This window comes from Mammaliicoccus sp. K-M42, assembly GCF_022386375.1.
Taxonomy (GTDB): domain Bacteria; phylum Bacillota; class Bacilli; order Staphylococcales; family Staphylococcaceae; genus Mammaliicoccus; species Mammaliicoccus fleurettii.
This window is the reverse complement of the sequence record NZ_JAJNIS010000015.1, coordinates 1-52,021: the sequence shown is the minus strand read 5'-3', so window position 1 is coordinate 52,021 and position 52,021 is coordinate 1. Positions and strand designations below refer to the sequence as shown.

The following is a 52,021-nucleotide window of genomic DNA, read 5'->3' as shown; positions in this document are numbered from 1 at the left end:
CCGCACAGTCTACCTCTCTCTATAACTATAAAAAATAGCTATGAAAAAATCTATCGTCATAGATTTCTTCATAGCTAATCTTAGTATGTTTCATTGTGTGGTAATATTTAAAAATATTTTCAGTCTTTGAAAATAAATTCAGATGTAAGATATAAATGTCTTTACGAGGGTTATTCATTGGTCTTTGAACTTTTTTATTTTAACATAGTTATATGAATATTAATGTAAGCGATTACTATAAATTATTATAAATACATAAAAGGGGCTGTACGTATGAGTTTAAATGTTGGAATCATTGGTTGCGGTGGTATTGCAAATGGAAAGCATTTACCTAGTTTGCAGAAGATAAGTGAAGTAAATATTGTTGCTTTTTGTGATATTGAAATTGAAAAAGCTCAAGTTGCTGCAGAACAATATGGTACAAATGATGCAAAAGTGTACGAAAATTATAAATTATTGTTGGAAAATGATGATATAGATGTTATTCACGTATGTACACCTAACAGTTCTCATAAAGCATTAACGGTTGCTTCACTCGATGCTGGTAAACATGTGATGTGTGAAAAACCTATGGCTAAGACTACAGAAGAAGCGAAAGAGATGATTGAAGCTGCTAAACGTAATGGTAAAAAATTAACGATTGGTTATCAAAATCGTTTCAGACCTGACAGTCAATATTTACGTAAAGCTACACAACGTGGAGACTTAGGTGATATTTATTATGGTAAAGCTCAAGCTATACGTAGAAGAGCTGTACCTACTTGGGGTGTCTTTTTAGATGAAGAAAAGCAAGGCGGTGGACCTTTAATTGATATTGGAACACATGCTTTAGATTTAACATTATGGATGATGGATAATTATGAACCTGAATCTGTAATGGGCTCAACTTTCCATAAGCTTGGCAAAAAGGAAAATGCTGCAAATGCATGGGGACCATGGGATCCTAAGAAATTCACAGTTGAAGATTCCGCATTCGGTTTTATTAAAATGAAAAATGGTTCTACAATTATTCTTGAATCAAGTTGGGCGCTAAATTCATTAGAAGTGGATGAAGCAAAATGTGCACTTTCAGGTACTGAAGGTGGCGCTGATATGAAAGACGGTTTGAGAATTCATGGTGAAGAGTTCGGTTCTTTATACACTACAAATGTAGAGTTAGAAAATAAAGGTGTAGATTTTTATGAAGGTGAAACTGTTGATGAGGCAGAAGTAGAGGCGCGTAGCTGGATTGATAGTATCGTAAATGACACTGAACCAGTTGTTAAACCAGAGGAAGCTATGGTAATCACGCAAATATTAGAAGCACTTTATCAATCAGCAAAAACAGGTAAAGCTGTATACTTCGATTAATAAAAGGGGATATTAAAATGAATATAACTGTATGGAATGAATATAGACATGAAGTAGAAAGTGAAACAATTAAAGCTGTTTACCCGGATGGTATTCACAATGTTATAGCAGAATTTTTAGGTGAGAATCATGAAGTTAAGACAGCAACATTGGATGAGCCTGAACATGGTTTAACTGATGATGTGTTAGCTAATACAGATGTATTAATATGGTGGGGACATAAGGCACATGATGAAGTGAAAGATGAAATTGTAACTAAAGTGAAACAACGTGTGTTAGATGGCATGGGTCTAATCGTATTGCATTCAGGTCATTTTTCAAAAATCTTTAAAAGCTTAATGGGAACAACGTGTGATTTAAAATGGCGCGAGGCTGACGATAAGGAAAGACTTTGGGTAGTAGATCCGACACATCCTATTACAGAAGGTCTCAACTCATATATAGAGTTAGAAAAAGAAGAGATGTATGGTGAACATTTTGATATACCTGCACCAGATGAAACAGTATTTATAAGCTGGTTTGAAGGTGGAGAAGTCTTTAGAAGTGGTGCAACATTTAAGCGTGGTAATGGTAAGATTTTCTACTTTAGACCAGGTCATGAAAGCTATCCTACTTATTATAATAAAGAAATTCAACAAGTTATTAAAAATGCAGTTGAGTGGGCGTGTAATAGAAATACACCTAAACATCAATATGGTAATGCACAACCTCTTGAGAAAATTAGCAAAAAATAAAATAGGAGACTTCTAATATGAATAAACTAAAATTAGGTGTCATCGGTGTTGGTGGAATTGCACAAAACAGACATATACCAGCTTTTAAAAAATTAGACCACTTAGTAGAAATAATAGGCGTACAAGATATTAACTATGAATTGTCTGAAAAAGTAGCTTCAGAATTTAATATTACGAATGTTTTTGAGGAATATAATGAAATGTTTAAACAAGTAGATGCTGTCGTTATATGTACGCCGAATAAATTCCATGCTGAAATCAGTATTGCTGCTTTAAATGCAGGTGTGCATGTATTTTGTGAAAAACCAATGGCAATGAATCGTAAAGAATGTGATGCGATGATTGAAGCGGCAAATCGTTCTGGCAAATTGCTAGCAATTGGTTATCATTATCGTTTTACAGATGCGGCAATAACAGCTCATCGTGCAATTGAAGAAGGTGTAGTTGGAGATGCGCTCGTAACAAGAGTACAGGCATTACGCAGACGTAAAGTACCAGGTTGGGGTGTCTTTACTAATAAAGAACTTCAAGGTGGAGGCAGTCTTATAGATTATGGATGCCACTTATTAGATCTTGCTATGTGGTTACAAAAAGATGCTCAACCGGTGGAAGTGTTGGGTAAGACTTATAATCGATTAAGCAAAACACCAAACCAAATAAATGACTGGGGAACATTTGATTACGAAACATTTGAAGTAGACGATCATGTGTCTAGTTTTATCACTTTTGAAGATGGGTCAACAATGCAATTTGAATGTTCATGGTCAGCAAATATTAAAGAAGATAAAATTCATTTAAGCATGTCTGGTGTTGATGGCGGTCTAAATGTATATCCGTTTGAAATATATCAACCTCGATTTGGAACATTTTTTAATGAACAAGCATACGCTGAACATAATGAAGATAATGCAGCACAACGACAATCTTTAAACTTTGTAAACAGCTGTTTAGGTTTAGAAGATTTAGTTGTGAAGCCTGAAGAAGCAAGACGTGTAAGTTCATTAATAGATGCTATTTATCAAAGTAGTGAAGAGGGAAGAAGTGTAAGAATAGAGTCTTAATAAATTTATAAGGGGTGTTACATATGAAAATCGGTGTATTTACAGTGCTTTTTCAAGATAAAACGTTTGAAGAAATGTTAGATCATGTAGCAAATTCTGGATTAAAGATGGTTGAAATTGGTACTGGAGGAAATCCTGGTAATCATTTTTGTAATTTAGATGAATTGCTAGAAAATGAAGATAAAAGAACAGAGTTTATGAATGCAATTACACAAAGAGGATTGGAAATTAGTGCTTTTAGTTGTCATGACAATCCAGTTTCTCCAGATAAAGAGCATGCTAAACAAGCACATGAAACATTTATTAAAACAGTCGAATTAGCTTCAATCCTAGGCGTACCAGTTGTTAATACATTTTCAGGCGTACCTGGATCTGACGAAGATTCGAAACATCCAAACTGGCCAGTGACACCTTGGCCAACAGCTTATTCTGAAATACTAGAATGGCAATGGGAGAAAAAACTAATCCCGTATTGGAAAGAAGCGGCTAAATTTGCTAAAGATCACAATGTCAAAATTGGTATCGAGTTACATGCAGGTTTCTCAGTACATACACCATATACATTGTTGAAATTAAGAGAAGCAACAAATGATGCAATAGGTGCTAACTTAGATCCGAGTCATTTATGGTGGCAAGGTATAGATCCAATAGCAGCAATTAAAATACTAGGTAAAGCCGGTGCAATACATCATTTCCATGCAAAAGATACTTATATTGATCAAGAAAATGTCAATATGTATGGATTAACAGACATGCAACCATATAGTTCAGTCCAATCAAGAGCATGGACATTTAGAACAGTCGGTTATGGACATAGCCCACAAGTATGGGGAGATATTATAAGTGCACTAAGAATAAATGGATATGATTATGTCGTAAGTATAGAACATGAAGATCCTATAATGTCAGTAGAAGAAGGCTTCCAAAAAGCAGCACATAACTTACAGACAGTGAATATCAACGAATCACTAGATAATATTTGGTGGGCATAATGAAAAACATGACTTCAGCTTATAAAAATGGGCAGAAGTCATGTTTTTTTTAGTTGGATATTTGGTGGTGTATTATGAAGTTGTAAGTGATATGTTATTAAAGTTTTTCTGCTAATTCTACAAAAATGCCTTCGGGTCCTTTTATATAACATAGTTTATATAGGTCTTCGTATTGAATGATTTCTCCAATTATATTTGATGATGTTGATTTCAAGTTCTCGACAACTTGCTCAATATTTTGAATTGCAAATGCGAAATGACTGGCACCGATATTTTTGGGGAAGTATTTAGTTTCATTAGATGTCTCTACTTGGTTATGGAATTTTATAAGCTCTATTGCGGTTTCTCCATTGTGGACTTTCATCATAGCAATTGTTGCTTCTACTGCATCGACTCCGTATATGTTATTAATCCACTCACCATTGACATTTTGTTCGCCAATTAATTCTAAACCTAAAGTTTTGAAAAAATGCTTAACTTCTTCCAAATCTTCAATGACAATTCCTACATGGTCCATTTTCTCTAATTTCATGTTATACATCTCCAATTTAGATTATGAGTTATTTGTCATTATATAATGAAATTGTTATTTAAACTAATAAATTAAATCATAAAATGAAAACGATTTCAAATAATTGTCTTTCTTCTCTAAAAATAGGTTGAATATTGAAAAATCGGAACTAAACTTTGATATAGTATATTTAAGGGGAGTGAGATTTATGAAAAGAATTTTTTTGATAGCTAGTGCTTTTATAGGTGTCATAGTAGGTGCTGGATTCGCATCTGGCCAAGAAGTTCTACAGTATTTTACGAGTTTTGGGGTTATGGGGATATTTGGAGGTATCATAACAACAGCACTGTTTGCATATGTAGGTATGATGCTAGTTTGGCTCGGAAGTAAAATGAAGACAGATTCACATAAAGAAGTTATACATAAAGTAACTGGTAAATCAGCTTTTGGAAGTATAGTCGGTTGGACTATTGATTTAGTAATTATCTTTACACTGTTTGGTGTAGGTGTCGTAATGTTAGCAGGTGCAGGTTCGAATTTAAGCCAACAATTTGGTTTAGCACCTATTATCGGTACATTAATTATGACGGTTTTAATTCTTTTAGCAGGTATGTTGAAAGTAGAAGGTGTCGTTAAAGTTATCGGAAACATAACACCATTTCTTATTGTCTTTATTGTAATTATATCAGTTTATAGTTTCTTCACAGTAGATACATCGTTTGCTGAGTTAAATAAAATATCTGACTCATACTCTTCTACATTACCAAACTGGTTTATAGCTGGTATTAATTATGCATCATTTAATACTGCAGTAGGTGCATCAATGGCTATTGTTATGGGTGGCGCTGAAAAAGATTCTAAAATCGCTGGTATGGGTGGATTATTAGGTGGACTTGCATTAGGTGTCATGATTATATTAAGTCATTTAGCTATTTTCTCTAAACTAGATACAGTAGGAGATCTAGATATGCCGATGTTAGGTATTGTAAATGAAATTTCTCCTATCTTAGGTGTGTTTATGGCGATTGTGATATTTGGTATGATATTTAATACTGGATTGGGAATGTTTTATGCATTTGCTTCTAGATTTACTTTTGTAGGTACAAATTCATTTAAAATATTTTACATAGTATCAGTCATAGTCGGTTTAGGATTAAGCTTCGTAGGATTTACAGACTTAGTTGCAATATTCTATCCGTTAATTGGTTATTTAGGGTTAGTATTAATCTTAGTACTAATTTATGCACCATTTAAAATGAAATTTGGTAAAAAGGAACTTTAAATATATTTTTCAAGAGTTGAGGCTGGGACAAATTAATTGTCTCAGCCTTAATTGTTAAAATCATTAAATTATTACTGTGTAGTCTACAATTATACGATATACTTCAATAAAGAGTTAATAGACATGAATGGAGGGATAACATGGATAATCAAAGAGATCAATGGTCATCTAAACTAGGTTTTATTATGGCATCTGCTGGTGCTGCAATCGGAATAGGGGCTATATGGAAATTTCCATATGTTGCTGGTCAATTCGGTGGTGGAGCCTTCTTATTATTATTTATTATATTTACACTATTTATTGGATTACCAATGTTAATATCAGAGTTTATAATCGGGCGTTCTACGAGTAAAGAGGCGGTTGCGGCTTATGATTCTTTAGCGCCAAAATCACCTTGGAGAATAACTGGTAGACTTGGCGTAATCGGTTGTTTCTTATTATTATCGTTCTACAGTGTTGTAGGTGGTTGGATAACGATTTATACGGCACTAGGTTTAACGGGTAATCTTATTTCAGATGATGCAAACTATGGTAAAGTCTTCGAACAAATTATCGGACAACCTTTCACTGTATTGATTGGTGTATTTGTATTTATTTTAATGAATGTTATCGTATTGAACTTTGGAATTAAAAAAGGTATTGAACGAGCAAATAATATTTTAATGCCATTATTATTTATCTTTTTCATTATTCTTGTTATAAGAGCGGTTACTTTAGAAGGTGCTTCTGAAGGGCTATCTTTCTTCTTTAGTTTTAATTTTGAAGATTTTTCAGCAGAAGGTGTCTTATATGCGCTCGGCCAATCATTCTTCTCATTAGCAGTAGGATTTTCATGCATGGTTACATATAGTTCTTATTTAAGTAAAAAGGAGAGTCTACCAACATCAGCTGCGTCAGTATCAGCGATGAATATTATAGTTTCAATATTAGCAGGTATGGCTATTTTCCCTGTTGTGTATGCATTTTCTTTAGAGCCAGCAGAAGGTCCAGGTTTATTATTTATAGTATTGCCTAATGTATTTAGCCAAATGGCATTTGGATCAATATTTTTAACTTTATTTTTACTATTGTTCTTATTTGCTACTTTGACTTCATCGTTCAGTCAGTTTGAAATTATTATTTCTGCTTTAGAAAAAGAAGGCAAAAGATCTAGAACAAAAATCGTATGGATACTTGGCTTACTTACATTTATTGCTTGTATACCTTCTTCGTTATCATATGGTGTATTAGCAGATGTTTCTATATTTGGAAGATCTATATTCGATGCAACAGATTATTTAGTGAGTAATATATTACTTCCAATTGGATGTTTGCTTATTGCAGTATTCATCTCATTTAGGATGGACCAAGCAATTGTGAAAAAAGAATTTCAAATTGGTAATCAATTATCTCTAAAATGGTTCAAATTATGGAAATTCTTAATGAGATATATTATACCTATCATTATCATTATAGTATTTATATTCTCGCTTTAATTTTGTAATGACATCCATGAAAAGAGGTGCTAGAAATGGAATTTAAACAGTTAAAATATTTTGTGGAGATTGTCAGAAATGGTGGTATGACACAAGCTGCAGAACATTTATTTGTAGCACAATCAACAATAAGTAAAGCAGTTAAAAATCTTGAAAATGAATTTGAAGTCACACTTTTTGACCGTTCACAAAAACATATTAAACTGACGGATACGGGAGAAGTTTTTTATGAAAAAGCCGTAGAATTTTTAACACTATTTGATCACTTAACATTAGAACTTAATGATATTTTTGACGTTCAAAGAGGGCATATAAGATTAGGATTATCACCCATGATAAAAGTTGACCTCATAACAGATAGTCTTGAAAATTTTCATAAAAAATACTCAAACGTCACATATGAAGTTACTGAAGGTGGCGGTAAAGCCGTAGAACACTATATAAATAAAGATGAAGTAGACATTGGCGTGACGACATTGCCAGTAGACTCCTCAAAATATAATAGCGTCGCCTTGTATAAAGAAGAACTATTTTTAGTCGTAAACAAATTACATAAACTCGCACAGAGATCACAAGTTTCAATTAGTGAACTGAGAGAAGAAGAATTTGTATTATTTCATGACGATTATTACTTAAGAGATATGATTATAGAAAATTGTCGTAAAGAAGGATTTTATCCAAAAACCGTAGCCAAAATATCCCAGCTAACATTTATAAGCAATATGATAGAAAGAGGACTCGGGCTATCAATAGTACCTCGAAGTATAGCAGAACAAATGAGTGAAGATGTCAGAATGATTGAGCTGAAAGGTGAGAAAATATATTGGCACTTAGGTCTCATCTGGAAAAAAGGCGCTTACGTCAATCAAGTTACAAAAGAATGGATAGTATTTTTAAAAGACTCCCTATATAGGAAATAAGCATAAGGGACAAAATTCCGAGAAATGTCCGTAAGCAGTGCTGTCGCTAAGGAGCACAATTCGGAATTCTGCCAGTAAGAGCAATCTAAGGAGCACAATTCAGAATTCTGCCAGTAAGCGCAATCTAAGGAGCACAATACAGAATTCTGCCAGTAAGCGCATTCTAAGGAGCATAATTCAGAATTCTGCCAGTAAGAACATTCTAAGGAGCACAATTCAGAATTCTGCCAGTAAGATCAACATAAGAATGACAATCAAAATTTAATAGAACCCCCGGAGTTAGACTTTTGCCTAACTTCGGGGGTTTTTATATCAAATCAGTTTGTTCATTACAATAACAGGCTCTGTTTTAGACTAACTATTCCAAATTGGAATGCGTGTAATCGATAATATGTATTTTATTAATAGTTCGTATGGTCATATAATGATGTCTATAACGATTTATTAAAAGGGTTGTGTTTATATGGTGAAACTATTTATAAAGATATTATTTCAAGTGTCTTTGATATATATAATTACGCAAGTTGGAAAATGGCTACAAGAGATACTGCATATACCGATTGCAGGTAGCATTGTTGGTCTTGGGTTTCTGTTTTTCTTACTATTAACGGGTATTTTACCTGAGCATTGGATTGAGGTTGGAGCTAATAAATTAATCAATGTTATGATTCTATTTTTTGTACCTTCAATTGTAGGTGTAATGGATATCGCTGATCAAATTGGACTGAGTTACATTATTATGGTCGTTTTATTGATTGTAAGTACGAGTTTAGTTGCATTGTCATCAGGTTATGTTTGTGAAAAGATTTTAAAGTTAAATAAAAAAGATAAGGAGAAAACAGCATGATTATAAAAACAATTACGATGATATTTTTAACACTAGCATGTTTTATAATCGCTAAGAAATTACAACTGAAGTATAAACATCCTCTTCTTAACCCAGCGCTCATTTCTTCTATCATGATTGTGAGTGTATTACTTATTCTAGGATTCAACTATAAGGACTATATGGTGGGTGGCTCTTGGATACATCAATTTTTAGATTGTTCTGTTGTGAGTTTAGCGTATCCTTTATATAAATATAGAAAATTAATTGTCGCAAACTTTAAGATTATTATAACGAGTGTATTAACAGGTATTATGGTTAATTTTATTGTTATTTATAGTGTGCTTTATGTAATGGGTTATCCTAGTTCGACTATTGTTACGATATTGCCTAGATCTATGACAGCAGCTGTTGGGATAGAGGTTTCTCATCAAATGGGTGGAACGGATACACTAACTGTCATGTTTATCATTGCGACTGGATTGATTGGCAGTATATTAGGTAATTTCTATATAAGTAAAGCTAGATTTAAAAGTGATTTAGCGAAAGGCTTAACTTATGGAAATGCTTCACATGCATTTGGAACAGCAAAAGCATTAGAGGCTAATATTGAAGCTGGAGCATTTAGTACAATAGGTATGATATTGACTGCAGTCTTAAGTGCAATTATGTTACCGGTCATGTACTTAATTACGACATATATTTAGAATGTGAAGTCATGGTGTGAAATTTCCATGACTTCTTTTTTTATTAACAAAACGACGTAATGAAAAATATTTTTATATAAATTTTTATTCATAAATTACGTATAAATATACTAAATGAAAGTAAAAAAGATTTGTTTAGTTTGTTAAATTATAACTTAACACAACTGGTATAGCAATATTTATAATCGCTAAAAATGCTTCGTTATATATATTTATTCATAAATAATCGTAATTACCTTTGTATGTAATTTGCATTTTTATTAAAAGTTCTATAGTGTCTTCAATGTGATTTAAATCATCGTGTTCATTAAAAGTGATTATATTGACGATGTACATTAATCGACAACGAGGAGTGTTCAGAAGTGAAGAAACATAAAGTAATGGACTGGTGGACATTTTACGGGACTGTAGCTGTATTGCTTATCGCAGTTATACCAATGATGGTTTTCCCGAAAGCTAGTCAAGAAGTGATAACAAGTATTAATGATATGATATCCAATACATTAGGTCCTTGGTATTTAACACTTGGTCTAATTGTTTTTGCGTTTGTATTATACATAGCGTTTGGTAAATATGGGAATGTAACTTTAGGTAAAGCAAGTGACAAACCTGAGTTCAATAATTTTAGTTGGATTTCTATGCTATTTTGCGCAGGTATAGGTTCAGATATACTTTACTGGGGTGTAATTGAATGGGCATATTACTATCAAGTACCGCCATATGGTGCAAGTGGTATGACTGACGAAGCACTCCAATATGCAACGATGTATGGCATGTTCCACTGGGGTCCAATTGCTTGGGCTATATATGTGTTACCAGCATTGCCTATTGGTTATTTAGTATTTGTTAAGAAAAAACCAATTTATAAAATTAGTCAGGCGTGTAGACCAATATTAAAGGGACAAACAGACAAATTACCAGGTAAAATTGTCGATATTTTATTTATTTTTGGTTTGCTCGGTGGTGCAGCTACATCTTTAGCACTTGGTGTACCATTAATTTCAGCAGGTATAGAAAGGTTAACCGGACTAGATGGTGAAAATATGGTCATGAGAAGTGTAATCTTACTGATCATCACAGTTATATTTGCATTTAGTTCGTATACTGGCCTTAAAAAAGGCATACAAAAATTAAGTGATATTAATGTTTGGTTAACTTTCTTAATTTTAGGTATTGTACTTATTGTTGGTCCTACAGTATTTATAATGGAAACGACTGTTTCAGGATTTGGTAATATGCTTAAAAACTTCTTCCAAATGGCTACTTGGTTAGAACCGTTTGGTGGAATTGGGAAAAGAGAAGAGACGAACTTCCCACAAGATTGGACGATATTCTATTGGTCATGGTGGTTAGTATATGCACCATTTATAGGTCTGTTTATTGCAAGGATTTCTAAAGGACGTACTTTGAAAGAAGTTGTCTTAGGGACAATTATATATGGAACATTAGGTTGTGTATTGTTCTTCGGTATTTTTGGGAACTATGCAGTATTTCTACAAATTTCTGGCCAGTTTGATGTCATTCAATTCTTGAATCAGCATAGTGCAGAAGCCACTATTATAGAAGTAATGCATCAATTACCGTTTCCAAAAGCGATGATTGTTTTATTCTTAATATCAGCATTCTTATATTTAGCTACTACATTTGATTCAGGCTCTTATATATTAGCAGCAGCAACTCAAAAGAAAGTGATAGATGAACCATTAAAAGCAAATCGTTTATTCTGGGCTTTCGCTTTATGTTTATTACCATTCTCCCTAATGTTGGTAGGTGGAGAACGAGCATTGGATGTATTGAAGACAGCTTCAATTTTAGCCAGTGTTCCCTTAACCATAATATTTGTTATGATGATGATTTCATTTATACGAACATTAAATGGTGATCGGATTAAATTAGAGGAACGTGCAGATAAACTAAAAGCAGTAGAAAGACGTTCATTAAGGATTGTTCAAGTAAGTGAGAAAAAAGAAGACGATAATTTATAGATTGAAAAAAATTCGTAATTCAGATGAATTACGAACTTTTTTTATTTGTAAAATTAACTGAAAATTAAAAAAGAAAAGTTGACATCATATTTTGTATCGGGTATGCTAATGAGCATAATTTATTATTTCATAGTAATCCTATCTGCTTAAAATATTTTATCGTTTTTAGGTGGTTTTTAGATAGAAAAGCTTTAGAAATAAACATAAGGAGGACGTTGTATATCATGACAGAAGTGTTGACTTATGAACGTTTTGACACAGATCCTTTTAAAGACATTAATATTGATGATGAAACTAAAGGTGCTTATCAAATCATAAAATGGGCCTATGAACATTATGGAGATTCTATAGTATATTCATGTAGTTTTGGTGCAGAAGGTATGATTTTGATAGATTTAATTTCAAAAGTTAAAAAAGATGCGAAAATCGTATTTTTAGATACGGATTTACATTTTCAAGAAACATATGACTTAATTGATCGTGTTAAAGAAAGATATCCTTCGTTGAATATCGAATTAAAAAAACCAGATCTAACATTAGAACAGCAAGCTGATCAATATGAACCAGCTTTGTGGACTAGTGATCCAAATCAATGTTGTTATATAAGAAAAATTAAACCTTTAGAAGAAGTACTTTCTGGTGCGACAGCTTGGGTTTCAGGATTGAGAAGAGAACAATCACCTAGTAGACAAAACACTGACTTTATTAATAAAGATGAAAGATTTAAATCTATTAAAGTTTGTCCTTTAATTTATTGGACATGGGATGATGTTTGGGCGTATATGGAACGCCATGATTTAACTTATAACGAATTGCATGATTTCAATTATCCAAGTATCGGATGTATACCTTGTACATCACAAGTTTCGTCTTCAGGGGATTCACGTGAAGGAAGATGGAATAATTTTAATAAAACTGAATGTGGTTTGCATACAGCAAATAGTAAGCCTAAATAAAGTATCTCATTAAAAGATTTTTTATAGTCTTTTTTTAAGTATAAAACATACTATTCCTATATGAATAGTAAAAATGAAAATAAAAATTGGACAGGATGAGGTGACATTTTTGGAATTAACAGTAACAAATAGCCCATTTAATCAAGAACAGTCAGAAAAGCTAAATCAAGTACTTTCAACACTTACTAAGGAGCAAAAGATTTGGTTTAGTGGTTACTTATCAGCGGCAGCTGCCCAAAGTAATGAACCAAGTGCATCAATAGTTGAAACAGCAGCACCAGTTAGTAATGAACCAAAACCAAAAACACGAGAAATCACAATATTGTTTGGTTCTGAAACAGGAAATGCTCAAGGATTAGCAGAAACATTAGAAAGTAAATTAAAAGAAAAAGATTTCAAAGTTAATCTTGCATGTATGGAAGATTTTAAACCGAAAGATTTAAAGAAAGTCGAAGATTTATTTATTATTACTGCAACTCATGGTGAAGGTGATCCACCAGATAATGCGATCACTTTCCATGAGTTTATACATAGTCGTAAGGCGCCTAAGTTAAATGACTTAAGGTATTCTGTCTTAGCTTTAGGAGATGAGTCTTATGAATTCTTCTGTCAAACTGGTAAAGATTTTGATAATAGACTAGAAGAACTTGGTGCAGAGAGATTACATTCAAGAGTCGATTGTGACTTAGACTTTGATGAACCAGCAGAAAAATGGATGGAAGGTATCTTAAATTCTATAGGTCATGTATCAGGTCATGAATCAACTGAACCAGTTAAAGTTGACCCTGAAGATATATCTGCTACTCAAACGTATTCAAGATCTAATCCATATGAAGCTGAAATACTTGAGAACATCAATTTAAATGGTAGAGGTTCAAATAAGGAAGTGAGACATATCGAACTATCTTTAGAAGGTTTCACCGACTCCTTTGAACCAGGAGATTGCATTGGTATATTCCCTAAAAATGACCCTGAAGTAGTATCAGACTTAATTGAAACACTCGTTTGGAATCCAGATGAGAGTGTTCCTATAAATGATGCGGGTGATACATTAACGCTCCGTGATGCACTGACAAATCATTTTGAAATTACGAAACTTACAAAACCAATTGTTACAAAAGCAGCTAATATTTTTGGGAACGACGTGTTATCTGAAAAAGTAAAAAAAGACCGTTGGATATACGGTTATGTTGAAGGTCGCGATTTAATCGATTTAATTAATGACTTTCCACCAGAAGACTTACAACCAGATGCACTACATCAGATTTTACGAAAATTACCTGCTAGAGAATATTCAATTGCTAGTAGTTATCAAGCTACACCAGAAGAAGTACATCTTACAATTGGTGCCGTTCGATATCATGCAAATGAACGAGATAGAAACGGTGTTTGCTCAGTACAATTCGCTGAACGATTAGAACCTGGCGATACTGTACCAATTTATTTGAAAAAGAATCCAAACTTCAAGTTTCCTAAAACGAATGAAACACCTGTTATCATGATTGGTCCTGGTACAGGCGTAGCACCATTTAGATCTTATATTCAAGAAAAAGAAGAATTAGAACTTAATAATAAAGCATGGTTATTCTTTGGAGAACAACATTTTACAACAGACTTTTTATATCAAACAGAATGGCAAGGTTGGTTAAAAGATGGCGTGCTTGATAAATTGAGCGTGGCATTCTCTAGAGATTCTGAAGAGAAAGTGTATGTACAACATCGAATTGAAGAAAATAGTAAAGAATTTTATCAATGGATTCAAGAAGGCGCTGCTTTATATGTTTGTGGAGATGAAAAGTGCATGGCCAAAGATGTACATCAATCCATTTTGAATGTGATTCAAAAAGAAGGACATTATAACGAAGAAGAAGCAGAAGACTTTTTAACTCAAATGAAAAAAGACAGAAGATATCAAAGAGATATTTATTAAGAGGGGGGCATTATTGTGAGCACTCAAACTAATTTATCCGAAAAATTAGATGAAATGGAACACATTAAAAATAGAAGTAATTATTTAAGAGGAACAATTAAAGAAGGTTTATCTGATGAAATAACAGGAGCAATAGCAGAAGACGATACAAAATTGCTGAAATTCCACGGAAGTTATATGCAAGATGATAGAGATATCCGTGACGAGCGTCGTAAACAAAAGCTAGAACCTGCTTATAGTTTCATGATTAGAGTTAGAGTTCCAGGTGGTACAGCAACAGCTGATCAATGGCTTGCAATGGATGATATTTCTACAGAATATGCAAATGACACAATCAAATTAACAACGAGACAAGCATTTCAATTTCACGGAATTTTAAAAAGAAATTTAAAAAGCTCTATGCAAAGTATTCATCACGCAGTTATGGATTCTTTAGCTGCATGTGGTGACGTAAACAGAAATGTTATGTGTAACCCAAATCCATATCAATCAGGTGTACATAAAGAAGTGGATAAACTTGCAACAGATATTAGTGATCATTTATCACCACAAACCGGAGCGTATCATGAAATTTGGTTAGATGATGAGAAAATAGTTGATACTAAAGAAGAAGTAGAACCGATGTATGGTAAGACTTATTTGCCTAGAAAATTTAAAATCGGTATCGCTGTTCCACCTTCAAATGATATAGATGTTTATTCACAAGATATTGGACTCATTTCAATAATTGAAGATGACCAATTAGTTGGATTTAATGTCACTGTTGGCGGTGGAATGGGTATGAAACACGGTAATACGAAGACATACCCTCAAGTAGGTAGATTGCTTGGTTACTTCCCTAAAGAAGAAGCGATAGATGTTTGTGAGAAACTATTAACAATACAAAGAGACCACGGTAATAGAGAAGATAGAACAAATGCACGATTTAAATATACAGTTGACCGACTAGGTGTAGATTGGATTCGTGAAGAATTAAATACAAGATTAGGTTGGGAAATTGAAGAACCAAGACCATTCGATTTTAAACATAATGGAGATCGTTACGGGTGGACTGAAGGTAGTGGCAAATGGCATTTTACATTATTTATTCAAAATGGCCGTGTGAAAGATACACAAGACTACAAGTTAAAAACAGCTTTAAGAGAAATTGCTGAAATCCATACAGGAGATTTCCGTTTAACTCCGAACCAAAACTTAATTATTGCTAATGTAGCCAAAAGTAAAAAGGCTCAAATTCAAAAAATTATAGATAAATATGGTATTACAGATGGAGAAAATTATACAGGGCTTAGAAGAAATTCAATGGCATGTGTAGCCTTTCCAACTTGTGGTTTAGCAATGGCTGAATCAGAACGTTATTTACCTACACTTATTAATAAAATTGAAGGTCTTTTAGATGAAGCGGGTTTAAATGAAGAAGAAATTACAATTCGTATGACAGGTTGTCCTAACGGTTGTGCAAGACCAGCTCTAGCTGAAATTGCATTTATCGGTAAAGCACCAGGTAAATACAACATGTATCTTGGTGGTGGATTCTCTGGAGACCGTCTAAATAAACTATATAAAGAAAATATAGGTGAAGATGAAATTTTAGAAAGTTTAAGACCAATTATTATTCAATATGGTAAAGAAAAAAATGATGGTGAACACTTTGGAGACTTTGTTATCCGTAAAGGCATTATAAAAGAAGTGCACTCAGGACAAGACTTTCATAGTTAAACAGAAAAGGGGTGGAAGCATGGGCAAAGTATTCTTAGTTGGTGCTGGACCAGGTGATCCAGATCTAATAACAGTTAAAGGTATTAAAGCAATTAAACAGTCCAATGTCATTCTATATGATCGACTTGTTAATAAAGCGTTACTTGAATATGCAACTGAAGATACAAAAATGATTTATTGTGGAAAAAGCCCTAAAAATCACTCATTAACGCAAGACGAAATTAATGAATTACTTGTGAAGTTATCTTTAGAAGGTCATACCGTAACACGATTAAAAGGTGGAGATCCATTTATATTTGGTCGTGGCGGTGAAGAAGCGGAAACATTAAAAAATTATGATATTCAATTTGAAGTAGTTCCTGGTATTACAGCTGGTGTTGCAGCACCAGCTTATGCCGGAATCCCTGTTACACATAGAGATTACAGCTCGTCGGTTGCTTTTATAACAGGCGTGATGAAGGATTCTATAGATGAAGACGAATATTGGAAACATTTAGCTTTAGGACCAGAAACACTTTGTATTTATATGGGCGTCAAAAAGCTACCAGAAATTAAAAGATTGTTAGTTAAACATGGTAGAAGTTCTGATACACCTGTTGCATTAATACATTGTGGCACATCAAATCATCAATTAACTGTAACTGGTACTTTGGATGATATTGTCACTAAATCAAAACATGTTAAAAATCCTGCAATGATTGTCATTGGAGAAGTCGTCAAACTAAGAGAAAAAATGAGTTGGTTTGAAGAAGTAGCGAACGAACAACAGGTTCCACAACTCATTTATTAATACTGGAGGGATACAATGATAGGCGTATTATATGTCAGTCATGGTAGCAGAATTAAAGAAGCAACAGAAGAAGCTATTACTTTTATAGACTCAGTTAAAAAGAAAATAGATATTCCTCTACAGGAGATTTGCTTCTTAGAGTTAGCACAACCAGATATTCAACAAGGTGTAAAAAAATTAATAGACAATGGTGCTACTGAAATTTCTGTTATACCCGTATTATTGCTCAGTGCAGGTCATTACTTTAAAGATATACCGAATGAAATTGATGAAATAAAGAAAAAACATCCTGAAGTTACATTTACTTATGGAAAGCCTTTAGGTGTTCAACCAAGATTATCAGCTATTCTGAATGAACGCATTCAAGAAACGAATATTTCAATCAAAAAAGACGCAAAACTACTTGTTGTAGGGAGAGGAAGTTATAACCCTCAAACTAAAATAGATATAACGGCTATTGGCAAAGCATTATATGAAACGACAGAATTTGAAAATGTAGAAGTTTGTTACTTAGCTGCGTGTGAGCCATCATTTGAAGATGCGTTACAAGTAGCATTACAAGCTGAACATTCACAAATATTCATAGCACCATATCTTTGGTTCACAGGCGTGTTAGAGCGTCACATAGAGAAAACAGCTAAAGAACATAATATGAACAGTGACATTATCGTTTGTAAACACTTAGGTCATCATCCTTCTATACAAGAAGCATTGAAAGACCGTGTTCTTGAAACGCTTACTACTGAAAAAGTTTGAATATATGAATAAAGGGTGATTTCTATTGGCATATGTTCCGCTCAATATTGATTTTACAGATAAGCAAGTCAAAGTTATCGGCGGTGGAAAAATAGCAGAACGAAGAGTGAAAGCCATACTTGAAAGCGATGCTGTGATTCACGTTATTAGCCCAGAACTCACAGAAGACTTATTTCAACTTTATCTTGATGAAAAAATAATATGGAAGAAAAAGATATTCGAATCATCAGATCTGGAAGATGCCGACTTTATTATATCTGCTACAAATCAACAAGAGGTAAACGATGTTATTAAAAAGTCAGCCCCGAAACATAGTCTTATAAATATGGTCAGTGATGCACAAGTCGGAAATGTTATATTTCCTGGGACATTAAAACGAGGGAAATTACAAATAAGCGTGACATCAACTGGTGCGAGTCCAAAGTTAGTAAGTAATATTTTGGATGATTTAGAGAAGCAATATCCTGTTGATTATGAAGAATACGTAGAATTTTTATTTGAAAGTCGCATAATTATTAAATCATTAAACCTAGAAAAAACAGAAAAAAACCAATTGTTAGAATCTATATTATCTGATCAATATTTTGATAAAGATGAACAAAACAAATTAATAAATTGGTTAAGACGACAACCTAAAAAGAGAACAAGAGAGGAGTAGTATATGCGAAAACTAACAATATTTGCGATTGTAGGATTTTTAGCTCAATTAATTGATGGTTCTCTCGGGATGGGATTTGGTGCAACTTCTTCTTCATTATTATTAACATTTGGTGTTGCTCCAGCAATCGCATCAGCAACGATTCATTTTTCTGAAGTTGCAACAACAGCAGCATCTGGTATTTCTCATTTGAAATTTAAAAATGTAGATAAAAGCATTATTTTAAAGCTGGCGTTACCTGGTGCCATCACAGGTTTTATTGGTGCAGGTGTACTCAGCAATCTACATAGTGATTTTATAAAACCTTTTATAGCAATATTTTTATTATCTATGGGAGTCTACATTATTTATCAGTTTGTTTTTAAAAAACAACAAAATAATAAACTGAATGGTGGAAAGTTATCAGGATTTATACTTGTTCCTCAAGGTGCTGTAGCAGGATTTTTAGATGCAATTGGTGGAGGAGGCTGGGGACCAGTCAATACACCATTACTGTTATCTAGAAATCAAATAGAACCGAGATATGTTATAGGTACAGTTTCAGCGAGTGAATTTTTTGTAACAATTTCTACATCATTAGGATTTATCATTTTCCTTGGATGGAGTCAAATTAGCATATTATTGGTTGTGGCATTAGCATTTGGTGGCGTAGTTGCAGCACCATTTTCAGCTTGGTTAGTAAAGACTTTGCCAGTATATGTTCTAGCAGTACTTGTAGGCGGACTTATTATTTTTACAAATAGCAGTGTGTTATTAGGCAGTTTTGTAAGTAATGAAACAACAGTCTATATAGTTAAGATAGGAATTGTCGTTGCATGGTTAGGTCTCGTATTATTTACGCTTTACCAACATAATAAATTTCCTTTCAACATTCAAAATCAAAAATCAAAAGAAGTAGATCAAATAAATTAATAGGAGTGAATCAGAATGGTATCAGCAACTCAACAAATTAGCGAAACAATTAAGCCTCATGGTGGTGAATTGATCAACCGTCAAGTTACATGTGAAGAAAGAGAACAATTAATTGAAGCAGCAGAGTCATTCTCTAAGTTAACTTTAAATCCTTGGAGTTTATCAGATTTAGAACTGATTGCAATAGGTGGATTCAGTCCATTAACAGGCTTTTTAGGTGAAAAAGATTACGTAAGTGTAGTGGAAAATGTACGTCTAGAAAATGGGCTAGTTTGGAGCATTCCGATTACATTGCCTGTAACAGAAGAAGAAGCAAATAACTTTGAAATAGGTTCTAACATCGCGTTATATGGTGAAGATAATCATCTTTATGGTGTGTTAAAGCTTGAAGAGAAATATACGTACGATAAAGAAAAAGAAGCTCAAAATGTATATGGCACAACAGATGTAGATCATCCAGGTGTTAAGCTTGTATATGAAAAAGGGAATGTATATCTTGGAGGACCTATTCAATTAGTAGATCGTCCTAAACACGATGAATTTAGTGATTTCCATTTAGACCCAAGTGAAACAAGAGCATTATTTAAAGATTTAGGATGGAAAACAGTTGTTGGATTCCAAACAAGAAACCCTGTTCATCGTGCACATGAATATATTCAAAAAATAGCACTTGAATCAGTAGACGGATTATTATTAAATCCACTCGTTGGTGAAACAAAATCTGACGATATTTCAGCAGAAATTAGAATGGAAAGTTATCAAGTCATTTTGAAACATTATTACCCTGAAGAAAGAACAAGACTTGTTATATATCCAGCAGCTATGAGATATGCGGGACCACGTGAAGCAATTTTGCATGCATTAGTACGTAAAAACTATGGCTGTACACACTTTATTGTCGGTCGTGATCACGCTGGAGTAGGCGATTATTATGGAACTTATGATGCACAAGAATTAATCTCACAATATGAAGATGAAATTGGCATTCAAATCTTTAAGTTTGAACATGCATTTTTCTGTACTGTTTGTGACAATATGACAACAGCTAAAACTTGTCCACATGATAAATCAAATCATGTCCACTTAAGCGGAACAAAAGTAAGAGAGAAATTGCGTAATGGAGAACAATTACCGAAAGAATTTTCAAGACCAGAAGTAGCAGATGTATTAATTAAAGGCTTGAAACAAAACTAATTTCTTGAGGAGTGAAACAATGAGCGCGTCAACAAATATTACATGGCATGATTCAGAAGTAACAAAAGAACAACGACAAGAAAGAAATGGTCATAAAAGTGTCGTTATTTGGTTTACAGGTTTATCAGGATCAGGTAAATCAACAATTTCAGTAGCATTAGAAAAAGCATTGTTTGAACAAAAAATAACATCATATCGTTTAGATGGAGATAATATACGTCACGGATTAAATCAAAATCTTGGATTCAGTCCAGAAGATAGAAAAGAAAATATTCGTCGTATAGGAGAAGTAGGTAAACTTATGGTAGATGCGGGTGTTGCAACAATGACAGCATTCATCTCACCATATAAAGAAGATCGAGACATCGTAAGAAACATTCTAGAAGACGGAGAGTTTATTGAAGTGTTCACAAAATGTAGCTTAGATGAATGTGAGTCAAGAGACCCTAAAGGTTTATATAAAAAAGCAAGAAGTGGTGAAATTAAAGAATTTACAGGCATTAATGCACCATATGAAGAACCATCTAATCCGGAAATTGTAATCGATACAGAACACGAAAGTATTGAAGAGTCAGTAAATAAAATCGTGTCATACTTAAAAGAAAATCAATATTTATAATAGGTAATATAAAAAGCAGAGAAAATTCTTAGTATTTAAGAATTTTCTCTGCTTTTTTAGTTGAGTATAGATTTCAGATGAATCGCACGATAACTCAGAAGTCTTCGTGCGATTCGCCCGGATTACCCCAGATTATTCCAGATTTAAACAGTATCAAATTTCACTTTGGAAATAACTTCAATACTTTATTTATCTTCACGTTCTGGTATAGGGAAATATTTGTATATTTCTCCTGTTTTAATAGCGCTACTAATATTCGATAACCATTCGTAATAAACTTTGTAGTCTTCTAATTGTTTATATATGATAGTTGCTTCTTCTTTAGTATCTTCATCAACACCATCAGCTTCAATAACTTTTTTTAGTAATACTTCTGCATCTTTAACTGAATCCATATTAATAGATATTTCTCGATCCCATTTTCTTGAGAAGAAGTTATTAAAGAAAATAAAGAAGTCTTTCTCAGCTATAAAGTGTTGTTTTCTGCTACCTCTTGTAAATTGTTGTTTGACGATATCAAACTCCTGTAGTTTCTTAACACCAGCGCTCATACTCGGTTTACTCATTTGGAGTTGTTCGCGCATTTCATCAAGTGTCATACTACCTTCAAATACCATCGTGCCATATAAATTACCAACACTACGGTTAATACCATATAAATCCATCGTTTCTCCAATTCCATTTATAACGATGTCTTTAGCTTGGTCTAATTGTTTTTTGTAGTTATCTGAACGTACCACTACATACACCTCCAATAATTACTTTAATTGTACCATGAATTCTTTTAAATTGTAGTTGCTTTTCCCTTACTTGTCTATTTGTAATACCTGTATAAAGTTATGATTTTAATTTGATATTGAAGATTTGACGCCTTTTATATTTATATGCTAACATAAGTTTGTAAAGTTCGTTAAATAAAAATTTAACAAAGTTAACGGAGGTAATTTAAATGGAATATATAGATCGTTTATCAAGACGTCAATTTATTAATGGTGACTGGGTCGAAGCTTCAAACAAAGCGACTCGTGACATCGTTAATCCATATAATCAAGAAGTAGTGATTTCAGTCTCAGAAGGTACTAAAGAAGACGCTGAGCAAGCTGTATTGGCTGCAAGAAAGTCATTTGAATCAGGAGAATGGTCACACGAGACGAGCGAGAATAGAAGTCAAAAAGTTAGAGAAATAGCAGATTTAATAAAAGAACATAAAGAAGAGCTCGCGACTCTTGAAACGTTAGACACTGGTAAGACATTAGAAGAATCATTTGCAGATATGGATGATATTCATAATGTGTTTATGTATTTTGCTGGGTTAGCAGGAAATGATGGTGGAGAAATTATTGAATCACCTATTCCTAATTCAGAAAGTAAAATAGTTAAAGAACCTGTTGGTGTTGTAACTCAAATTACACCTTGGAATTATCCATTACTTCAAGCTTCATGGAAAATTGCTCCAGCTCTTGTAACGGGTTGTTCATTAGTTATGAAGCCAAGTGAAATTACACCGTTAACAACAATTCGTATATTTGAATTAATGGAACAAGTTGGTTTTCCAAATGGCGTGATTAACCTCGTACTTGGTAAAGGTTCAGAAGTTGGTGACGTATTATCATCTCATAAAGAAGTTGACCTTGTTTCATTTACTGGTGGTATTGAAACTGGTAAACACATTATGAAACGCGCAGCAGACAATGTAACGAACATTGCGCTTGAATTAGGTGGTAAAAATCCAAACATTATCTTTGATGATGCAGATTTAGAGTTAGCTGTTGATCAAGCATTAAACGGTGGATATTTCCACGCTGGTCAAGTTTGTTCAGCTGGTTCACGCATAATCGTACACAATGATATTAAAGCGCAATTTGAAGAAGCGTTAGTTGATAGAGTAAACAAAATTAAAATTGGTAATGGTTTTGATAAAGAAACTGAAATGGGTCCTCTAATTTCAGCAGAACATAGAGGAAAAGTTGAAAAATATATAGAAGTTGCTAAAGAAGAAGGGACAACAATTGCCGCTGGTGGTAAACGTCCAGAAAGAGCCGACTTACAAGATGGTTTCTTCTTTGAACCTACTGTTATTACAAACTGTGATACTTCAATGAGAATTGTTCAAGAAGAAGTGTTTGGTCCAGTTGTAACAATTGAAGGATTCTCTTCAGAACAAGAAGCAATCGAACTAGCTAATGATTCAATTTATGGATTAGCTGGAGGCGTATTTACTCAAGATATAGGCAAAGCAAATAGAATCGCTAACAAATTGAAAATGGGTACGGTTTGGATTAATGATTTCCATCCTTATTTTGCACAAGCACCATGGGGTGGATATAAACAATCTGGTATCGGTAGAGAGTTAGGTAAAGAAGGATTAGAAGAATATATTATTTCTAAACACATTTATACAAATATACAACCTGAACCAGTGAATTGGTTTAGCAAATAAAAACAACAATGATTATTGAAAATATAGGAGGATATTAAAGCATGGAGAAGTCTTATGATTATATAATTATCGGTGGCGGAAGTGCCGGTTCAGTATTAGGAAGTCGTTTAAGTGAAGATAAAGATAAAACAGTATTAGTATTAGAAGCTGGTAGAAGTGACTATGCTTGGGATTTGTTAATTCAAATGCCAGCAGCTCTTATGTATCCATCAGGTAATCGTTTCTATGACTGGAAATATGAAACAGATGGAGAACCTCATATGGGTGGTAGAAAAGTTGCACATACAAGAGGTAAAGTATTAGGTGGATCTAGTTCGATCAACGGAATGATTTATCAACGTGGTAACCCTATGGACTATGAAGGATGGGGAGAACCAGAAGGCATGGAAAGTTGGAAATTCGCTAATTGTTTACCATACTTCAAAAGATTAGAAAAAGCATATGGTGCAGATAAATCAGATCAATACCGTGGTCATAATGGTCCAATTAAATTAAGAAGAGGCCCAGCAACAAATCCATTGTTCCAAGCATTTTTTGAAGCGGGTGTAGAAGCAGGATTTAATAAAACACCTGATGTGAATGGATTTAGACAAGAAGGATTTGGACCATTTGATAGTCAAATTCATAACGGTAGAAGAATTTCAGCTTCACTTGCTTATTTAAGACCAGCTATGAAACGTAAAAATTTAACAGTACAAACAAGAGCTTTTGTAACAGAAATTAATTACGAAGGTAGAAGAGCGACAGGCGTTACGTTTAAGAAAAATGGTAAGAAACATACTGTAGGAGCTGGAGAAGTTATTTTATCAGGTGGGGCATTCAATACACCACAACTACTACAACTTTCTGGCATCGGTGATTCAGAACATTTAAACTCACTAGGCATCGAAACGCGCGTACATTTACCAGGTGTAGGTGAAAACTTTGAAGACCATTTAGAAGTTTATGTTCAACATGCATCTTCTGTACCAGTTTCACAACAACCAAGTTTAAATAAATTTAAAATGCCTTTCATTGGTTTACAATGGATATTTGGACGTAAAGGACCAGCAGCAAGTAACCACTTTGAAGGTGGAGGATTTGTGAGATCAAACAACGAAGTAGATTATCCAAACTTAATGTTCCATTTCTTACCTCTTGCAGTACGTTATGACGGACAAAAAGCAGATACAAAACATGGTTTCCAAGTACATATTGGACCTATGTATTCTAACTCAAGAGGTAGTCTGAAGATTAAATCTAAAGACCCATTCGTAAAACCAAAATTCGTATTTAACTATTTATCAACAAAAGAAGACGAGCAAGAATGGATAGAAGCAATTAAAGTAGCAAGAAACATTCTAGCTCAACCGGCATTAGCACGATTTAATGACGGAGAAATATCACCAGGACCATCAGTACAAACAGACGAAGAAATTTTAGAATGGGTTAAGAAAGATGCAGAAACAGCATTACACCCATCATGTAGTGCTAAAATGGGACCAGCATCAGACCCAATGGCTGTTGTAGACCCATTAACAATGAAAGTACACGGTATGGAAAATCTACGAGTAGTAGACGCATCAGCAATGCCACGTACAACAAATGGTAATATCCACGCACCAGTATTGATGCTAGCAGAAAAAGCAGCAGATATTATAAGAGGAAAAAAACCATTAGAACCAGAAGAAATAGATTACTACAAACACGGCGTGCACGATAAAGACGCAGGTATAATGAAGTAGAATGAAATGATGGTTGGCTAAGACGTAATTGTCCTAGAAATTTAATAAGAGCAGAAATTCATTATTAAAATTGAATTTCTGCTCTTATTTTTTATGAAAATCATTTAAGTCCCCGGCTCTTTTCATTGAATGGTGTTAATTTTGAGTATGTCTTAGATTAATGATGGAGTTAATCAACAACTTGACCGAACTCATAGATTAACTTCCGACTTAATCTATGACTTATCTCATATTTTCAAAAAACCTTATTTATGACTTAGCTTATAATTGTTATTTATTTAAATGTCTATATAATGTCGCTCTACTAATGTTTGTCGCCTCTTTAATTTCTTCTAAAGTATACTTCTTAGAGTGATACATATCGATTGCGTTTTTTAAATTAATATCATTTCGCTTTGGTCTTCCTATAGTCTTACCTTCTGTTTTGGCTTTTGCGATACCTGACTTAGTTCTAAATTTAATCATATCGCTTTGAAACTGGTTTAGTAGATTTAAAAATTTATTAAAATTCATATGCTTATTTTGGCTAATCGTTACTTCAGCATTAATAATATAAATTTCTACATTCATTTCCTGGGCAATCGCAATTAATTCTTCTAATTGGTATGAGGTATCTGCAAGAATACACAAATCAGTTATGTATAATACATCCCCACTTTGTAATTTACTATAAAATAAAGTATTTAATTCTTTTCTTATTTCAGTTTGAGCATGAGATTCTTCAATAATTGTTAAAGAAAATTTGCTTAACTTTGAATGCTGTTCAGCAATCGTATCATGTAATTCAATGGGTCTAATATAACCGTAATTCATAAATTTCACCTCAATAGTTTCATAAATGTATACATATGAAACTTTTTTGTTTATAATAACTCTATTGAAAAAAATAGGAGTATGTATGATGTTAAAAACTTATATAGAAGAATGGTTTTCTAATCCAGGGAAAAATTTACTAGCAGGTATCGTTGTAGCACTAGCGCTTATGCCTGAAGCCATTGCATTTTCTATAATTGCAGGTGTAGATCCAATGGTAGGATTGTATGCTGCTTTTATTATTGCTACGATAACTTCAATTGTAGGTGGTAGACCTGCTATGATATCTGGAGCTGCAGGAGCTGTTGCGCTTATTGTAACACCTTTAGTAAAAGAATATGGCGTCGATTATTTATTTGCAGCAACTATACTCATGGGTATTATACAGTTAATATTAGGTATTCTCAAAATTGGTAGACTCATGAAGTTCATACCACGTTCGGTAATGATAGGGTTTGTAAATGCATTAGCAATTATGATCTTTATGTCTCAACTTGAGCATATATTCGGTATTTCAATTAGTACATATATTTATATAGGTATTACATTACTAATTGTTTATATTGTACCAAGATATTTCAAAGCAATCCCTGCACCACTAATTGCAATTGTTTTATTAACAACATTGTATATGATAACAGGTTCTGATGTAAGAACAGTTGGCGATTTAGGTACTATAACAAGAGCGTTTCCAAATTTCTTAATACCACAAGTTCCATTTAATTTAGAAACATTAACAATTATTTTGCCGTATTCTTTATCAATGGCAATTGTAGGTTTAGTAGAAAGTTTATTAACTGCTAAAATTGTTGATGAAGCAACAGATTCTCATAGTAATAAAAATAAAGAATCTAGAGGTCAAGGTATTGCCAATATTATCACAGGGCTATTTGGAGGAATGGGTGGCTGTGCTATGATTGGTCAATCCGTTATAAATGTAAAATCAGGTGCAACGAGTAGATTATCAACTTTTACTGCGGGTGTCTTTCTAATAATACTGATTTTATTATTAGGAGATGTAGTAGTACAAGTACCTATGCCAATTTTAGCAGGTATAATGGTTATGGTATCTATTAGTACATTTGATTGGAAATCATTTAAATACGTTAAGCAAGCACCTAGAACGGATACTGTAGTTATGATTCTGACCGTGATGATTGTGTTGTTTACACATAATTTGGCTATAGGCGTCATAGTCGGTGTAATATTTAGTTCTTTGTTCTTTGCTACTAAAATATCAAATGTTCATGTTCATCAGACAATAGAAAATAATTTATATAAATATGCATTCACCGGACAAATATTTTTTGTTTCAATCGATTCAATGATGAATCAGTTAGACTTCTCAATTGAAAATAGTCAAATCGAATTAGATTTTACACATGCTCATTTATGGGATGACTCAGCAGTAAATGCAATCGATTCAATGGTGAAGAAATTTGAAGATAAAAATAATACAGTATATGTTAAACAATTAAATACTGATAGCAGGAAAATTATTTCAGAATTAAGCCAACTAAATGAAAGACATTTAACATAAGAAAATAACATAAAAACCCGTATAAATTCATTATATAGTGAATTTATACGGGTTTTGTTTAAATATGAGTTATATATTTATTAATTTTTATTCACTGAAGCGTCATAGATAGAATCTACTGCGTCTTGTAATCTGCTATCAAATTCTTCTGATGATTGACCAGCGAATAAATCAGTTACTAATGCGCGTGAGAAACTTGCGATAAGTTCATCATTTTCTTTTAGTAATTCGTTTGCTTTTTCTCTAGAGTAACCGCCTGATAATGCTACGACACGAACTACGTTAGGGTGTTCGATCAATGATTTATATTGATTTGGTTTTGTTGGAATTGTTAATTTCAACATTACGTATTGATTATCATTTAATTTGTCTAATTCTTTAGCGATTTCTTCTTTTAAGATATCTTCAATTTCTTCTTTATCTTTAGCGTTAATGTTAACTTCAGGTTCAATAATTGGAACTAATCCTGCTTCGATGATTTGTTTACCAATTTCAAATTGTTGTTGAACGACTTTAGCGATAGCGTCTTTATTTGCTTCTAAAATATTTGAACGCATTTTAGTACCAAATACGTTGCGTTCTTTAGCGCGTTTTAATAATTCATCTAAACCTGGAATAACTTTCATTAATTGAACGCCATTTTCTTCTTCAGCAAGTCCTTTGTCGACTTTTAAGAAAGGTACAATACCTTTATCTGCTAAGTAGTTTGATGTGTATTTGCCTTCTACTTCACGGTCCATTGTTTGTTCAAATAAAATGGCACCTAATATTTTTTCTGGTGTAAAGGCTGGTGATGTAACGATACGTGTTCTCATTTCGTGAACAAGTGTAAACATTTCATCTTCATTGCTATATTGATCTTCTTCAATACCGTAATCTTTAAGAGCTTTCGGAGTACTACCACCACTTTGATCTAGTGCAGCTATAAAACCTTTACCATTTTTCATTTTTTCAAATTGTTCTTGGTTCATTTTTTCCACTCCTTTAGATATTCTTCACTTAATATTATGATGATTTTTAGTTTTTATGGCAAGTTATTCAACTTTTCAAACTGTACATCTAAAAAAATATGTCGAATTTAAGAAGATTCCATGAAGGTCATTTCATAATTAGGTAAGACGTTTTATGATGTAGGTTAGGGAGGATTCTCAATGAATAAAAAATCAGCAATATTATTAATTAGTGGCTTGGCAGTTCTTGCTATAGCAGTAGCATCATTATTATTATTCTCAACACAAAAAAGCACATACTACGGGTATATGGAGAACGGAACAACAGCAGAAAAAGTAGTGAGCGAGAAAAATAACGAAGTAACAGAAAACGTTAAACTGGAATCAACGAAAGACTTCAAACCTAAAAAAGGTGACTTCGTGAAACTGATTTCTAAAGACGATGGAAAAACATTTTATAAAAAAGATGTAGTAACTCATGACGACGTACCACACGGCTTAATGATGAAAATACATGATATGGAAATGTAATATAAAAAAAGCTACCAACAAATATAAAATTGTTGGTAGTTTTTTTAGTAACTGACTAGACTATAAAAAAGATTTTAATAAACTTAGTTATAAGAACTATTAAATGTAAATGGATTATAGTAATATTACATATAAATTATAAAATTATTAGGGGCTGATATTATATGATTATACGTAATAAAAAAGAATCCGATATAGAGTCTATAGCTAAAGTTCATTATGAATCTTGGGTAACTACATATAAGGGGATTGTTCCTGACAGTTATTTAGATAGTTTGTCCTTAGAGTCTTATATTGAAAAACATCATATGTTTAATGCACCATGTATTGTGGCGGAAGTCGATGGTAAAGTTGTTGGATTTCTAATGTATAGTAAAGATAAAGATGAAGACACGAGTGACAAATGTGGTGAAATTATGGTTATATACCTATTACAAGAATATCAGCATAAAGGTATCGGGACGCTTTTAATGAATGAAGCGGAAAAAAGAATGAAATCTGAATTTGATCAATTAAGCCTTTGGGTACTTGAAGATAATATTCCGACTGTTAAATTCTATGAGAAAATGGGATTTGAAAAAGACGGTAAGTATGAGCTTGAAGAACTAGGAAATGTTTTACGTGAAACGCGAATGATAAAGAATATATAGTGGGAAATAAATGAAAATTTGAAGCTGAGACAATTAATTTGTTCTCAGCTTCAAATTTATCTATATTCACACAGGTGGAGAAAAGTGTAGCTACGAAGCATATTAATTATTAGTTCAACTTTAATTTGAATCTAAAATTAATATTTTCAGAATAATGTTGAAAATATTATTTAAAATATGATTATTATTATTATACTAGGGTAACATATCAAGAAAGGAGGAATTAAATATGAGTAAAATTACAGATTCGTTTTTAAGTGCTTTAGATAGCGTTATTGGTTTTATACCAAACTTGATTAGTGCAATTATATTATTAATTGTTGCATGGCTTATCGCAGTCATAGTTAAAACAGTTATTGTGAAAGGTTTAAGTGCACTTGGTGTAGAAAAATGGCTAGAGAAAAAGGGGTTAACTGAATCAGGAAGTGGTAAATCAGAGTCTGAAGGATTAATTCAGACATTTGGTAAATTAGCTTACTTCATTATATTCTTGTTATTCTTACCATCAGTGTTTGATGCATTAAACATGACATCTGTATCAACACCTATTAAGAACATGATGGGCAGTGTATTAGACTTCTTACCTAGAATTATTGTTGCGATTGTAATATTAGTAATAGGTTTATTTATCGCAAAAGTATTAGGTACATTAGTTAAAAACTTACTAACTAATTTAAATGTTAGTAAATACAACCACTATGTAAACTTTGGTGAGAACAAAGAAAGTATTGATATTCCTTCAGCTGCAGGCTGGGTGATTTCAGCAATTATTGGATTATTCTTCGTTGTTGAATCATTAAATACAGTTAATTTAGAAGTATTAAATACAATTGGTGAAGCAATTATCGGTTACTTACCATTAGTAATTTCAGCAGCAATCATTTTACTAATTGGTTTTGTTGGTGGTAACTTATTATCTAAATTAATTAAGAAATCAACAGGTAACACATTCGTTTCAGAAATTGTTAAGTATTTAGTAATCATCGTTTCAGTATTTATGACTTTAGATCAATTAAACTTTGCTCAAAGTATTGTTAATGTAGCATTCTTACTTATCTTAGGTGCAGTAGCAGTAGCATTTGCTATCTCATTCGGTATCGGTGGTAAGTCATTTGCAGAAAAAACATTATCAAAAATTGAACGTAAAGCTGAATCAAAAGATAAATAATTAGCGTACAAAGTTAATATGTAAAATGATAAGAGGCTGGGACAATTAATTTGTCTCAGCCTCTATGTCTGGGTAGGACGATGAAAATAAAGTTTTTTGAAAAAATGAGATGAGTTGTAGATTAATTGAGTAATTAATCTAAGAGATTGTGTATGTTGTAGATTAATAGAGTAGTTAATCTAAGAAATCCTCTAAATTAACATTAACACCATACAATAAGAGAGCTTGGGACACAAAAGTCTCAAGCTCTCTCATATTGTAATGTCTATTTATGTCTATCAACTAAGTGACAAATCTATATTGTAACGATACCCATTAGTATTGCTATGATTAGCAATAGGATTGAGAAGCCCCAAACCCAGAAGAATGCGTATTTAATATATTTACCCATACTTATTTCAGCAAGTCCAACAGCTAACCATACGGCTGGTGCGAATGGACTTACGAATGTTCCAATTACGTTACCAATCATTAATGAGAATGCTGTTGATTGTGAAGAAACTCCGAATTGACTTGCTGTTGATTCTACTATAGGTAAAATCGCAAAGTAATAAGCATCTGTACTTGTTAATAAGTCTAATGGTACACCTAGCACACCAATTATAATGTGTAAGTACGGTCCAACGACTGTTGGAAGTACAGCGATTAATGATAAGGCGATTGAATCTAACATGCCTGTTTCATTTAATATTCCTAAGAATACACCTGCAGCTAATATTACTGCTGCCATCATCAATGCGTTAGGTGCGTGTGCACGAATTCTTTCCATTTGTTCATCTACATTATGGAAGTTCAATGGTAATGCAATAGCCACACCAAGCATAAATGCAAATTCAGGTGGAACGATATCTAGTAACATCATAGTAACGATGATAACTGTAAGTATTAAGTTTAACCAAAGTATGTAAGTATGTTTAGTCGCTTCACCTTTAACTGAAGCATTTTCTTCTTGGTCTTTTTCATAGTTTGCAATAATTTTATCCATATCAACATTTATGTTTTCTTCATCAGGAAATTCTTTTGAAATACGTTTTTTCTCACGTAATCCTAGATAAATTGAGAATAATATTGCTAGTACGATACCAATTAGTTGTAGTGGAATGACTTGATACCATAAATCATTAATATTATCGACTTTTAATACGGAAGCAGTTCTTGCCATTGGTCCGCCCCAAGGTACCATATTAATAATAGCGGCACTTAATGCCAATAGAAGAACTAATAAATAAGGACTCATTTTTAAAGCTCTATATAATGGTAATAAAGCAGGAATAGCTAATAAAAATGTTGTAGCACCAGCACCATCTAATTGTGCACATGTACCAATAATTGTCGTTACAATGGCAACGATGATGATATTTCCTCGAGTTAGTTTGATCATACCTCTAACGAATGGTCTAAATAAACCACTGTCTGAGATAATACCAAAGTAAATAATAGCAAAAATAAACATGATTGCTACGTTGAAAACTTGATCAATACCGGAATCTACGTATTTACGTATGTCTCCAAAACCATGGCCAATCACTAATGCTCCAATGACAGGTATTAAAATCATACCTACAACTGGACTAATCTTTTTCATAATTAACATTGCAACGATTGAAATAATAATAACTAATCCAACTATCGTCAGCAGTGTATTTGGTTCTTCCATATACATCCCCCTTGTAATATAGCGCTTACATATAACCTAATTTAAAAAGTTTCCTAAATCACATTTAAGTGAAATAGAAAACTTAATACATATTATATCATTTGAGATAATAAAAGAATATAATAATTCTTAAATTTACAGAATATTTTAACAATCAATTTCGAATCCTAAATCTTGTATCATATCGTAGTCTAATTGATTAGGTTGACCACCGGTAATTAAGTAATCACCTACAAAAATAGAGTTTGCGACCATGAGAGATAAAGATTGAAGACTTCTTAAATTAACTTCACGACCACCAGCGATTCGAATTTCTTTAGTAGGGTTAATCAATCTGAACATACACAAAATTCTAATGCATTTCATAGGTGTTAAGTCATCCATACTTCCGAATTTCGTTCCTTTAATAGGATGTAAAAAATTCATAGGGATACTATCGGCGTCTAAGTCATTAAGTGTAAAAGCCATATCAATAATATCTTCATCAGATTCACCCATACCACAAATTACACCAGAACAAGGTGAAATGTTTTTGTCTTTCATTATATTTATCGTATTTACACGATCATCAAAACTATGCGTTGTTACGACTTCATCATGATAGTTAGCACTTGTATTAATATTATGGTTATAACGATCCACACCACAAATTTTTAGAGATTCAGCTTGTTCTTCATTAGTTAAACCAAGACAAGCACAAATTTTTAACTGAGGATGGTTTCTTTTAATTTCTTCTACAGAACTTGTAATATGAGATATTTCTTTATCACTAGGTCCACGACCACTCATCACAATGCAATATGTACCTATTTTATTGTCAGAAGCAACTTTAGCACCATCAACAATTTGGTTTTCTGGAATAAGCGCATAACGTTGAGACTTCTGTTTAACATCTCTTGATTGCCCACAATAACCACAATCTTCAGGACAAATACCACTTTTAGCATTTAAAATCATATTTAACTTTACCTTCTTGCCATAATAATGGTGGCGCACTTTGTAAGCCTCATTCACAAGTTTTAAAGTATCGATTTCAGGATCTTGATATATATTTAACGCCTCATTAAAAGTTAAGTACTGTCCATTTATTATATTTGTGCCTAAATTCATTATGTTGTCCCCCTTTATGATTATTAATAGAATACTAATAATTACCACTATTGTAAACCATATTTTATATTAGGTTTACAATAGTGGTATAAATTACAAATAATGGTAAAAGTGGTGTGTAATACTATATGTTGAAAGTAGGTAAGATACTATGAATAAATTGATGAAAAATCGCGAGTTGTTAGTTTTAATATTTGTGTTTTTAATTGTAGGGCTTGGTATAGGTTTAAGTGCAATATTTACATTCGAGAAAGCATTATATTTTATCGTTCCTATATTTATAGCGTTTGCTATATTTTTTAGTTGGCTAAGAGGACAAGAGGAAGCAAAGAATCTTAAATATTTCATGATATTTAAGATAAGTGAATTGAGCATCATTTCATTGATTTCTTTAATATATTTAACTCGTAGTGAACAAGTTAAAAGTAAATATGTGATAGTTATTATCTTGATATGGTCCGTTATAGGACTTATATCAGATTATATTGAAAAAAGATATTTTCTCAAAAAGAAAAATACTGAGAACGAATAACCTTTCTACCATCACCACGTTTTACTTGAGTTAGTAGTCCATACTATGAAGTAGTTATTATGATAAAAAGCATTTGCCATAAGAGGCAAATGCTTTTTTGTATATCGTCATTAATATTTAGTTTTCAAGTTTTCTTTTTCTGCATCTGTTATAAATGCGTGGTCTATTGCTTTAATATTTAGCTGTTTAATTTCATCTGTTGATATTAAATTATGATTATATAATAGGGTATATTCATTATTTAAATTGGTGCTTGAAACGGTTCTATTATCTGTATTGATATTAAATGGAATGTTCTGTTCTATAAGTTTTCTTATGTTGAGTTCATCCAATGTCTGTATGGCTTTTGTTTGTAAGTTACTTGTAGGACAGATTTCTAGTAATACATTGTGATTTTTAATATATTCTAGTGCGGTATTGTCACTCGTAGCAGCTACGCCATGACCGATTCTTCTAGCGCCGAGTTCAATTCCTTCTATTATATTATGTATACATCCGCATTCACCTGCATGCAATGTTAAATGATTTCCTGACTTTATAGTATGCTGAATGGCTTCTTGAATGGTCTTAGTAGGGAATGCTTCTTCTGGGCCAGCGAAGTCATAACCGATAACATGACTATTGTCTTTATTTAGTTGATTAACTTCTGTAAAGAGGTCAATATTCGTTTTGTTTTCATGATGCCTCATTCCACATACAAGCATGTTCACTTTGATTGGATAAAGTGACTCTGCTTTTGTTGCGCCTATATTAACGGAGTCTAGTATTTCTTTAACGCTTAGTCCTCTATCTGTATGGAATAATGGAGCAAATCTGATTTCTATATATTTAATGTTGTCGTTATGTGCTTGTTGAGCTACATCTATAACAGCTTTTTCAATACTATCTTTTGTTTGTAATACTTTTAAAATTGTATCGAAAGATTTTAAGTATTCATCAAGACTGTCACATGTTTGATCAACTTGAATATCTTCTATATTAATATGTATTTGCTGTTCTTGTGCTAATTGTTGGATAAGTTCTATGCTCACAGATCCATCTAGATGGCAGTGTAATTCAGTCTTGGGGATATTATTTATTGGAGTCATTGATAATTATCCTTTCTATTTTTATTTGTATTAATGTTTAATTGTAAACATAGTAGTATATTATAAACAAATTCAGATAAAACTGATAGTATTTAGAGAAATTGTGTAAATTTTGTGATTAAACTAATAAATTTATTTGTTATTTGATTAAGAATAGTTGGAATGTAGATATTAAAAATGCTATATTAATAAAATATTTAAAAAATGTTTATTGAAAATTCAATATATACATATTAAGAAGGCGCAAAAATGAATAATAACTTAAAAAGAGAATTAACATCAAGACAAATGCAGATGATTGCTATTGGAGGAACAATTGGCGTAGGTTTATTTATGGGTGCTTCTAGTACAATTAAATGGACAGGCCCTTCAGTTCTACTTGCATATGCAATTGCAGGTGTATTTGTATTCCTCATTATGAGAGCCTTAGGTGAAATGGTCTATGTTTACCCAGATACTGGTTCTTTTGCTAAATTTGCTAATGATTACATACATCCTTCATTTTCATTTGTAACAGCTGGAAGTAGTATATTCAACTGGATTATTGTCGGTATGAGTGAAGTAATTGCAGTTGGGTCATATTTTAAATTTTGGTGGCCAGATTTACCAGAATGGATACCTGGTTTAGCTGTAGTTGTTATTTTACTATCAGCAAACTTAGTTTCTGTTAAATGGTTTGGAGAATTTGAATTTTGGTTTGCAGCTATAAAAGTCGTCACTATTATTTTAATGATTATTGCAGGATTAGGATTGATACTATTTGGTATCGGCAATAACTTTAATCCAATTGGAATTAGTCATTTATGGGATCATGGTGGGTTCTTTACCGGTGGAATAAGTGGTTTCTTCTTTGCATTATCTATCGTATTCGGATCATACATAGGAATCGAGTTAATTGGTATTACTGCAGGCGAAACGAAAGATCCTCAAAAAAATATCGTTAAAGCAATTAATGGTGTTGTTTGGAGAATATTAATATTCTATATCGGTTCAATCTTTATTATCGTAACAGTATATCCTTGGGACGAAGTGAATCATATTGGTTCACCATTCGTTGCGACATTTGCAAAAGTAGGTATTACTGCTGCAGCTACTATTATTAATTTCGTCGTAATTACAGCAGCAATGTCAGGTTGTAACTCGGGTATATTTAGTACAAGTCGTATGCTTTATACGTTATCAAAACAAAAACAAATATCCCAAATATTTTATAAGACAAATAAAAATGGTGTCCCACATATCGCAGTTATTGCTGTTTCAATAGGTATTTTCTTAGGTATTATACTAAATGTTGTCTTACCTTTAATATTAGGAAAAGATACTGACATATTCGTCTATGTATTCAGTGCAGGTGTCTTACCAGGCATGGTACCTTGGTTTGCAATATTAATTAGTCATATCAATTTTAGAAAAAGAGAACAAATCAAAGACCATCCCTTTAAAATGCCATTCGCACCAGTAAGTAATATTATAACGATTATCATGCTAATTGCCGTTGTCATTGGGATGTTATTTAATTCAGAAACAAGAGTTTCCGTGATTATTGGTATAATATTTATCTTTAGTATTAGTTTATACGCATTTATCAAAAAACCTTAATAAAATTATATATAGGGGCCGAGACAAACTAATTGTCTCGGCCTTATTTTTATATTATGAATTTTAATGTAATCAGTCTTTAAAAGGCTCTGGTAAGTCTTCGGGTTGTCTGAAGTCAGACAGAAAGGTGTCTGTATTTTAATAGAAAATAGCTAATGATTGTATATAATAACTACAATATGTATAATAAAAATATAATATTCAATTTGAAAGGAGTGAGGTCTTAATGGAATGGCTCATAAGTTTATTAGGCGAGGATATTTTAATAAATTATGTTGCATTTAGCATATATTACTTTGTTCCATTATTATTGACACTCTTGTATGTTTACTTGCAAATGCAAGCAAGCATCAAGCTCCATAAAAATTGGATAGTAAGGTCTTCAACTGAAGTAGAGGATCAATACATTTTTGTATGGATTGTACCTATACTAAGATGGAGAATACGTTGCTTATCCATGACCGTCGATGAAGAAGACGCTTGTCCAATATATTAATTCATATTTAATATATTGGAGGAGAAATTTTGAAAAAATTATATACAGTATTAGCATTTTTAGCAATAACACTACTATTAGGTGGTTGTGCACCACAAGAAGGTGGCATGTTCCATTCAACATTTGTTGAACCATTCGTTTATCTTATTAAATACTTTGCTTCATTCTTTAACAATAGTTATGGCATAGGCATTATCATTGTTACTTTATGCGTAAGACTTATTGTAATGCCATTTATGTTGCGCTCTTTTAAAGGACAAAAGAAAATGCAATTTAAAATGAAACAGTTAAAGCCTGAAATTGATGAAATTAATAAGAAAATGAAAGCTGCTAAAGATGATCAAGAACGTACACAATATAGCCAAGAAATGTTGGCTTTATATAAAGATAATGATGTTAATCCATTAAATATGGGATGCTTACCAATGCTTATTCAAACCCCAATTCTAATGGCATTGTATTTTGCAATATCACGTAACGAAGCATTCGCAAGTCATAGTTTTGCATGGTTTAATCTAGGTACACCAGACATATTTATGGCACTTATAGCAGGGGTATTATATTTATTACAAGCATATTTTTCTACAAAATATTTACCAGAAGAATCAAACGGACAAATGAAATATATCATGTATTTAAGTCCAATAATGATATTGATCATAAGTATGAACATGCCCGCAGCGTTACCACTGTATTGGAGTGCTAGTGCGATCGTACTAATCATTCAACAATATATTTCTAACAAATACTTTAATTATCATGAAGAAGAACTTAATACAGATGTAAGTCATTAAATTAAAAAGACTGCCAACTTTGTCACTGACTTAGTTGGCAGTCTTTTTAATACGTTTTTATTCAACTGGTTTTATAGATTTAACATTTTTAAAGCCACTTTTCTTACTTGCTAAGTGTTCCATAATATCGTGCCAGTCTGTACCTGCTTCTTCAAATGTTTGTTGTAATAGTTCGTTTTGTGCTTTGTTTAAAGTATGAACGAGTTCACTGCCTTCTTTAGTTGGATACAGTTGTTTTACTCTTCTATCGTTATCTGAATCTACATATCTGATTAAACCTTTTTCTTTTAGTTTCTTGAGTGATGCGTGTGATGCTTGTTTTGAGATTTCTAATGTATCTAATAAATCTTTCATAGTGATACCTGGCATTTGATCTATAAAGAATAAGAATCTATGGTGCTGTCTGCTCATGCCGTGATTTTTTATAATATCATCAGCTGTATTTATAAATGTTTTGTATGCGAAGTAAAAAAGCATATGGTCATAATTATTTTTATTATCCATTGTGTCGACTCCTTTTCATCTATTATAAAGGATAGGATTAAAAAATTCATTTTTAGGTCAATGAAGTTGACTTAATTTATAAGTAAGCATATAATAATAATTGTTAAGGATATTATTAAACATTTGATAATGAATTTAGGTGTTATTTTTTTACGCTAATAGGTCAATCCTATTGACCTAAATAACTGCTATATATAGAAAAGGGGACAAGGTTATGAAAAAACGTGTTGGGGAATATTTAATGGATGCATTAAGCACTGTTGGTGTTGAAAAGGTATTTGGGGTACCTGGAGATTTTAATTTAGCATTTTTAGATGACATTGTTAGCAGAGATGATATGGAGTGGATTGGTAATACTAACGAGTTAAATGCAAGTTATGCTGCTGACGGATATGCAAGAATGAATGGTATAAGTGCAATGGTTACGACATTTGGTGTTGGAGAATTAAGTGCAGTAAATGGGATTGCTGGATCTTATGCAGAACGCGTACCGGTTGTGGCTATTACTGGTGCACCAACGACAGTTGTTGAAGAAGCAGGAAAATATGTTCATCACTCATTAGGTGAAGGTAAGTTTGATAACTACCGAAAAATGTTCAAAGAAATTACTACTGCTCAAGGTTATATTACTGTTGAAAATGCTCAAACTGAAATACCAAGATTAATTAATGCAGCAATTGCTGAAAAAAGACCAGTTCATCTTCATTTACCAATTGATGTTGCACAGTCTGAAATAGATGTAGTAGAAGCATTTAAACCAGCTGAAGCAGTGAAACAAGATGTATCTAAATATATAGAAATGATCGAACAAAAATTAAAAACAGCTAAACAACCTGTCATCATTGCAGGTCACGAAATTAATAGCTTTAAATTACACGATAAATTAGAACAATTTGTACAACAAACTGAAATACCAGTAGCTCAATTATCTTTAGGTAAAGGTGCTTTTAATGAAGAAAGTCCATATTATATGGGTATTTATGATGGGAGTATTGCTGAAGAAAACATTAGAAATTATGTAGATAACAGTGATGCGATTTTAAATATAGGTGCTAAATTAACAGACTCAGCGACAGCTGGATATTCATATGGCTTTGATATTGATGATGTTGTTATGATTAATCATCAAGACTTCAAATTGAATGATACTGTAGCATCAGAATTTACATTATCTAATCTTGTAAATGGCTTACTTAATATTGAATATAAGAACGATGCGAATTTCCCGGAAAATATTCGTGAGGAAAAAGGGCAATATACACCTAATAATGCACCATTAACACAAGAAACATATTTTAAAATGATGCAAGACTTTATCGGTCTAGACGACATCATATTAGCAGAACAAGGAACTTCATTCTTCGGTGCGTACGATTTGAATCTATATAAAGATAATACATTTATTGGCCAACCATTATGGGGTTCAATCGGGTTTACATTACCAGCAACAATAGGAACGCAAATGTCTAATTTATATAGAAGAAACATCTTATTAATTGGAGATGGTTCATTACAACTAACTGCACAAGATATTTCAACTATGATTAGAGAAGACCTTAAACCTGTTATTTTTGTAATTAATAACGACGGATATACAGTAGAACGTAAAATCCACGGCGAACATCAACCATATAATGATATTCAAATGTGGGATTACAAATTATTGCCAGTAGTGTTTGGTGGTAAAGATAAAGTAGCAATACATGACGTAGAAACATCTGCAGATTTGGAAAATGTATTCTTACAGATTAACAATGAACCAAATCAAATGCATTTCATCGAAGTAAAAATGACTGCTTCAGACGCACCAGAAAAGCTAGACGCAATCGGAAAAGCATTCTCAAAACAAAATAGTTAATACAAAACCCCCCTAAACCATGGAATGTGGATTAGGGGGTACTTTTATGTGAAGAGAATGGAGATGGCAGTATAGACGAGAAGAAGTGCCATTATAATATTAAATGCTAATTCATGTTCATTGATAAACTTTTTAAAGATTGAACCAAAGACACTCCAACTGAAAGAGGAAAGGAACCCGATCAGTGCTAAGTATGTAATTAAGATAATTTGGACGGAGAAATGTTCAAAGTTCGGTGTTATAAATGCAGCAACAACACTTAATGCATAAATCACACCTTTGGGATTTATGAACTGTAACAACATACCAAATTTAATATTATTGTATCTTCTACTAAACGATTGAGCGTCAGTACCTTTGCTTGTTCCAATTTTGTATGCTAAATAAAGTAAATAAATTGCCCCGAAAATTTTCATATATAGTTGTACTTTTGGGAAGACGTGATATAAAGTATTACTAAAGAAATTTGAAACGAGAAGTAATAGAAAGAAACCTAGTGCAACACCAATACAAAATTTGATTGTACCTCGTAGACCAGTTTGTTTAGAATAATATAAAGACATAATGTTATTTGGTCCAGGCGTGAAGCTCGAAACTATAGCATAAATTGTCATAGATAAAAATGTCATATAAAACTCCCTTTCAAGTATAACTATTGAGTGTATTGTATCTTTAGATGGATGGATTGTAAATGCACGATTGGTAGCATATCATTTAGATGAAATAAAATGGTTAAATAGTACCGACGTAATAGATAGTGAAACTTTAGTATTTTAGTTTATCTTTTCTTGGGTATTCTCTATAATAATTGTAAAGAAATTCGGAGGTGCATCGATGGACAGGCAAACTTATTTATTAGCTATTAAAAATCGTATTATCCAGGACAGACTTGATGAAGAAACAAGAAATTATATTAAAGGTTTGGAAGGAGAAATTTTCATAAAATGTATTCTAGATGAATATCCTAATCTTCATTATTTATATGATTTTCATATAAGCCACAAAAACCGTGTTCAAATTGATTTTTTAATTGTAACGGACGATGCTATATGTCACTTTGAGGTTAAACATTATTCTGGAGATTATACTATTAAAGATGAACAGCTTATAAACAGATTTGGAAATATGTTTTATACCCCTTTTCAGCAATTACGGCGAGCCAATCATGAATTAAATTACTTAATATCCCACATGAATATTCACAAACCCTTGCATTCTTATCTTATTTTTACAAACCACAAATTCACTTTAAAAGATACCATACCTAATCATTTCAATATCTTATTACCAACAGAATTACATAAACTTAAATATATGCTCAAAAATAAAAATTCTTTAGAAAATGAAAATATCTTACATATGTTTCAACGAGAGCATAGCGACTTTTCACACATTTATAAGAATATTAAAAAAGTCCCAATGTCTTGTTTAAGACCAGGTTTGAAATGCCCGAAATGTAAGAGATTGAATACGATTGAAATAGAAGACCACAAGAAATACTTGAAATGTAGATTATGTGATTTCAAAGATATACGACAAAATGTTTATTTATTTAATTTGTTAGAACTCTATTTGTGTAAAGGGGAAGCATTTATTTTATCAGAAGCCCAAGAGTGGTGTGGAGCAGGGAATAGATATACTATAAGAAGAGTATGTGATAAGTATTTTAGTAGTACAAAAAAGAATCCAAAAAGATATTATAAAACCAAAAAAAATAGATAAGATAGTCATTGAACATTGCAAGATAGGGCTGACTAGCAACATTGAGGCCCTGAACATTGCAAGATGAGCCAGACTAGCAACATTGGGGCTTCGAACATTGCAAGATGAGTCAGACTAGCAACATTGGGGCATCGAACACTGCAAGATGAGCTTGACTAGCAACATTGGGGCTTCGAACATTGCAAGATGAGCCAGACTAGCAACATTGGGGCTTCGAACATTGCAAGATGAGTCTGACTAGCAACATTGGGACGTCGAACATTGCAAGATGAGCCAGACTAGCAACATTGAGACCCTGAACATTGCAAGATGAGTCTGACTAGCAACATTGGGGCTTCGAACATTGCAAGATGAGTCTGACTAGCAACATTGGGGCTTCGAACATTGCAAGATGAGCTTGACTAGCAACATTGAAGCTTCGAACATTGCAAGATGAGCCTGACTAGCAACATTGAGGCCCGGAACATTGCAAGATGAGTCTGACTAGCAACATTGGGAGCTGACGTCGAACATTAAAAACAGGGGCGCGCATGGCGTGCCCCTGTTTTTTCTTAAGGTATTATTGATTTATGGTCATGTTTATTTATGGATGAAAGATTACTTTGTCGTAATGTTGCTTTCTATTTACTAAGTTATAAAATGTTTCTGGTCCTTTTTCTAAATCGAGTCTATCTGAAATGATGGGATCTACATTGATTTCTCCAGTGGACATATAGTGTAATGTTGCTGTCCATTCTTCTCCTGGGAAGGGTGCGGATAGACCGTTCCATGATCCTATTACGTTTAGTTCGTTTCGTAATATTTTCTCAAAATGTTGTCGTTTAATTTCTATATCAGAATAAGGGATGCCTAATAATAAGACTTCTCCACCTTTAGTTGGTAAGGTTAATACTTGTCCTATTGTGAATGGAGATCCTGCTGATTCTACGGCAACATCTATTTTATCTGGTATAGCTGAGATAGCATCATCTAAGTTTTCTTCTTTTGAATTGATTGTATAATCTGCTCCTAGTTCTTTTGCAATGTCTAGTTTATGATTATCGATATCTATGGCTATGATTTTTGCAGCACCGAATATTTTCGCCCATTGTATAGCTAGTAAGCCTATACTACCACATCCCATAATTGCTACTGTTGCACCAGGTTTCATACGTGTACGATAGAATCCGTGTGCGACAACTGCAGACGGTTCAACCATTGCTGCAGTATCTAAATCTACATTATCTGGGAGTTTTAGTACATTACTAGCTGGCAATTTAACATACTCTGCGAAACAACCTGGTTCATATGAGCCTATTACATATAAATTTTCACATCTGGAATATTCGCCTTTTTCACAGTAATGACATTTATGACAGACGATAGCGGGACAACCTGTTACAGTATCTCCTATATTTAAGTCTGTGACATCATTGCCTAATTGTTCAACTACACCAGAAAATTCATGACCAAATGTCATACCTTCTTTATATGGTCCAAGCTTTTTATAGCGTGATGTATCTGACCCACATATGCCGGTTGCTTTAACTTTAATAATGACATCATCAGGTGATTCAAGTTCTGGCTTTGTTGTTTCTTCAAATCTTAAATCTTCAATATTGTATAAATTTAGGGCTTTCAATAATGATATCCTCCCCTCTATTCTTACTTGTTATGATGTTTGTTCTGAAGTGACTTTCTTTTTCTTGAAAAGTTTTGCTCCAAAATAACTTACAAAAACAGCACTATTACAAAATAATAAGTTATCCATATAGAATCCTGTAATACCTCTCATCGGTCCAAGCATAAAATCTAACATGTGTTCTACCATAATCAACATTCTCCTTTTTTATCTATAAAAGATAATTTATTTATTCGATAGGGCGTAGTAATACTTTGATCCCTTCGCCACCTTTAATGTGGTTGTAACCTTCATCCCACTCTGTAATATCAAGTTCAGCTGTAACAAGTGCTTCTGCATCAACTTGACCTGTACTCATGAGTTGTAACGATGGTTCCCAATCGGCAGGTTTCTGACTTCTACTACCGACAACTCTAATTTCTTTTTGAACGATTTTTTCTAAATCAAAAGGAATTTCAGCATCCTTAAAAATACCTACTTGAACATATCGTCCTTTTTTACGTAATAAATCAAGTCCTTGTTTGGCTGCGGGTACTGCACCTGAACATTCTAATACAACGTCTGCACCATAGTTATTCGTTATGTTGTTTACATATTCTTTTAAATCTGTATGTTGAATGTTTACTACATGATCTAAATTAAGTTCTTCAGCTTTATTTAAACGTGCTTTATCATTATCTAATCCAGTAATAACAACTTTACCGCCTTTACTTTTAACCACTTGTGCTACAAGTAATCCGATTGGTCCAGGACCCATGACTACAACAGTATCACCTTGATTAATATCAATTTTTGATACTGCATGGTGTGCACATGCTAAAGGTTCAGTCATAGAAGCAGCTTTATAAGATACGTTATCTGGTAATTTATGAACACTTGCAGCTCTTGCAACAAGATATTGAGTAAATCCACCATTTTGTTGCGTACCTAAACCTTTTCGATGATTGCATAAGTTATAATCACCTGTTTGACAATATTCACATTCTCCACAAATGTAATAAGTAGTTTCAGAAGTAACGCGATCACCAATTTCGAAATCTTGAACATTTTCTCCAACAGTCACGATTTCACCTGAGAACTCATGGCCAAGCGTTACTGGAAAGTTAACATTATAGTGTCCTTCATAAGTGTGAACATCAGTACCACAAATACCTGCGTAATGAACTTTTATTTTCACTTCGTTTTCTTCTGGTTCTGGAATTTCTCTATCTAACACTTCTAAGTTGCCAAATCCTGGTGCTGTTTTTACTAATGCTTTCATGTAATGTCATCCCCTTAATGTTAGTTGAACAAATCAAAGAACTTGAAGATAATATAGTTTAAGATGTTACCACCTTGGTCAAGACTTGAGATTTGTGATGATCCTGATGGCATTTTAACGTTTGTACCGTCAGCCATACTTGTGAAAATAGGTGCTACATCAGTTGCAATGTATAGTGAGATAGCAATCATAATTGTACCGACAATAACAGAGTGAATGATGTTACCACGTGCTGCTCCTACTATGAATGCTACGATAAATGGAATAGTTGCTAAGTCACCAAAAGGTAATACTTGGTTACCTGGTAAAATAACTGCTAATAACACTGTGATTGGAACTAAGATTAATGCTGTTGAAATAACTGCAGGGTGTCCTAAAGCTACAGCAGCATCTAAACCAATGTAAATTTCGCGGTCTCCGAAACGTTTGTTTAACCAAGTACGTGCTGATTCAGATACAGGCATTAAACCTTCCATAAGAATCTTAACCATACGAGGCATTAATACCATAACTGCCGCCATAGACATACCTAAGTTGATAACATCTCCAGCATTGTATCCAGCTAATAAACCGATAGCTAAACCAAGTACAAGACCTACGAAGATAGATTCACCAAAAGCACCAAATCTTTTTTGAATAGTGTCTGGATCAGCGTTTAATTTGTTGATACCAGGGATTTTTTGAAGTCCTTTAACTAAGAAAATACCAGGTACATAAGAAATCGTACTACCAGTTGCAATTGATACGCCTGGTAAATCATAGAATTTGCTCATCATTGGAGCAGTCCAGTCAGCTACTTTTAAGCAGATGATTTGGAATAATGCAGCAGCAACTAGTGACTGCCAAATGCTACCAGATATTGCATAAACCATAGCACCACAGAATGTATAGTGCCAGAAGTTCCAAATATCAACGTTCATCGTTCTAGTCGTCTTAGTTAACAACATAATGACATTAATTACGATACCTAATGGAATAATAAATGCTGCTATAACAGAAGCCCATGCAATTGAAGAAGTTGCTGGCCAACCTACATCAATCACGTTTAAGCTAACCCCTAAGTTTTTAACCATTGCTTGTGCAGCAGGTCCTAAGTTGTTAACAAGTAAATCAATTACTAAGAAAATACCTACGAAGGCAACACCAATCGTTAAACCAGATCTAAATGCTGCACCGACTTTTTGTCTGAAGAATAATCCTAATAGGAATATGACAATCGGTAAAATAACCGTTGCACCTAAATCAAGAAAAGCTTGAATAAAATTTACGAAACCATTCATTCTCTACACCATCCTCTTTTTTAAAAGAATGAGGGTGAAATATCATGATTCTTATTTCAACCTCATGCTAGATTTTAAATTTAGTTGTTTTAACTTTGTAATACTTCTAGAATTTCTTTTTTCGTATCTTCAATTCCGATACCAGTTAAGAAGTTACGAGCATTAATTACTGGGAAATCGTATTGTTTTTGAGTCATTGCTGTTGTAACTAATAAATCAGCTGTATCAACATAAGGACCGACTTCAGTGATTTTAATTTGTTTTATATCTAATTTAATGTTGTGTTCTTTAGCCATTTCCTCGATTGCGTTATTTACCACTGTTGATGTTGCAATTCCTGCTCCACATGCTACTAATACTTGTTTCATAATAATTTCCTCCTAATTTGAGTCGATATAAGAATCAACTCTTCCATTTAATTTTTTATGCTTCACTTAGTTCTTTGTCTATTGCATCTACAATTGATTGTTTATCTTTTGCATTAGCAATGAACGATAGTAATTGATCATTTTGGAAAATGCCCATTAATTTTTGCAATAATGAAAGTTGAGCATCTTCTTTATCCATTGCTAACATGAAAATTAACTTAACATCTGTTGTTTCTTCCAACTCTCCCATAATGACAAATGGAACTGTTTCTTTTAGAACTGCAATACCTATTGATTTTGATTCGACATGTTGTATATCGGTATGCGGGATTGCAACGGAACAATATACAGTTGGTAAACCAGTTGCAAATGATTTTTCTCTTTCAATAACAGCGTCTTTGTAGGTATCTTTGACATAACCGTTTTGGTGCATGACCTCTGATAACTTACTCAATGCTTCCACATTTGTCGTTGCCTCTAAATCAAGAATGACGTTTGAGACATCGATTTTTAAATCTTGCATTTTATGCAACCCCTTTGATTTAATCTATTTTTGAAAAATGTTGAATAATTTCTAATATATCTTTTTTTGAATCTGCCTTAACAATTTGTTGAATTGCATCATTATCTTGAGACATATCTCTCAATTGGAGTAGTGGTCTCAAATGCTTAAATTTGTCTGTTGCAGCTATCACTACAAAAATTTGAACTTTGAATCCAGTACTTAACTCAAGCGGTTCTTCCAATACCAACATACTCATTGATGTTCTATGAACGACTTGGTCTCCTTCTGCATGAGGGATTGCGATGTTTTGGTTGATAACCATATAAGTATCATCGAAAGCTTTATGCATTTTATCTATATATTGAGAATCAATATATTTCATTTTGACAAGCGGTTCGGCTGTTAAGCGAATGGCTTCTTCGATGTCAACAACACTATGAACAAAACGTATATGATTCGTTGGTAACAGATCTTGTAAATTCAAAGTACTATTGATTGATAATGTTGATGCCTTCACAGAGGAATAAGCATACGTATCTTCAAATTGTTCTTTAACTTTTTTGGAAAGTTCAGATTCATTATGAACTGTTGCATGCTCTCTGATAATTGACAGCATTTTTTCTACTTGTATATCAGTTTCTATTGTGTTGTTTAATTGTCCAAACACATGCTGACGTAATTCGTGTTTTTCTTGAGCAGTTAATATTGTTTTAGTGATGTATAATCGTTTATTCGTCATGATATGCATTGGAGAAAATACAATGTCAAAATCTAACTCATATTGATTAAAATCACGTAACGACAAAGCATCTAGAAATATAAATTCTGGAAATACACTACGTAATTCTTGTAGCATCAGCTGTGAAATGGAAGTACCTTGTGTGCAAACTACCACTGCTTTTACTTTTTGTTCGATTTCTTCGTCTTGTCTTCTTAAACTGCCTCCAATTAAAATGGTTAAATAAGCAATTTCATTTTCTGGCAATGAGTGACCGAAAAACTTTTCTAAAGGTTTAGATGATAGTTTTACGAGATGAAAGAGTTCTTTATAATCTTCTTTCAATGAATTTTCTAAACCATCTATATCAGACAATTCATATCTAATACGATAAAAAGCTGGTTCCATATGAAGCATCAGTTGATTCATTAAAGATTCTCTATCAGTAAAATTAATAAAAGTAATTTTTTCAAATTGTTCAATCATTTCTTCGAGTGCCTTATTTAACTCTGGAATATGTTGAACATCACTGATATCTGACCATTGAACACTTGTTGCGAGTAGTTGCAATGTTATAAATAATTTCTCTTGTCTTGGAATATCTGAATATGTTGATGTCAGTATTTCTGTTGCTTGATATTCTTTTGTATCAGATAAGTCATCATAACCAATAGAAAATGATGAAACGATTTTGTCGTGCTTGATTCTTCGTAAAATTAAGTAAAGTTTATATGGTAATGTTCGAGTACTTTGATCAATAAATTTTCTATCTAAATATTGTTCGATTTTTGAAATTTGGATATTAATTAAATCAATTTTATCTTCTTCAACCTTTAAACCATTTACAATATCAGACTGAGAAATTTGCAATGTGAATGCTTTATCGACTAGCCTCATAAGAAGGCGACGTATTTCAAACTCATCACCAACTAAGTAGTAACCATTTGTACGACTATACTGAAGATTAACTTCATAAGGTTTGAGAAGTTCTTTCAACTTTTTAATATCATTCAAAATAGTATTTTTACTAACTTCTAAATCTATTGAAAAGTGATTTAATGAAAGTCCTTCTTCTTCACTAAACAACATCAACAAAATGAGATGCGCGCGTTGGTAAGAAGTGTATACCTGCTCATTTTCTTGATAGGTGGATTCGTTTGGAACATTTAGAAATTCTTTAATTCTGTCATCAACGATAAAATAACCTTGGCTAGTTCGTTCGATTTCCGGATAATCTTGTTCTTTAAACCAGTCATTTAACTTTTGAATCCTATATCCTAGTTGTCTGCGAGAAATGTTAAACATTGATTCTAAGTCTTTACCTTTAATTTTGGGGTTTTTAATCATTTCTGAAATGATATTAAAGTTTTCCTTCTGTATTTTGAATCCCTCCTTTGTTGTTAAATATAACTTAACACAGCACATCAAAGAGTTGTACAAACGTTAATCACAAATGTTATATAAATAGTTGTACACCGTTGTGATTAACAGTTGAGAATCCCTAATGTACTGCTCTTTTGTAAATGTTTTATTTTGAACACATACTATTAATAGTGCGGGTAGACTTCCCTGGATTTTTTGAGAAAAGTATAAGTTAAAGCTTGATAATGACGTTGCGTCATCAAGTACAATTGAGATAAGAAAAATGAAACAGGAGGAATTAATATGAATAAAACAACTGGAGAAGTAGCAAGTTTATGTAACGTTACAGTTAGAACCGTTCAATATTATGATAAAAAAGGAGTTATTAGCCCTAGTAATACTTCAGAAAACAATCGAAGACTTTATACTGAAGAGGACATCAATCAATTAAGACTAGTACTAACGTTGAAAGATATGAACTTTTCATTAAAAGAAATAAAAGAACTATTGAATTCAAACCATTCAATCAATACATTGAATATCTTATTAAGCGAGAAACTATTAGATCTCGAAAACGGAATACAACAGCAGTCAGAACAAGTAGAACAAATTAAATTTATAAGAGAGAATATAAGTAAAGAAAGTGAATATCCAGTATCAAACGTACTTAATTTAAAAAACAAATCAAAAAAGCATCAAGAAATGAAAACATTCAGAAGAAACTTTATGGGCATATCATTAATAGTAGGTGCATTTCAATATAGTAGTATTATCACATCAATTAAGAAGAAAAAGTGGCAACCCATAATTACCGTATATCCATTTATTTTTATATATGCAGCAATAGCAACAAAGAAATACTATTCAGTAGTAAGTTACTTATGCCCAAATTGTCAACAAGAGTTCAAACCACTGTTCTCAGAATGGTTTAAGTCCAATCACACTTACCAAACAAGAAAATTAGAATGCCCACATTGTGGCGTTGAGAGTTACTGCATAGAAACACATGTTTAATAGGAAAAGAGTAGAAAGTGTTGTTTATAAAGGGGTACGTTATGAACAAAAGTTGGTAAAATTGCTGAAAAGAGATGCGTTAAAAGCAGTTCTCAGTGAAATTGCTGATAAGGGGTGTGCTAAAAGCAAGTTTCAGTGAAATTGCTGATAAGAGGTGTGTTAAAAGCAAGTTTCAGTGAAATTGCTGATAAGAGGTGTGTTAAAAGCAGTTCTCAGTGAAATTGCTGATAAGAGGTGTGTTAAAAGCAGTTCTAGGTAAAATTGCTGATAAGAGGTGTGTTAAAAGCAGTTCTAAGTAAAATTGCTGATATGGATATCTTTACAAGATGAGAGGCTAAGACAAATTAATTTGTCTTAGCCTCTTAACATTCTATAAAATTAGATTTGTATATTACTAACTTCTTCATATATTAAAGTATTACTTTTATTGAGGTATTACGCCAAGTTCCATATGAACGAGATAACCATCTTCATCAAATGATGCAAGATAGTATTGGTTTAATGTTCCATATTTTAAATATTTGTCACCTTTTTCTACTATCATTGTTGGTTCATGTGCTTTTTTAAATTCTTCTTTTGTTACAACACCTGATTTGACATCAAACATGATTGTTCCGACTTTACCGTTTTGATCTTTCATTATTTTTGTATCGTATACTTCTGTGGATTTTCCTCCAGTACCTGTTTTGGCGTCAGGATCTGTTTGATAGCCATTAATTGTAACATTGTCCGCATATAAAGCTTCAACAAAATTATAATCTAATACAAAGTTAGGATTATTGTATGTGTATCCATCGTAGTTATACCATGGTGTAGTTTCTGACTCTGATTGAGCTGCAATTGCATCGTCTGTATTTCCGACAGCTGTTACACCAAATAATAATCCTGTCGATAGGGCAGTTGTACCTATGAATTGATATACTTTTTTCATCGTCTTCACTCCCTTTTATTGATATAACATCTCTATTGGCTGGGTGTCAGAAAATAACTTGTAATATTACGATACCCTTAATGAACTGCATAAACCAAAAAATAAAATGATTGAACATAGATGCCCATATTCACACATGTCGAAAGAAGTGTAACTATAGATGCCCATATTCACACAAGTCGAGAGAAGTGTAACTATAGATATCCATGTTCACACAAGTCGAGAGAAGTGTAACTATAAAGAACCATATTCACACAAGTCGAGAGAAGTGTAACTATAGATGCCCATATTCACACAAGTTGAAAGAAGTGTAACTATAGATATCCATGTTCACACAAGTCGAAAGAAGTGTAACTATAGATATCCATGTTCACACAAGTCGAAAGAAGTGTAACTATAGATATCCAT

Annotated in this window: 49 protein-coding genes; 32 read left to right on the top strand and 17 right to left on the bottom strand. The window is 32.7% G+C overall.

The window, feature by feature from the left end; translation table 11 throughout:
- Window positions 1–273: 273 nt before the first annotated feature.
- The 4 genes from LQ668_RS08865 to LQ668_RS08850 are packed head-to-tail and all read left to right on the top strand — an operon-like array spanning window position 274 to window position 4,137.
- Window positions 274–1,350 carry a Gfo/Idh/MocA family protein gene (locus LQ668_RS08865; protein WP_107510046.1) on the top strand — a complete coding sequence of 359 codons (1,077 nt, stop codon included), beginning with the start codon at window positions 274–276 and terminating at the stop codon, window positions 1,348–1,350.
- Between the two features lie 17 nt (window positions 1,351–1,367).
- Entirely contained in the window at window positions 1,368–2,084 is a 717-nt protein-coding gene (locus LQ668_RS08860; protein ID WP_107510045.1) for a ThuA domain-containing protein, read from the top strand.
- Between the two features lie 17 nt (window positions 2,085–2,101).
- Window positions 2,102–3,145, top strand: coding sequence for a Gfo/Idh/MocA family protein (locus tag LQ668_RS08855; RefSeq protein WP_078358580.1), 1,044 nt, complete (start codon window positions 2,102–2,104; stop codon window positions 3,143–3,145).
- Between the two features lie 23 nt (window positions 3,146–3,168).
- Window positions 3,169–4,137: a sugar phosphate isomerase/epimerase family protein gene (locus tag LQ668_RS08850; protein ID WP_107510043.1), complete on the top strand. Its 969-nt coding sequence runs from the start codon at window positions 3,169–3,171 to the stop codon at window positions 4,135–4,137.
- A gap of 97 nt (window positions 4,138–4,234) precedes the next feature.
- Here the strand turns inward: LQ668_RS08850 and LQ668_RS08845 are convergent, their stop codons facing one another.
- Complete coding sequence (locus LQ668_RS08845) at window positions 4,235–4,669, bottom strand: VOC family protein (RefSeq protein ID WP_208143507.1); 435 nt, start codon at window positions 4,667–4,669, stop codon at window positions 4,235–4,237.
- A 187-nt stretch (window positions 4,670–4,856) separates the two neighbouring features.
- Here LQ668_RS08845 and LQ668_RS08840 point away from each other — a divergent pair, with 187 nt between their 5' ends.
- The 15 genes from LQ668_RS08840 to cysC all read left to right on the top strand — a co-directional run bounded on the left by LQ668_RS08840 (window position 4,857) and on the right by cysC (window position 21,377).
- Window positions 4,857–5,930 carry a YkvI family membrane protein gene (locus tag LQ668_RS08840; protein WP_208143508.1) on the top strand — a complete coding sequence of 358 codons (1,074 nt, stop codon included), beginning with the start codon at window positions 4,857–4,859 and terminating at the stop codon, window positions 5,928–5,930.
- A gap of 140 nt (window positions 5,931–6,070) precedes the next feature.
- Entirely contained in the window at window positions 6,071–7,405 is a 1,335-nt protein-coding gene (locus LQ668_RS08835) for a sodium-dependent transporter (RefSeq protein ID WP_078357908.1), read from the top strand.
- Window positions 7,406–7,440: 35 nt separating this feature from the next.
- Window positions 7,441–8,325 (top strand): cidABC operon transcriptional activator CidR, encoded by an 885-nt coding sequence (gene cidR / locus LQ668_RS08830; RefSeq protein ID WP_239776006.1) that lies wholly within the window; start codon window positions 7,441–7,443, stop codon window positions 8,323–8,325.
- Between the two features lie 463 nt (window positions 8,326–8,788).
- On the top strand, window positions 8,789–9,172 hold the full coding sequence (locus tag LQ668_RS08825; RefSeq protein WP_078357906.1) for a CidA/LrgA family protein: 384 nt from the start codon (window positions 8,789–8,791) through the stop codon (window positions 9,170–9,172).
- Window positions 9,169–9,858, top strand: coding sequence for an LrgB family protein (locus LQ668_RS08820; RefSeq protein WP_078357905.1), 690 nt, complete (start codon window positions 9,169–9,171; stop codon window positions 9,856–9,858). Before LQ668_RS08825 ends, LQ668_RS08820 begins: the two co-directional genes overlap by 4 nt.
- A gap of 362 nt (window positions 9,859–10,220) precedes the next feature.
- Complete coding sequence (locus LQ668_RS08815; protein ID WP_208143509.1) at window positions 10,221–11,843, top strand: BCCT family transporter; 1,623 nt, start codon at window positions 10,221–10,223, stop codon at window positions 11,841–11,843.
- Window positions 11,844–12,067: 224 nt separating this feature from the next.
- Entirely contained in the window at window positions 12,068–12,799 is a 732-nt protein-coding gene (locus LQ668_RS08810; RefSeq protein WP_078357903.1) for a phosphoadenylyl-sulfate reductase, read from the top strand.
- Between the two features lie 109 nt (window positions 12,800–12,908).
- Entirely contained in the window at window positions 12,909–14,729 is a 1,821-nt protein-coding gene (locus tag LQ668_RS08805; RefSeq protein WP_208143510.1) for an assimilatory sulfite reductase (NADPH) flavoprotein subunit, read from the top strand.
- A 15-nt stretch (window positions 14,730–14,744) separates the two neighbouring features.
- Window positions 14,745–16,448: an NADPH-dependent assimilatory sulfite reductase hemoprotein subunit gene (locus LQ668_RS08800; RefSeq protein ID WP_404932025.1), complete on the top strand. Its 1,704-nt coding sequence runs from the start codon at window positions 14,745–14,747 to the stop codon at window positions 16,446–16,448.
- Between the two features lie 19 nt (window positions 16,449–16,467).
- Window positions 16,468–17,238, top strand: coding sequence for a uroporphyrinogen-III C-methyltransferase (cobA, locus tag LQ668_RS08795; protein WP_078357900.1), 771 nt, complete (start codon window positions 16,468–16,470; stop codon window positions 17,236–17,238).
- Between the two features lie 15 nt (window positions 17,239–17,253).
- Window positions 17,254–17,994, top strand: coding sequence for a sirohydrochlorin chelatase (locus tag LQ668_RS08790; RefSeq protein WP_107509619.1), 741 nt, complete (start codon window positions 17,254–17,256; stop codon window positions 17,992–17,994).
- A gap of 25 nt (window positions 17,995–18,019) precedes the next feature.
- Entirely contained in the window at window positions 18,020–18,652 is a 633-nt protein-coding gene (locus LQ668_RS08785; RefSeq protein WP_239734568.1) for an NAD(P)-binding protein, read from the top strand.
- A 3-nt stretch (window positions 18,653–18,655) separates the two neighbouring features.
- Entirely contained in the window at window positions 18,656–19,564 is a 909-nt protein-coding gene (locus tag LQ668_RS08780; protein ID WP_078357897.1) for a sulfite exporter TauE/SafE family protein, read from the top strand.
- 15 nt (window positions 19,565–19,579) lie between these two features.
- A complete protein-coding gene (gene sat, locus LQ668_RS08775; RefSeq protein ID WP_239747820.1) occupies window positions 19,580–20,758 on the top strand; it encodes a sulfate adenylyltransferase in 1,179 nt (392 codons plus the stop codon).
- Between the two features lie 19 nt (window positions 20,759–20,777).
- The gene (gene cysC / locus LQ668_RS08770; RefSeq protein ID WP_239776005.1) at window positions 20,778–21,377 is read left to right on the top strand and encodes an adenylyl-sulfate kinase; all 600 of its coding nucleotides are present in this window, start codon (window positions 20,778–20,780) and stop codon (window positions 21,375–21,377) included.
- Between the two features lie 185 nt (window positions 21,378–21,562).
- Here cysC and cudC read toward each other — a convergent pair whose 3' ends face one another.
- A complete protein-coding gene (gene cudC / locus LQ668_RS08765; RefSeq protein WP_078357894.1) occupies window positions 21,563–22,117 on the bottom strand; it encodes a choline uptake/conversion transcriptional regulator CudC in 555 nt (184 codons plus the stop codon).
- Window positions 22,118–22,326: 209 nt separating this feature from the next.
- Here cudC and betB point away from each other — a divergent pair, with 209 nt between their 5' ends.
- On the top strand, window positions 22,327–23,817 hold the full coding sequence (gene betB, locus LQ668_RS08760) for a betaine-aldehyde dehydrogenase (protein WP_107509624.1): 1,491 nt from the start codon (window positions 22,327–22,329) through the stop codon (window positions 23,815–23,817).
- Between the two features lie 41 nt (window positions 23,818–23,858).
- Window positions 23,859–25,541, top strand: a complete 1,683-nt coding sequence (betA, locus tag LQ668_RS08755; protein ID WP_078357892.1) for a choline dehydrogenase — start codon at window positions 23,859–23,861, stop codon at window positions 25,539–25,541.
- 270 nt (window positions 25,542–25,811) lie between these two features.
- Here the strand turns inward: betA and LQ668_RS08750 are convergent, their stop codons facing one another.
- On the bottom strand, window positions 25,812–26,354 hold the full coding sequence (locus tag LQ668_RS08750; RefSeq protein ID WP_107509625.1) for a recombinase family protein: 543 nt from the start codon (window positions 26,352–26,354) through the stop codon (window positions 25,812–25,814).
- A gap of 88 nt (window positions 26,355–26,442) precedes the next feature.
- Between LQ668_RS08750 and LQ668_RS08745 the strand changes: the two genes are divergently transcribed.
- Complete coding sequence (locus tag LQ668_RS08745) at window positions 26,443–27,894, top strand: SulP family inorganic anion transporter (protein ID WP_239776004.1); 1,452 nt, start codon at window positions 26,443–26,445, stop codon at window positions 27,892–27,894.
- 80 nt (window positions 27,895–27,974) lie between these two features.
- On the opposite strand, the gene LQ668_RS08740 is transcribed toward LQ668_RS08745, so the two are convergent.
- A complete protein-coding gene (locus tag LQ668_RS08740; RefSeq protein WP_239747822.1) occupies window positions 27,975–28,865 on the bottom strand; it encodes a fructose bisphosphate aldolase in 891 nt (296 codons plus the stop codon).
- A gap of 180 nt (window positions 28,866–29,045) precedes the next feature.
- On the opposite strand from LQ668_RS08740, the gene LQ668_RS08735 reads away from it, so the two are divergent.
- From LQ668_RS08735 to LQ668_RS08725, 3 genes are all read left to right on the top strand, one after another.
- Window positions 29,046–29,375, top strand: coding sequence for a DUF4889 domain-containing protein (locus LQ668_RS08735; protein WP_078357888.1), 330 nt, complete (start codon window positions 29,046–29,048; stop codon window positions 29,373–29,375).
- Between the two features lie 164 nt (window positions 29,376–29,539).
- Window positions 29,540–30,025 (top strand): GNAT family N-acetyltransferase, encoded by a 486-nt coding sequence (locus LQ668_RS08730; protein ID WP_078357887.1) that lies wholly within the window; start codon window positions 29,540–29,542, stop codon window positions 30,023–30,025.
- A gap of 229 nt (window positions 30,026–30,254) precedes the next feature.
- On the top strand, window positions 30,255–31,193 hold the full coding sequence (locus LQ668_RS08725) for a mechanosensitive ion channel (protein WP_078357886.1): 939 nt from the start codon (window positions 30,255–30,257) through the stop codon (window positions 31,191–31,193).
- A 295-nt stretch (window positions 31,194–31,488) separates the two neighbouring features.
- On the opposite strand, the gene LQ668_RS08720 is transcribed toward LQ668_RS08725, so the two are convergent.
- On the bottom strand, window positions 31,489–32,850 hold the full coding sequence (locus LQ668_RS08720) for a CitMHS family transporter (RefSeq protein ID WP_239772894.1): 1,362 nt from the start codon (window positions 32,848–32,850) through the stop codon (window positions 31,489–31,491).
- A 147-nt stretch (window positions 32,851–32,997) separates the two neighbouring features.
- Window positions 32,998–33,960 carry a biotin synthase BioB gene (gene bioB, locus LQ668_RS08715; protein ID WP_107509635.1) on the bottom strand — a complete coding sequence of 321 codons (963 nt, stop codon included), beginning with the start codon at window positions 33,958–33,960 and terminating at the stop codon, window positions 32,998–33,000.
- A 151-nt stretch (window positions 33,961–34,111) separates the two neighbouring features.
- Here bioB and LQ668_RS08710 point away from each other — a divergent pair, with 151 nt between their 5' ends.
- Window positions 34,112–34,492: a hypothetical protein gene (locus LQ668_RS08710; protein WP_208143516.1), complete on the top strand. Its 381-nt coding sequence runs from the start codon at window positions 34,112–34,114 to the stop codon at window positions 34,490–34,492.
- A 110-nt stretch (window positions 34,493–34,602) separates the two neighbouring features.
- Here the strand turns inward: LQ668_RS08710 and add are convergent, their stop codons facing one another.
- Window positions 34,603–35,580 (bottom strand): adenosine deaminase, encoded by a 978-nt coding sequence (gene add, locus LQ668_RS08705; protein ID WP_078357882.1) that lies wholly within the window; start codon window positions 35,578–35,580, stop codon window positions 34,603–34,605.
- A gap of 249 nt (window positions 35,581–35,829) precedes the next feature.
- Here add and LQ668_RS08700 point away from each other — a divergent pair, with 249 nt between their 5' ends.
- The 3 genes from LQ668_RS08700 to yidC all read left to right on the top strand — a co-directional run bounded on the left by LQ668_RS08700 (window position 35,830) and on the right by yidC (window position 38,469).
- Entirely contained in the window at window positions 35,830–37,179 is a 1,350-nt protein-coding gene (locus LQ668_RS08700; RefSeq protein WP_208143517.1) for an amino acid permease, read from the top strand.
- A 226-nt stretch (window positions 37,180–37,405) separates the two neighbouring features.
- A complete protein-coding gene (locus LQ668_RS08695) occupies window positions 37,406–37,675 on the top strand; it encodes a hypothetical protein (protein WP_107509779.1) in 270 nt (89 codons plus the stop codon).
- Between the two features lie 29 nt (window positions 37,676–37,704).
- A complete protein-coding gene (gene yidC, locus LQ668_RS08690) occupies window positions 37,705–38,469 on the top strand; it encodes a membrane protein insertase YidC (RefSeq protein WP_239747825.1) in 765 nt (254 codons plus the stop codon).
- Between the two features lie 57 nt (window positions 38,470–38,526).
- Here yidC and LQ668_RS08685 read toward each other — a convergent pair whose 3' ends face one another.
- Window positions 38,527–38,973, bottom strand: a complete 447-nt coding sequence (locus LQ668_RS08685; protein ID WP_078357880.1) for a MarR family winged helix-turn-helix transcriptional regulator — start codon at window positions 38,971–38,973, stop codon at window positions 38,527–38,529.
- Between the two features lie 214 nt (window positions 38,974–39,187).
- Between LQ668_RS08685 and LQ668_RS08680 the strand changes: the two genes are divergently transcribed.
- Entirely contained in the window at window positions 39,188–40,831 is a 1,644-nt protein-coding gene (locus LQ668_RS08680) for an alpha-keto acid decarboxylase family protein (protein ID WP_239747826.1), read from the top strand.
- A gap of 44 nt (window positions 40,832–40,875) precedes the next feature.
- On the opposite strand, the gene LQ668_RS08675 is transcribed toward LQ668_RS08680, so the two are convergent.
- Complete coding sequence (locus tag LQ668_RS08675; protein WP_239776003.1) at window positions 40,876–41,460, bottom strand: LysE family translocator; 585 nt, start codon at window positions 41,458–41,460, stop codon at window positions 40,876–40,878.
- Window positions 41,461–41,665: 205 nt separating this feature from the next.
- On the opposite strand from LQ668_RS08675, the gene LQ668_RS08670 reads away from it, so the two are divergent.
- Window positions 41,666–42,553: a nuclease-related domain-containing protein gene (locus LQ668_RS08670; protein ID WP_239747827.1), complete on the top strand. Its 888-nt coding sequence runs from the start codon at window positions 41,666–41,668 to the stop codon at window positions 42,551–42,553.
- 583 nt (window positions 42,554–43,136) lie between these two features.
- Here LQ668_RS08670 and LQ668_RS08665 read toward each other — a convergent pair.
- From LQ668_RS08665 to LQ668_RS08635, 7 genes are all read right to left on the bottom strand, one after another.
- Window positions 43,137–44,174, bottom strand: coding sequence for a galactitol-1-phosphate 5-dehydrogenase (locus LQ668_RS08665; RefSeq protein WP_078357876.1), 1,038 nt, complete (start codon window positions 44,172–44,174; stop codon window positions 43,137–43,139).
- 30 nt (window positions 44,175–44,204) lie between these two features.
- Window positions 44,205–44,363, bottom strand: a complete 159-nt coding sequence (locus LQ668_RS08660) for a hypothetical protein (RefSeq protein WP_088369002.1) — start codon at window positions 44,361–44,363, stop codon at window positions 44,205–44,207.
- Window positions 44,364–44,403: 40 nt separating this feature from the next.
- A complete protein-coding gene (locus LQ668_RS08655) occupies window positions 44,404–45,435 on the bottom strand; it encodes a zinc-binding dehydrogenase (RefSeq protein ID WP_107509788.1) in 1,032 nt (343 codons plus the stop codon).
- 20 nt (window positions 45,436–45,455) lie between these two features.
- Entirely contained in the window at window positions 45,456–46,715 is a 1,260-nt protein-coding gene (locus tag LQ668_RS08650; RefSeq protein ID WP_239776002.1) for a PTS galactitol transporter subunit IIC, read from the bottom strand.
- A gap of 89 nt (window positions 46,716–46,804) precedes the next feature.
- Window positions 46,805–47,083, bottom strand: coding sequence for a PTS sugar transporter subunit IIB (locus tag LQ668_RS08645; protein ID WP_078357873.1), 279 nt, complete (start codon window positions 47,081–47,083; stop codon window positions 46,805–46,807).
- 55 nt (window positions 47,084–47,138) lie between these two features.
- The gene (locus LQ668_RS08640) at window positions 47,139–47,606 is read right to left on the bottom strand and encodes a PTS sugar transporter subunit IIA (RefSeq protein WP_208143524.1); all 468 of its coding nucleotides are present in this window, start codon (window positions 47,604–47,606) and stop codon (window positions 47,139–47,141) included.
- A 19-nt stretch (window positions 47,607–47,625) separates the two neighbouring features.
- A complete protein-coding gene (locus tag LQ668_RS08635) occupies window positions 47,626–49,611 on the bottom strand; it encodes a BglG family transcription antiterminator (protein ID WP_338011996.1) in 1,986 nt (661 codons plus the stop codon).
- A gap of 360 nt (window positions 49,612–49,971) precedes the next feature.
- Between LQ668_RS08635 and LQ668_RS08630 the strand changes: the two genes are divergently transcribed.
- On the top strand, window positions 49,972–50,682 hold the full coding sequence (locus tag LQ668_RS08630) for a MerR family transcriptional regulator (protein ID WP_239747828.1): 711 nt from the start codon (window positions 49,972–49,974) through the stop codon (window positions 50,680–50,682).
- 424 nt (window positions 50,683–51,106) lie between these two features.
- On the opposite strand, the gene isaB is transcribed toward LQ668_RS08630, so the two are convergent.
- Window positions 51,107–51,613, bottom strand: coding sequence for an immunodominant staphylococcal antigen IsaB family protein (gene isaB / locus LQ668_RS08625; protein WP_239747829.1), 507 nt, complete (start codon window positions 51,611–51,613; stop codon window positions 51,107–51,109).
- Window positions 51,614–52,021: the final 408 nt, after the last annotated feature.

What these genes read in the sequence shown, in the direction of transcription:
- cidR (WP_239776006.1), top strand. Translation starts at nt 7,441, where the DNA reads ATGGAATTTAAACAGTTAAAATATTTTGTGGAGATTGTCAGAAATGGT.
- LQ668_RS08825 (WP_078357906.1), top strand. Translation starts at nt 8,789, where the DNA reads ATGGTGAAACTATTTATAAAGATATTATTTCAAGTGTCTTTGATATAT.
- bioB (WP_107509635.1), bottom strand. Translation starts at nt 33,960, where the DNA reads ATGAATTTAGGCACAAATATAATAAATGGACAGTACTTAACTTTTAAT.
- LQ668_RS08820 (WP_078357905.1), top strand. Translation starts at nt 9,169, where the DNA reads ATGATTATAAAAACAATTACGATGATATTTTTAACACTAGCATGTTTT.
- LQ668_RS08750 (WP_107509625.1), bottom strand. Translation starts at nt 26,354, where the DNA reads ATGAATTACGGTTATATTAGACCCATTGAATTACATGATACGATTGCT.
- LQ668_RS08720 (WP_239772894.1), bottom strand. Translation starts at nt 32,850, where the DNA reads ATGGAAGAACCAAATACACTGCTGACGATAGTTGGATTAGTTATTATT.
- LQ668_RS08670 (WP_239747827.1), top strand. Translation starts at nt 41,666, where the DNA reads ATGGACAGGCAAACTTATTTATTAGCTATTAAAAATCGTATTATCCAG.
- LQ668_RS08655 (WP_107509788.1), bottom strand. Translation starts at nt 45,435, where the DNA reads ATGAAAGCATTAGTAAAAACAGCACCAGGATTTGGCAACTTAGAAGTG.
- LQ668_RS08745 (WP_239776004.1), top strand. Translation starts at nt 26,443, where the DNA reads ATGTTAAAAACTTATATAGAAGAATGGTTTTCTAATCCAGGGAAAAAT.
- LQ668_RS08650 (WP_239776002.1), bottom strand. Translation starts at nt 46,715, where the DNA reads ATGAATGGTTTCGTAAATTTTATTCAAGCTTTTCTTGATTTAGGTGCA.
- cobA (WP_078357900.1), top strand. Translation starts at nt 16,468, where the DNA reads ATGGGCAAAGTATTCTTAGTTGGTGCTGGACCAGGTGATCCAGATCTA.
- LQ668_RS08645 (WP_078357873.1), bottom strand. Translation starts at nt 47,083, where the DNA reads ATGAAACAAGTATTAGTAGCATGTGGAGCAGGAATTGCAACATCAACA.
- LQ668_RS08680 (WP_239747826.1), top strand. Translation starts at nt 39,188, where the DNA reads ATGAAAAAACGTGTTGGGGAATATTTAATGGATGCATTAAGCACTGTT.
- LQ668_RS08855 (WP_078358580.1), top strand. Translation starts at nt 2,102, where the DNA reads ATGAATAAACTAAAATTAGGTGTCATCGGTGTTGGTGGAATTGCACAA.
- LQ668_RS08730 (WP_078357887.1), top strand. Translation starts at nt 29,540, where the DNA reads ATGATTATACGTAATAAAAAAGAATCCGATATAGAGTCTATAGCTAAA.
- LQ668_RS08850 (WP_107510043.1), top strand. Translation starts at nt 3,169, where the DNA reads ATGAAAATCGGTGTATTTACAGTGCTTTTTCAAGATAAAACGTTTGAA.
- betB (WP_107509624.1), top strand. Translation starts at nt 22,327, where the DNA reads ATGGAATATATAGATCGTTTATCAAGACGTCAATTTATTAATGGTGAC.
- LQ668_RS08735 (WP_078357888.1), top strand. Translation starts at nt 29,046, where the DNA reads ATGAATAAAAAATCAGCAATATTATTAATTAGTGGCTTGGCAGTTCTT.
- betA (WP_078357892.1), top strand. Translation starts at nt 23,859, where the DNA reads ATGGAGAAGTCTTATGATTATATAATTATCGGTGGCGGAAGTGCCGGT.
- isaB (WP_239747829.1), bottom strand. Translation starts at nt 51,613, where the DNA reads ATGAAAAAAGTATATCAATTCATAGGTACAACTGCCCTATCGACAGGA.
- LQ668_RS08790 (WP_107509619.1), top strand. Translation starts at nt 17,254, where the DNA reads ATGATAGGCGTATTATATGTCAGTCATGGTAGCAGAATTAAAGAAGCA.
- LQ668_RS08835 (WP_078357908.1), top strand. Translation starts at nt 6,071, where the DNA reads ATGGATAATCAAAGAGATCAATGGTCATCTAAACTAGGTTTTATTATG.
- LQ668_RS08635 (WP_338011996.1), bottom strand. Translation starts at nt 49,611, where the DNA reads ATGTTTAACATTTCTCGCAGACAACTAGGATATAGGATTCAAAAGTTA.
- cysC (WP_239776005.1), top strand. Translation starts at nt 20,778, where the DNA reads ATGAGCGCGTCAACAAATATTACATGGCATGATTCAGAAGTAACAAAA.
- LQ668_RS08840 (WP_208143508.1), top strand. Translation starts at nt 4,857, where the DNA reads ATGAAAAGAATTTTTTTGATAGCTAGTGCTTTTATAGGTGTCATAGTA.
- LQ668_RS08860 (WP_107510045.1), top strand. Translation starts at nt 1,368, where the DNA reads ATGAATATAACTGTATGGAATGAATATAGACATGAAGTAGAAAGTGAA.
- LQ668_RS08710 (WP_208143516.1), top strand. Translation starts at nt 34,112, where the DNA reads ATGAATAAATTGATGAAAAATCGCGAGTTGTTAGTTTTAATATTTGTG.
- add (WP_078357882.1), bottom strand. Translation starts at nt 35,580, where the DNA reads ATGACTCCAATAAATAATATCCCCAAGACTGAATTACACTGCCATCTA.
- LQ668_RS08725 (WP_078357886.1), top strand. Translation starts at nt 30,255, where the DNA reads ATGAGTAAAATTACAGATTCGTTTTTAAGTGCTTTAGATAGCGTTATT.
- LQ668_RS08865 (WP_107510046.1), top strand. Translation starts at nt 274, where the DNA reads ATGAGTTTAAATGTTGGAATCATTGGTTGCGGTGGTATTGCAAATGGA.
- LQ668_RS08780 (WP_078357897.1), top strand. Translation starts at nt 18,656, where the DNA reads ATGCGAAAACTAACAATATTTGCGATTGTAGGATTTTTAGCTCAATTA.
- LQ668_RS08640 (WP_208143524.1), bottom strand. Translation starts at nt 47,606, where the DNA reads ATGCAAGATTTAAAAATCGATGTCTCAAACGTCATTCTTGATTTAGAG.
- sat (WP_239747820.1), top strand. Translation starts at nt 19,580, where the DNA reads ATGGTATCAGCAACTCAACAAATTAGCGAAACAATTAAGCCTCATGGT.
- LQ668_RS08630 (WP_239747828.1), top strand. Translation starts at nt 49,972, where the DNA reads ATGAATAAAACAACTGGAGAAGTAGCAAGTTTATGTAACGTTACAGTT.
- LQ668_RS08675 (WP_239776003.1), bottom strand. Translation starts at nt 41,460, where the DNA reads ATGACATTTTTATCTATGACAATTTATGCTATAGTTTCGAGCTTCACG.
- LQ668_RS08700 (WP_208143517.1), top strand. Translation starts at nt 35,830, where the DNA reads ATGAATAATAACTTAAAAAGAGAATTAACATCAAGACAAATGCAGATG.
- LQ668_RS08740 (WP_239747822.1), bottom strand. Translation starts at nt 28,865, where the DNA reads ATGAACCAAGAACAATTTGAAAAAATGAAAAATGGTAAAGGTTTTATA.
- LQ668_RS08695 (WP_107509779.1), top strand. Translation starts at nt 37,406, where the DNA reads ATGGAATGGCTCATAAGTTTATTAGGCGAGGATATTTTAATAAATTAT.
- LQ668_RS08660 (WP_088369002.1), bottom strand. Translation starts at nt 44,363, where the DNA reads ATGGTAGAACACATGTTAGATTTTATGCTTGGACCGATGAGAGGTATT.
- LQ668_RS08810 (WP_078357903.1), top strand. Translation starts at nt 12,068, where the DNA reads ATGACAGAAGTGTTGACTTATGAACGTTTTGACACAGATCCTTTTAAA.
- LQ668_RS08845 (WP_208143507.1), bottom strand. Translation starts at nt 4,669, where the DNA reads ATGAAATTAGAGAAAATGGACCATGTAGGAATTGTCATTGAAGATTTG.
- LQ668_RS08685 (WP_078357880.1), bottom strand. Translation starts at nt 38,973, where the DNA reads ATGGATAATAAAAATAATTATGACCATATGCTTTTTTACTTCGCATAC.